Origin of the sequence: Pseudomonas sp. 25 R 14, from assembly GCF_900004755.1 — a bacterium.
In the GTDB taxonomy this organism is placed as follows: Bacteria; Pseudomonadota; Gammaproteobacteria; order Pseudomonadales; family Pseudomonadaceae; genus Aquipseudomonas; species Aquipseudomonas brenneri.
Window position 1 is genome coordinate 86,578 of the sequence record NZ_CVTS01000046.1, and the last position, 51,144, is coordinate 137,721.

Here is a 51,144-nt window from a genome sequence, read left to right on the forward strand (position 1 = left end):
TCAACCCTTGGTGGGCAACCTGATCAGCTTTTTGCAGCACGGTCACCAGCGCCAGCCCCAGCCGATGCACACCGCCAGCCTGGCGGAGCTGGAAGGGGACTTTCCGTTGGCGGGGTTGATGAGCCTCAATAGCGTCAAAAACCCCTGATTTTTCAGGCACAACACAATCAAGCTGTGGGAGCGGGCCCTTTCCCAAATAAGTATTTTCCACCGTTTGATTGTGTTATGCCTGCAAGGAACTTGCAGTGCTCCTTTGTGCATGGAATAGTCAACCAAGCAAGTGCTTGGTTGGCTGCCATCTGAACACACAGGAGCGCGTCCCATGTCTGTCGCTTTTCGTTTGCCGCTGCAGGTCTTCTTTGAACGTGAGGCGCGCCATCCGCGCCAGCGCTTCCTGGTCCAGCCCATTGGTGGCGGCGAGGTGCAGACCCTCACCTGGGGCGAGGTCGGCCATCAGGCACGTTGCGCTGCCCATTGGCTGCGCGCTCGTGAACTGCCCCAGGGCTCGCACATTGCCCTGATCTCGAAAAACTGCGCGCACTGGATCATCGCCGACCTGGCGATCTGGATGGCCGGGCATGTCTCGGTGCCGCTGTATCCCAACCTTACCGCCGACTCCGTGGCCCATGTGCTGGAGCACTCCGAGGCGGCGTTGGTGTTTATCGGCAAGCTCGACGACTGGCCGGCCATGGCCCCGGGCGTCAAGGCCGGGCTTGCGACTATCAGCCTGCCGCTGTGCCCCGAGGGCCAGTTCGATTTCACCTGGGCCGACCTGCAAGCCTGCTCGCCGATCCAGGATGACCCTGCGCCGGCGGCCACAGATCTGGCCACCATCATCTACACCTCCGGCACCACCGGCTTGCCTAAAGGCGTGATGCACACCTTCGGCGGCCTGGGGTTTGCGGCGACCCGCGGCACCGAGCTGTTTGGCCTGGGGGAGGGCGACCGCCTGCTGTCCTACCTGCCGCTGTGCCATGTGGCCGAGCGCATGTTTGTCGAAATGGCCTCGATCTACACCGGGCAAACCGTGTTTTTTGCCGAAAGCCTCGACACGTTCCTCTCCGATCTCCAACGCGCCCGGCCCACGGCCTTGTTTGGCGTGCCGCGGATCTGGACCAAGTTCCAGATGGGCGTCTACGCAAAAATCCCGGAAAAACGCCTGGAATGGCTCTTGCGTCTGCCGTTTATCGGCAAGCGGGTTGGCCACAAAGTCCTCGCCGGCCTTGGGCTGGACGCGGTGCGGGTGGCCCTGTCCGGCGCCGCGCCAGTGCCCGAAGCGCTGCTGCGCTGGTACCTGCGCCTGGGCCTGGATGTGCTGGAGGTATATGGCATGACCGAAAGCTGTGGCTATTCCCATGTCTGTCGCCCCGGCCAGCAGAAGATCGGCTGGATCGGCCTGGCGTGCCCGGACGTGGAGGTGCGCATTGATCCGGCCGGCGAAGTCCAGGTGCGCAGCGGCGCGACCATGCTCGGCTACTTCAAGGACCCGCAGAAAACCGCCGAGACCCTCACCGAGGACGGTTTCCTGCGCACAGGTGACAAGGGCGAGCAGGATGGCGAAGGCCGCTTGCGCCTGACCGGGCGTCTCAAGGAGATCTTCAAGACCAGCAAGGGCAAGTACGTCGCCCCGGCGCCCATCGAAAACCGCCTGGCGGAGCATGGGCGCATCGAACAGGTGTGCGTGGTCGGTGATGGCCTGAGCGCACCGATGGGCTTGTGCGTACTGTCTGCGGTGGGCCTGCAGGAGGCCGCCAGCGAGGCCCGGCATTCATTGCACGGCAGCCTGGAGCGCTTGCTGGAGGAGGTCAACCAGGCGCTGGATAAACATGAGCGCTTGCGTCAACTGGTGGTAGTGAAAGACAGTTGGGCGGTGGAAAACGGCTTTCTGACGCCGACCCTGAAGATCAAGCGCAACGTCATCGAGTCAACCTACGGCCCACAGTTCCAGGCCTGGAGCGCGCGCTCCGAGGCCGTGCTGTGGCAGGATTGAGCATTCAATAAAATCAATAAGGACACTGCAATGAGCCTGTGGCGCACCGTTCCCAACATCGAGCAAATCAACGCCAGACAGAAAAACACCATTGGTGAAGTGCTGGATATCCGCTTCGAGAGCTTCGACGACGAATCCCTGACCGCGAGCATGGTGGTCGACCATCGCACCCATCAACCCTATGGGCTGCTGCACGGCGGGGCCTCGGTGGTGTTGGCCGAAACAGTGGGCTCCGTGGCCAGCTACCTGTGCATCGACGCCAGCAAGTTCTATTGCGTGGGTCTGGAAATCAATGCCAACCACTTGCGCGGCCTGCGTTCCGGGCGGGTGACAGCGGTGGCCCGGGCGATCCATATCGGGCGCACCACTCATGTCTGGGATATTCGCCTGACCAGCGACGAGGGCAAGGCCAGTTGCGTATCGCGCCTGACCATGGCCGTGGTGCCCCTGGGCGAAAACCCGCCGGCGCGATAGGCGTGGCGTGAGTGTCATCATTCCTGGCAGTTACAGTCATTGCTGTGGCGGCCGGGCATGGGGACAATCGATTTCTGTTTTGGATGATGGGCTGGTTATGTCGCAACATGTGTTTTTCACTCATGCCAATGGCTTCCCTTCGGCGACCTACGGCAAATTGTTCGACGCCCTGGCGCCGGAGTACGCGGTGGCGCACCTGTCGCAGCACGGTCACGATCCGCGGTTTCCGGTGGACGACAATTGGCAGAACCTGGTGGACGAGCTGATCCACCACCTGGAGCAGCAACCGGAGCCGGTGTGGGGCGTGGGCCATTCACTGGGTGGGGTGTTGCATTTGCACGCGGCCCTGCGCTGCCCGCAGTTGTATCGCGGTGTGGTAATGCTCGACTCGCCGGTGCTGACCCTTGCCGACCGTTGGGTGATTCGCGCGGCCAAGCGTTTTGGCTTGATTGATCGCCTGACGCCTGCTGGCCGCACCCTGGGCCGGCGCGAAGAGTTCTCCGACCTGGACGCCGCCCGCCAATATTTTTCCGGCAAGACGCTGTTTCGCGGGTTTGACCCCGAATGCCTGGAGGCCTACCTGCAACACGGCTTGCACCAGGTTGGCGATCGCCTGCGCCTGCGGTTTGACCCGGCAACCGAAATCAGTATTTACCGGGGCGTGCCGCATACCAGCCCTGGCCAGACTCGCCAATTAAAAGTGCCACTGGCCGTGGTGCGCGGTCGGCAGAGCCGGGTAGTGATGCGCCACCACGCCAGCGGCGTCGCGCGCCTGCCCATGGGCGAGATGCTGACTATGCCCGGCGGCCACATGTTCCCCCTTGAGCGTCCGCAGGACACGGCGGCCTTGATCAAGAACCTGTTTACCCGCTGGGAAGCCCGCGAGCGCAGCTGCGCATGACCACACCCGTCGAAGAAGTACGCCTGAGCCTGCCGCATATCGAGCTGGCGGCCCACCTGTTCGGCCCGGAAGACGGCCTGCCGGTGATAGCCCTGCATGGCTGGCTGGACAACGCCAACAGTTTCGCGCGCCTGGCGCCCAAACTGCAGGGCTTGCGCATTGTCGCCCTGGACATGGCCGGTCACGGCCACTCGGCCCACCGCCCGGCTGGCGCCGGTTATGCCGTGTGGGATTACGTGTTTGATGTGTTGCAAGTGGCCGAGCAACTGGGCTGGAAACGTTTTGCATTACTTGGCCACTCCCTCGGCGCGATTGTCTCTACGGTGTTGGCCGGGGCCTTGCCAGAACGTGTGACGCACCTGGGGTTGATCGACGGTGTGATCCCGCCGACTGCCACCGGCGAGAACGCCGCCGAGCGCCTGGGCATGGCCTTGCAGGCGCAAATCAATCTGCAAGACAAGCGCAAACCGGTGTACAGCACCCTCGACCGGGCCGTGGAGGCGCGGATGAAGGGCGTGGTCGCCGTCAGCCGCGAAGCCGCGGAACTCCTGGCCCAGCGCGGCTTGATGCCGGTGCCGGGCGGTTATACCTGGCGCAGCGACAGTCGCCTGACCCTGGCATCCCCGATGCGCCTGACGGAAGAACAGGCCATGGCCTTCGTGCGTCGGGTGGCGTGTCCTACGCAGTTGGTCGTTGCGCAAGAGGGCATGTTGGCCAAGCATCCCGAGTTGCTTGCGCAGCTTCCTTTCGCTGTAACCACCCTTGCAGGTGGCCATCATTTGCACCTGAACGACGAGTCGGGGGCTGCTCTTGTTGCAGACTGTTTCAATCGGTTCTTCACCGCGCCTTGACTTGACGGGGTCAACTGTCGAGGCTGGGCGGATTGAAAGGGAGTCAACCATGAACAATCCGAATACCGCGAAGGCATCCACCGGCCAAGGCGCACCGATCCGATGAGTAGTGCCAAGGGAGTTATCCGTGTACTTGGGCTGTGCTGTATCAGCCCGTTGGTCTTCGCTGCCGATGTACCAGGGAGCCAGGATTTGCCCAGCGTAGTCCGTCAGGTGGATGCGCAGATTGTCGACTACCGGCCCGCCGAAGAAAAAGAACGCATCTACCCCATGGGCGCGATCCGCAAGATCAGCGGCCAGTTGCGTTACGAAGGCCAGGCCACGGCGCGTGGCCAAGTGACAGCCATTACCTATGAGTTGCCCGCCGAACACAGCTCCAGCGCGGCCTTCAAGTCCACGCGTGAGGCATTGCAAGAGCAGGGTGCGCAGTTGCTGTTCTGGTGCCAGGCCCGCGATTGTGGCGAAAGCAGCCTCTGGGCCAATGAAGTGCTGGGTAATGCCAAGCTGGTCGGCGCCGATGGCCAGCAGGAATTCCTGCTGCTACGTCTCGCAGCCCCCCAGGACAATTCCCTGGTGGCGCTGTACGGCATCACTCGCGGTAATCGTCGGGCTTACCTGCATGTCGAGCAAATGGACGCCAGTGCGCCACTGGGGCAATTGCTGCCGACCTCGGCCACGCTGCTGCGCGAATTGAAAAGCACCGGCGACCTGGATTTCCCCTTGTTGGGCACTGAGCCCGACACAACGTGGTTGACCCTGATTTCCCGTGGATTGAACCTCGATACCACCTTGCGGGTCAGTTTGAGCGGGCCCAACGCCGAAGCCTGGCGCCAGGGCCTGATCGACAAGGGCGTACGCGCGGCGCGATTGGAAACCGGCACGGGTGAGGCCAAGGGCCTGCATCTGCAAGTGATCCGCTGATCGTTCCAGGGCGAACGGACCCGTGCCGTTCGCCTAAGCTCTAGCTCTACAAACTTCTTTTCGAGAAACCACATGCTCAACAATGATCGCCTGCTGGTGCAGATCCTGCTCCTGGTGCTGTTTGGTGCCAGTTTCTGGGTGATGGCGCCGTTCTGGTCGGCGCTGTTCTGGGGCGCGGTGCTGGCATTTGCCAGTTGGCCGCTGATGCGCCTGTTGACCCGCGCCCTGGGCGGCCGCGAATCCTTGGCGGCCGGGATCCTGACCTTGGGCTGGATGTTACTGGTGGCGGTGCCGCTGGTGTGGTTGGGCTTCAACCTGGCCGACCATGTACGTGACGCCGTGACGCTGATCAAGGATGTGCAGGTCGATGGCTTGCCCGAAGCACCGACGTGGCTGGGTTCGATCCCCTTTGTCGGGGAACGGCTGGTGGGCATGTGGGACAGCATCGACCAGCAGGGCGCGGCCTTGATGGTCACAATCAAGCCGTACCTGGGGCAGGTCGGCAACTGGTTGCTGGCCCGTAGCGCACAGATCGGCGGCGGCATCCTGGAACTGACCCTGAGCCTGGTGTTTGTGTTCTTTTTCTACCGCGATGGCCCGCGCCTGGCGATGTTCGTCCACCGTTTGCTGGAGCGCTTGATCGGTGAGCGTGCCGGTTACTACATCGACCTGGTGGCCGGTACGGTGCAGCGGGTGGTCAACGGTGTGATCGGCACTGCCGCTGCCCAGGCACTGCTGGCGCTGATTGGCTTCCTGATTGCCGGGGTACCCGGGGCGCTGGTGCTGGGGATTGTCACCTTCCTGCTGAGCCTGATTCCCATGGGCCCGCCACTGGTCTGGATCCCGGCCACTGCCTGGCTGGCCTGGAAGGGCGATTACACCTATGCGGTGTTCCTCGGCGTCTGGGGCACATTCGTCATCAGCGGCGTGGACAACGTACTCAAACCGTACCTGATCAGCCGCGGCGGCAACCTGCCGTTGGTGATCGTGTTGCTGGGGGTGTTTGGTGGGTTGATTGCGTTTGGCTTTATCGGCTTGTTTATCGGGCCGACATTGTTGGCGGTGGCGTACAGCCTGTTGACGGATTGGAGTGCGAGCCAGGCGCAGGTGCGCCGGGAAGACAAGGCAGGCTGATCCCTTTAGGAGCCTGCAAGCCGGCTCTGACGGCCTTGAGGCTTGCGGTAAACGAATGTATCGGCTTTGAAATATTAGCCCGTTCTCCCTGTTAAATGAGCGCTTGCCGAGGATTTACCGATCATCGGATCCCGCAAAGCCGCTGCTTGCGCTACAATCCGCGCCGATTTCGACTTGCCTGAGAGCCCATTCCAATGTCCGTCTGCCAGACTCCTATCATCGTCGCCCTGGATTACCCCACCCGTGACGCCGCGCTGAAGCTGGCTGACCAGTTGGACCCCAAGCTTTGCCGGGTCAAGGTCGGCAAGGAACTGTTCACCAGTTGCGCCGCAGAAATCGTCGGCACCTTACGTGACAAGGGCTTCGAAGTATTTCTCGACCTGAAATTCCACGATATCCCCAACACTACCGCGATGGCGGTCAAGGCTGCTGCCGAAATGGGCGTGTGGATGGTCAATGTCCACTGTTCCGGTGGCCTGCGCATGATGGCCGCGTGCCGTGAAGTGCTGGAGCAACGCAGCGGTCCCAAGCCCTTGCTGATCGGTGTGACCGTGCTGACCAGCATGGAGCGTGAAGACCTGGCCGGTATCGGCCTGGATATCGAGCCTCAGGAGCAGGTCTTGCGCCTGGCGGCCCTGGCGCAGAAGGCCGGCCTCGATGGCCTGGTCTGCTCGGCGCTGGAAGCCCAGGCGTTGAAGGCCGCCCATCCGGCGCTGCAATTGGTGACTCCGGGGATTCGTCCAGCGGGCAGCGCCCAGGACGACCAGCGTCGTATCCTGACCCCGCGCCAGGCGCTGGATGCCGGTTCCGATTACCTGGTGATCGGTCGCCCGATCAGCCAGGCGGCTGACCCGGCCAAGGCCCTGGCGGCCGTGGTCGCCGAAATCGCCTGATGTCCTTGGGCTAAAAATGTGGGAGCTGGCTTGCCTGCGATAGCATCACCTCGGGGTTACTGAAAAACCGAGGCGTCTGCATCGCACGCAAGCCAGCTCCCACATTGGTTTGTGGTGTATCAGTTGACCTTCAGCACCAACTTGCCAAAGTTCTCGCCGTTGAACAGCTTCATCAGCGTCTCCGGGAATGTCTCCAGTCCTTCGACAATATCTTCCTTGCTCTTGAGCTTGCCCTGGGCCATCCAGCCGGCCATTTCCTGCCCGGCCGCGGCAAAGTTCGCCGCATGATCCATCACCACAAAGCCTTCCATGCGCGCCCGATTGACCAGCAGTGACAAGTAGTTGGCCGGGCCCTTCACGGCTTCCTTGTTGTTGTACTGGCTGATGGCTCCACAGATCACCACCCGCGCTTTCAACGCGAGGCGGCTGAGCACTGCGTCGAGGATATCGCCGCCGACGTTATCGAAATACACATCCACGCCTTTCGGGCATTCGCGCTTGAGGGCCGCCGGCACGTCTTCGCTCTTGTAGTCGATGGCCGCGTCGAACCCCAGTTCATCCACCAGAAACTTGCACTTGTCGGCGCCACCGGCAATCCCCACCACACGACAGCCCTTGATCTTGGCGATCTGCCCGGCAATGCTGCCCACCGCACCGGCGGCGCCGGAGATCACCACGGTATCGCCAGCCTTGGGCGCGCCGGTATCGAGCAGGGCGAAGTAGGCGGTCATGCCGGTCATGCCCAGCGCCGACAGATAACGCGGCAGCGGTGCCAGTTTCGGATCGACCTTGTAGAAACCACGCGGCTCGCCGAGGAAGTAATCCTGCACGCCCAGGGCACCATTGACGTAATCGCCGATCGCGAACTTCGGGTTGTTCGAGGCGATGACCTGGCCTACGCCCAGTGCACGCATGACTTCGCCGATGGCTACCGGCGGGATGTAGGATTTGCCTTCATTCATCCAGCCACGCATGGCCGGGTCGAGGGACAGGTATTCGTTGCGCACCAGCACCTGGCCATCTGCCAGGTTACCCACCGGCACTTCCTGATAGGTGAAGGTGTCCCGCGTGGCCGCGCCGACCGGGCGTTTGGCAAGCAGGAATTGGCGGTTGGTCTGGGCAGTCATGGCAAGGACTCTGGGTAAATGGACCTCAAGTGATAGACCTTCCAGGCCATGGGAGCAAGCTCGGCCGATCACTGCGAATGCTCGCCGATAGGCTGGGTTGATAGTGAGCCCAGCAGGCTTATCACTGCCACGCATGGGCGTCCAACCGGCCCTCTGATAGTGCTGACGCGCGGCGCTGGCTCCTGGCTATGCTGGGTCCAAAGGCATTCATCCAAGGATAATAAGCATGAGCATGACGTTTTCCGGCCAGGTTGCCCTGGTCACCGGCGCCGCCAACGGCATTGGCCGCGCCACGGCGCTGGCATTTGCCCAGGAAGGCTTGAAAGTGGTGGTCGCCGACCTGGATGTGGCGGGCGGCGAGGGTACGGTCGCGTTGATCCGCGAGGCAGGCGGCGAAGCGGTGTTCGTGCGCTGCAACGTCACCCTGGAGGCGGATGTACAACAACTGATGCAGCAGGTGTTGAACAGCTATGGTCGCCTGGACTATGCGTTCAACAATGCCGGCATCGAGATTGAACAGGGCAAGCTGGCTGACGGCACCCTGGACGAGTTCGACGCCATCATGGGCGTCAACGTCAAGGGCGTGTGGTTGTGCATGAAGTATCAGTTGCCATTGCTGCTGGCCCAGGGCGGTGGGGCGATCGTCAATACCGCATCGGTGGCCGGGTTGGGGGCTGCGCCGAAGATGAGCATTTATGCAGCGTCCAAGCATGCGGTGATCGGCCTGACCAAGTCGGCGGCCATCGAATATGCGAAAAAGAAAATCCGCGTCAACGCGGTGTGCCCGGCGGTGATTGACACGGACATGTTCCGCCGTGCCTATGAAGCCGATCCGCGCAAGGCCGAATTTGCCGCCGCCATGCATCCGGTCGGGCGTATTGGGACAGTCGACGAGATTGCCAGCGCGGTGCTCTATCTGTGCAGCGATGGTGCTGCGTTCACCACCGGTCATGCGTTGGCCGTAGATGGTGGTGCGACGGCTATTTAGGACCTGCTGCCCTGCGCCACTGAGAAAGTGATTTCGAGTGCTGTGGGGCGTTTCCGCAGGTGGCAAGATGCCCTGATTCATTGTGTTTCAATAGGTAAATATCTCAATAAAATCAATGATTTAATAAAAATATGAGCGAAGTGATCCTGACCTTCTGTGCTTAACTGTTTTGAGTTAAATGCCAAACAGTTGAAGGGGGTGGCTCATGGATTTAGGGATCAATCGACAAGCCCTTGTACCGGTGGTTCAGCAAATCGTCAGTGCCATTGCTGCGTGGATTCGGGAGAGCGGGGTCAGCCCTGGAACGCGCCTGCCTTCCATCCGGCAACTGGCCCATGACAACCTGCTCAGTCAATCCAGTGTGATCGAGGCCCTTGAGCGCATGGTGGCTGAAGGGGTGCTGGCCTCAAGAGCCGGCTCGGGGTTTGTGATCGCGGCACAACCGACTGCCAGCAGCTCACTGGCTGAGTGCCAGTGGTATGAGGGCGCGGAGCGCAGGTGGGGTGCCTTTACCGATAACCAGTTGGGCGAATTGAAGCTGGGGTGCGGTTGGCTGCCGGACTCCTGGCGTGAAGCGGATGACATCAGCTACGCGATTCGCGAAATCAGCCGCACCGATACCGCAGGGGTTTTCAACTACAGCACGCCCCTGGGGTTGCCGGTGTTGCGTGAACAGTTGCACAAACGCCTGGCCCAGATTCAGGTAGCCAGCAGCGCCGAGCGGATCCTCACCACCCACGGTGCCAGTCATGCCCAGGATTTGTTGATACGCACCTTGCTCAAGGCTGGCGACACAGTGGTGGTTGAAACGCCTGGCTACGGCAACTTGTATCGTCAGTTGGCTTTTCATGGTGTCAGGTTGCTGGAGGTCCCCAGGACCCGCAGCGGCCCGGATATTCAAACCCTGGAAACGCTTTTGGTCAGCCACCACCCCAAGTGCCTGTTCATCAACAGCCTCTACCACAACCCGACTGGCACCAGCCTTTCACGCGGGGTGGCCGAGCGCCTGTTGCACCTGGCCAGCACCCACGACTTCCTGATTGTCGAGGAAGATGTCTATGGCGACCTGCAACACGCTTCCTGTATCCGGCTGGCGGCGCTGGCCCATGATGATCGGGTCATCTATGTTTCAAGCTTTTCCAAGACCCTGAGCAGCGCCCTGCGGGTCGGCTATCTGACCGCCAGCACGGCGCTTATCAGCCAGGTGCTCAAGCTCAAGACCTTGACGGGCATGGGCACCTCACGCTTCGCCGAAGCCATGGTGGCCAGCCTCTTGGCCAATGGCACCTACCGCAAATGGGTGCAACGCCTGCGCCGACGGTTGAGCGCGGAGATGGCGAAGACCTTGCAGGTGCTGGAGGACGAAGAGTGGGAAGTCTTTGCAGTGCCAGCGGGCGGCATGTTTGTTTGGGCGCGCCCAGGGCCAGGGGGTGGCTCAAGGTTGCACGCACGGGCCCGACAGCTTGGGGTCTTGCTGTCTTCCGGGGAGCTGTTCAGCCCGACTGGCGAGCATGCTGACTGGCTACGGATCAATGTGGCCTACGCCTGCGATCATCGGGCCTTGGCGTTGTTCAAGGCCATGGGGCCTGCGGGATCGACCTCCACCATTCTGAAAACGACGGGGATGTAGCTTTTTGCCATTATTGTGCTGGCAATGACTTGTGCTCCGGGGGGTGTCGTTGCGAATCTCGTTGCATGCAAACCCGGCCTGCCGGGATTCGCCACGCCAAGAGGGTTAAGCGTAATGATTTCGGCCGTGCAACGACGATTTGCCAATCTTGGGTTGGCCCGGAAACTGGCGCTGGGCTTTGCCCTGGTCTTGCTGTTGACTGCCTTGGTGGCGGCGATTGGCGTGTGGTCCCTGCAAAGCGTTGGCCAGCGTTTTGTGGGGCTCAAGGGCATGTCCTCGCTCAATCAGGGGCTGCTGAACGTGCGCTTGATCGAGCAGGAGTATGCGTTGCGCACCGATGCCAAGTCGGTCGAGACCCTGCATGAACGGGTCGACAGCCTGGTGGCCGAAGCCCTGGCACTCGACATGACCGAGGTCGAGCAGGCGTTGGGTGCCTATCGCAAGGCGTTTGACGAGTTTGTCGAGCTGACCCAGGCCAAGGACCTGGCACTGGAAATGGCCAGTTGGTCGGTGTCCAGCGTCGCCAATAACCTTGATGTCTTGCAGGCCGGCCTGGCCGACGACGGGGCCTATGGCCTCAAGGAAAGCCAGGGCAGGGAGGGCGGCGAGTTTGTCGAGCAGGCCGGGCAGGTGGGGCAGGTCTCGCGACTGATGTTGCAAGCCATGAATGAAGCGCGGGTGCGCCTGGACCAAAGCCGCAAGGGTGATGAGGACAGTGCCGGGCAGGGCCGCATCGAACAGGCTGACCAGGCCCTGGCCCAGGCCGAGCAACTGAAGACCCTGGTCAAGGACCCTGGCTATCAGACCGTGCTCAATGAAGTGGTTGGGCATATCGGCGCCTTCAGCGAAAAGCTCACCGAATACACCGGCCTGCTGGCCCAGGAGAAAATCGTCTACCAGCAGTTGCATGAGCGGGCGGCGCAGGTGGTGTCACAGGTCAACCAGGCCTATGCGACGCAGGACCAGTCGATGCAGGCGCAGTTGGCCAAGAGCAGCCTGCTGATCATTGTTTCATCGGCCCTGGCCTTGTTGGTGGGGGTGATTGCGGCGTGGGTGATTACCCGGTTGATCGTCATGCCGCTACGCAGCGTGATTGCCGTGGCCCGGCAGATTGCCGCAGGGGATCTCAGCGGGCGCATGGAGATGAGCCGACAGGACGAGATGGGCCAATTGATGCAGGCGATGCAGCAGATGGGCGGTGGCCTGAGCAACATGGTTAGCGGGTTGCAGGCTGGGATTGAGCAGTTGGCCAGCTCGGCCCAGTCGCTGTCCAGCGTGACCGAGCAGACGAATATCGAAGTCAGCAGCCAGAAAGAAGAGACCGAGCAAGTCGCCACCGCCATGAACCAGATGGCCGCCACGGTGCACGATGTGGCTCGCAATGCCGAGCAGGCCGCGCAAGCGGCACAGACCGCCGACGATAAAGTCGACAGCGGCCAGCAGGTGGTACGCCAGAGCTTGCAGCGCATCGAGTTGCTGGCCAGTTCGGCGACATCCGCCAGCTCCAGCATCGAGAGCCTGAGTGCCGAGATCCAGAACATCGGCAGCGTGTTGGAGGTGATCAAAAGCGTCGCCGAGCAGACCAACCTGTTGGCGCTCAACGCGGCCATCGAGGCGGCACGCGCCGGCGAGCAGGGGCGAGGTTTCGCGGTGGTCGCCGATGAAGTGCGTGCATTAGCCAGGCGCACCCAGCAATCGACGGAGGAAATCGAACGTCTGGTCAGCACCTTGCGCAGTGCTGCACAGTCTTCAGTGCGGGATATCCAGCACAGCAGCGAGCTGGTGAAACTGGCCGTCAGTGATGCCCTGGAAACCGAAAGCGCCTTGGGCAGCATTGCGGCGGCGGTCTCGCTGATTCAGCAGATGAACCAACAGATCGCGGCTGCGGCCGAGCAGCAGAGTTCAGTGGCCGAAGAGATTAACCGCAGCGTCACCAGCATTCGCACGAGTGCCGATCAATCGGCGCTGAGTATGCAGGGCAACGCTGCATCGAGTGTCGAGCTGGCGCAGTTGGGCGCGCAGCTCAAGGGCATGGTGGGGCACTTTCGTCTGTGATCAGGTGTGAGTGGCCAGGAAGGTCAGCAGCGCCCCGTTGACGAACTCGGGGTTTTCCCTGCTGGAGATATGCCCAGCGTCCGGGATCAACACCCATGGGCAGCCGATCAGCTCGGCCATTTCCTTGGTTTCTGCTGGTGGGCGCGGCTGGTCCTCGTTGCCGCACATCACCAGCGTGGTGTCGGCAGGCAGGCGGCACAACCCTTCCAGCGCATCCTCGCGACCGAAGATCAGGCGGCCCAGAGGAACAATGCTGTCGAGAAGGCGCTCCCTGGGGAATTCGCGCAGGGACTGACGGAAGTCCTGATACAGCGCGCAGGTGGGGTCGATGCCGGGACGAAAGAAGATCGGCACGATGATATCCAGCAGCGGCTCGGGGATAGCGCCAGCGGCCTCGATTGCATTGAGCAGGGCGAAGTATTTTTCGCGGGTCGCGTCGGGCTCTGCGCCCAGGTAAGTGTCCATCAGCACCAGGCTGTTGATCCGCTCGGGTGCCAGTAGCGCCAGCGGGGCGCCCCACATGCCGCCTACCGATAAACCGACCAGGTTGACCTTGGCGATGTTCAGGTGGTCCAGCAGTGACAGCATCTGGCGCGCCAGATCGTTCATGGAGCGGGTCTGGGATGGCAGTGGCCCGGATTTACCGTGGCCCCACAACTCGGGAACAATCACCCGGTAGTGTTGTGACAGGGCCTCGATCTGCGGCGCCCACATCTGGTGGTCCCACAGGTAGCTCTGCCCAAGCAGGACAGCCGGACCGCAGCCTTGGTCCACGTAGTGCAAGGGTTGATCATCAATGACGACAATAGGCATAGCGGGCCTCGTTCGTTAAAAGAAGCGCTATTTTCTACGCGAATGTCAGGGGCGGCGATAGGTGCAGAATGATGGCAACGGATGCAGAAAATGCACCCGTCAGTCCAGTGCAGGAGGGATCAATCGTAGATGACTTTCTTTTTCCATTCGGCATCCGCGTCATCGGCTTTCAAGCCTTCGGTCAGCTCATTGACCTCTTCTGCGGTTTGCTGGCTGTTGGTCAGCACCATGGAGTTGGCGCGTGCCAATTGTTTCTCCAAAAGTTGCAAGTGCTGGCTGTAGGCCGCCGGTTCAGGCTGCTTGCGCAGGTACTGCACACCGCGTTCGAACGCCAGGCGTGCCTGGCCGGGTTGCGCCTGTTGCAGGGCGTGCTGGCCCAGATTGTTGAAAAACTCGATATGCAGCAGCACCAGCAGGTGGCGGATTTCACGGATCCAGTGCTTGGCCTCATTGGTCGGCAAAAAACCGTCCTGGGCGGCACGGGTGACTTGACCGTGCAGCGCTTCCAATAAGAAGCGCACATCCTTGGCCTTGGCTTCGGTCTGGATCGGCCCCGGCGGGTTGTTCACCGGAATCGATTCGCCCTGGCCGACCAGGGCTTCAAGTTCGGCAATACGCGCCTTGATGGTTGCGCTGGATTTGTTGAGGTGGAGCATGCGTTGGTTGACGTTCAGTTCCAGGCGGGTCAGCAGCAGTTTGAGCTGCGGTGTCATCAATTGACCGGGGAACGTCTCGGTGATCTCTCCGCAGCGCCGCAGCCGGTCGTTGAGCTCAATCTGGGCCCGGGCCTTTTCCAGTTTGTTGTTTTCCACCACATGGTTCATGTAGCCAATGGCGATCAGTATTACGATCCCGGCTATTACCAGCAGGGTGATCATGAGTGGTGTCACCGGTGTGACCTCTTTATGGGATGTGCGTTGAAGTGTAGTGATTGGCGCATGCGGCGGATAGGACTCTTCGACGAGATGAGTCAGTGCTTTCCTCTATATAGATAGGCTTTGCCTGAGTAGATGCACATTGCCATCATTTGCCGGCGGGGACTATAACGTCTTGTCGGGCGTCAGAATATAGGCGTCAAAGCCTGGACAGCGAGAAACCCTGACGGTGCTTGTAAAGCAGGGCGAAGTCATTGATTTAAATAAATTTATCCTTGGGGGTTGACGACCTTTCAATCCATCCATAGAATGCGCGCCACTTACAGCGTAAAGCACACAGCGAAACGCGGTAGGGAGTGAATGTTGTACGTGTGTCCCCTTCGTCTAGTGGCCTAGGACACCGCCCTTTCACGGCGGTAACAGGGGTTCGAGTCCCCTAGGGGACGCCATTGCGGGAATAGCTCAGTTGGTAGAGCACGACCTTGCCAAGGTCGGGGTCGCGAGTTCGAGTCTCGTTTCCCGCTCCATTTTTAAACAGTGTGGCTTTCGGGCGGCACTGAGTGAAACCAGGACCAAGTCTTCGGACAAGGCCTCTGGGCACTGGAATACACACCATGTGTTTCAGTTAGCGTGTCCCCTTCGTCTAGTGGCCTAGGACACCGCCCTTTCACGGCGGTAACAGGGGTTCGAGTCCCCTAGGGGACGCCATTTGCGGGAATAGCTCAGTTGGTAGAGCACGACCTTGCCAAGGTCGGGGTCGCGAGTTCGAGTCTCGTTTCCCGCTCCATATTCAACAAAAAACGCCGATCAGTGATGATCGGCGTTTTTGTTTGTCTGCGATTTATGGCTGGCGGGCTCAAACGGCTGGTCAATGGTTCGATAAACCCGAATGAGCCTCTGATTCATGGGAGGCCGCATCTCACTGGTGAGTATTCTCATGGAGTCGCTCGGGGGTGGATTATGACTGGCCGTAAGTGCGGTCATTTTAACGTGGCGGCTTGCGGGTCTATCGCGTCATAACAGCCAATGGGAAGTGTCATGAAAAATGTTAGCGAATTGATCGAAAGCCGAATCTCAGCGAATGCGTTCGATACGAGCCGTCGGCTCTCGGATGAGCAAATCGAAGAGTTGGTTCGTCTCGCCACGCTGGCCCCTTCATCATTCAATGCGCAAAACTGGAAAGTGATTGCCGTGCGCACGGCCGAGGCCAAGCAGCGCTTGAAAAAAGTTGCTTATGAGCAGCCAAAAATCGCCGAGGCGGCCGTTACCTTTATCATCTGCGGAACGCTGGCCCCACACAAAGGCTTGCCGGATGCTCTGCTGCCATCGGTTGAACAAGGCATTATCGAGCGTTCGGTTTTCGACACTTGGGTTGCCATGGCCAATGGGATGTACGAAGGCAATGAGGTGTTTCAGCGTGATGAAGCCATTCGCTCGGCATCACTGTGTGCAATGACCTTGATGCTGGCAGCGCAGGGGCAAGGGCTGGCTTCAGGCCCGATGATCGGCTTTGACCCGGCCGGAGTTGCCCGTGAGTTCCAACTGGCTTCGTCCGAAGTGCCTGTGATGCTGATTGCTGTCGGCTATGCACTGGCTGAAAACTGGCCACAAAAACCGCGCAAGGCCCTCAAGCAAGTACTGACTCTGGTCTAACAGCCAACACGCTCACGGGTTGTTGATTCAGCCTGTGGGTGTGTGACGGGTGACGGTTGAGCCAAAGAAGGGCACCAGTGCTGCAAATACTCCTGGCAGAAGTCCAGGTAGACGCGCACCAGTCGCGAAGGGTGGCGGTGAGACTGATAGAGCAAATGCACAGGGTTTTCTGGCATTGGGTAGTTGTCCAGCACTGACCGCAGGCTGCCTTCTTTAATGGCCTGTACCGCCAGAAAGGGGGGTAGTTCGGTAATGCAGTCGCCATTAAGTGCGCAGTTGCGCAGGTGCAGGTAGTTGTTTGTCGTAACGATGGCAGCAGGTTCGAGAGTCTGGTTACCCAGGGTCCACTGGCTGCGCGTGCTGGAGTCTTTTGACCAGGTTGCACAAGGAAACCTGAGCAGGTCATCAGGTATATGAGGTTCGCCCAGACGCTCAAGCAGGGCTGGACTGGCAACGAGTTGATGTCGATAGCTGATCATATAGCGTGCAATCAACGTATCTTGTTCAATGGCGCCAACGCGAAGCGCTACATCAATACCTTCGGCGATAAGGTCCATGCGTTGCTCCGTAAAGTAAACCGCCAGCTCTATTTGCGGATAACGCCGTTGGAAGTCGCGCAGCAATTGCCCCCAGGGTTCAAATGCGACGGGAAGTGCCACTCTCAGGCGGCCCCTGAGTTCGTCCTGATCACTTATCAGCGCTGATTTACCTTGCGCAAAGGCTTCTATGCCGCGGCTGGCATACTCATAGAGTTTCTCTCCAGCCTGAGTCAACCTTGTGCCCCGCATAGAGCGCTGCAGGAGTTGCACGTTCAATTCATGTTCCAGCTCACGAATGCGTCGACTTAAGGTTTGCAGTGGAATGTCCAGATGGATGGCGGCAGCTGACAGGCTTCCCATCTGGGCGACAGCCACGAACATTTGTATCGCGTTGAGATCCATCGTCACCTCTCTTATCGTTATCTGAGGTCTTGACCATGGCAGATGTTGATCGTTGCATCGCTCTGGCTGAAAAACATCAATACCTTCTGGCTTGCCATCTCGTCCTGCCCGCAGGTGCGGGCAGTTACATGAGGCGCTTTACATGTAGCAGAGCAAAGTTCAGGTAGGTTCGCACGAGGTTGGATGGATGCCGGTGCGATGGATAAAGCAGATTGATCTCCATTTCCGGGAAGGGGTGCTTTTCCAGGAGCACGACTAATTGCTTGTTCCTTATCGCCTCCATGGCCATGAACGGTGGTAACTCGGTTACCAGGTCCCCGGCCAGCGCTCGGGTGCGTAAATGAGCATAATCGTTGGTTGCTATTATGGGGTCTGGCTTGAATGCCTCTTTGCCGAGTTGCCAGGTAGCCGTAGCGTCCTGGCTCCAGGCGCCGCAGGGATAATTGTGTAAGTCCGCGACTTTATCGGGCATGCCTGAACGCGTCAGCAGGGTGGGAGAAGCGACGAGGATGTGGCGATAGGCCAACATCCGGCGAGCCACCATGGAGTCATGGGTAATAGGACCGATGCGCATGACCACATCAATGCCATCTTCGATCATGTCAATCCGCCTGTCGCTGGTATAGACCTGCAACTGGATGTTTGGATAGCACTGCTGAAACGCCGACAACACTTCCCACCAGGGCTCCAGCGATGGGGGAAGCGAAAGCCGTAAGCGCCCCCTGAGTTGTGCCTGGTCGCTGATCAGGGCCCGTTCGCCATCGACCAGCATTTCCAGCCCGCGGCTGGCGTGTTCGTACAGCCGTGTGCCCGCGTCGGTGAGGCGCGTGCCATGGACCGAGCGCTCCAGCAACTGCACTTGCAATACACGTTCTAGTTCCCGGATTCGCCGGCTGAGTGTTGCGAGTGGCATTTCCAGGCGCTCGGCGGCGGCCGTGAAGCTGCCACATTTGGCAGTGGTGACAAACATTCGAATGGCATTGAGGTCCATGGTGCTACTTCTATTCTCTGAGTGCAGTCTTGACCGTAAAGACATTGTTTGTTGTGGTGCAGTTAAAGGCCGTGCCAAGAGGGAAGGTTTAAAAAGGGGCAGGCTTGTGGAACGGGGTGTGAAGGTGGGTTCGCACCCCGTTAGTACACTTTTATGCTGTTCGAAATTAACCTTCGCCCTGTATGGGGTCAGTGTTAAACGTATACAAGACAATCTTCCAACCTTGGCTGGTTTTGTTGAGCACGAAAACTTCGCGGTTCAGGTCAGTGACAGGCTTGCCATTCTCCATAACGGTCGCACCTTTATGGTGATGTGTACGGATGACCGCCGCATCGCCATACAGGTTAATTGCGTCATAGGCGAAGACGGTTTTGAATTTGGCTATTTTAAATAATGCATCGTAGCCTTCGGTCTTTTGCTGGGCGGTCGTATAGGTAGGCTTGTTATTCCACTCTGCAACGCTGTCGGCGGCAAACAAACTTACTATTTTTTTGGTGTTGCCTTCGTTCAGTGCTTGCTCATATTGGCGGACGACATTGTAGGCTTCTTGTTGCACGCTCTTTATTTGCGGATCACTGGAGTACGGCAGTGCATCATTGCCTTCTGCCGCGGTTGCGCTGGCGGCGGTGAAGAAGGTAAAGGCGCTGGTCATGGCCAATGTAAGAAGCTGGGTGCGAATCAGATTTGTTGTTTTCATGCATTCCCTCTACAGGTGTTTCGTGTGGCATTGATTACGAAGTTGTAATGTAGGCATCGGTCAATGCACTACTGGCCGCCAGTGGCAAACAGTGATTGTCATGTCGCTGGTGTCAGTATCCTGCCTTACTTTTATCCCAGGATGAACTGTCAGGGATGATAGGGAGCCATCTATAAATGAGAGGATGTTGTTTTGCAGCGAGAAAGTGTTTGCGCTTCAATACTGTTTCTCTTGGAAGGTCCTGTGCTGTTTTGTTTAAAGGGTTCGGGTTTTATTGCCTTTCACATATGGGAGTCGGTATCTCATTTCTGAGGGTTAACACTCAGTGGTGATTGCTGGATATTAAATTTAGATAGCGCCGGGCAAGCCATTGACTGAGGTGAGATGATGAAAGGTAAAATCGTTCTTGAGGAGCACGTAAGTTCTGAGCTGAACAACAGTGTGTGGGACTCTTCGGGCGAGGCAGCCAGGAATGGTCAGGCTTATATGGATGACGTTGAATGGCGCTTGCTCGACAGTGACCGTCGAGTTGAGGAAATGGATGAGAACGCTATTGATATCTCAATCGTCTCCCTGACGTCGCCTGGTGCCCAGGGCCTACTCGATACTAAAAAATCTATCGATTTTGCCAGGCAAACCAATGACTACATTCGTGAGCGCTTTGTGGACAAGCATCCCTCGCGTTTAAAAGCATTTGCCACTGTAGCGCTTCAGTCACCGGCTGCTGCGGCTGACGAATTGGAGCGTGCGGTCAAGGATTTGGGGTTTGTCGGTGCATTGATCAACGGTTACACCAATATAGGCCATGTCGACAGCGCCCAATACCTGGATGAGTCGCCTGTCTGGGAGTTTTGGGAGCGTGTAGCGGCGTTGAATGTTCCCGTCTACCTGCACCCTCGTGAACCGTTGCCCAGTCAGCGCCGTATCTATGAAGGTTATCCATCTCTTGTCGGTTCAGCCTGGGGGTTTGCCCATGAAACGGCCACCCATGCGATTCGTTTGATGCTCAGTGGGCTTTTCGACAAGTATCCCAACCTGACTGTCATTCTCGGGCATTTGGGTGAAGGTTTACCGTTGATGCTGCCACGGTTGCAGCATCGTCTGAACATGCAGCGTGAGGGTGTGGGGCTTGGCAATGCCAAACAATCAGTCGGGCATTATTTATCGAACAACTTTTATTTAACCACGGCAGGGCACTTTCACACGAAAGGCTTGCTGGACTCCATCAGTGAAATTGGCGTAGACCGCATGCTGTTCTCCGCTGATTACCCCTATGAAAGCATGAAGACCGCCAGCACATGGTTTGATAATGCGCTGATCAGTGATAACGACCGTATGAAAATCGGCCGTGAGAATGCGCTCAAGTTATTTGCGTTGTAAATAGTCACCGTGTTGTCGCGGGTGGAAGTTATTTTGATCCGCTGGTGGAGGTCTTTTCCGTGTTGAGAATATTGGCTCTTAAAAATACGCGTCTCTGGATATTAGTGGTTGCATTGTCTGGCGCTCCGATCTCGATGGTCAGTGCTGACTCATCCAGAGCTGATAACCGTACAGAAGTGAATGCTGCACAACAGGCGATCACACAATTGATTGATCAGTTTGTTGCGAGTTGGAATCTGCATGATGCCAAAAAACTCAGCGAGCTTTTTGCGGTGGATGGAGATTTTATCGGTATTACCGGAAGCAAATGGGATAACCCGGCAAAGATTTACCAAGTTCACAGTGAATTATTCAAGGGGCGTTATGACAAGAGCGTCTATGCCATCAGCGGTGTTCCGCAAATCAATCTTGTCAGCCCGGATGTAGCGATTGTGCACTGGCGCTGGAGCATCAAAGATGTTCGAGACGACAGCGGCAAAGTAATGCCTCCCTATTCGGGGATATTTACCTGGGTCCTGGTGAGGAGCAATTCGAACTGGAAAGTGCGCTCGGCACAAAACAATACCATTACCCAGCCTTAGCGATTGAGCAGGAGAAATAATATGACGAGTACTCTTGGTACTATAAACGTGATTATTGTCGGTGGTGGCTCCGCCGGTGCGGTACTTGCCCGTCGCTTGAGTGAAAGCAACGGGCGCCAGGTAGTCCTGCTCGAAGCTGGGCATAGTTATACCTCCAGCAACTATCCCGAGATCATCGCCAAGAGCGATATTGTCGGAGCCAATGGCAACCCCGAGTTTGAATGGGGATACAAGACCCAGCCCGGCTACATCGACCATCCCATTGGTGCCGTGCGCGGCAAGGTGCTGGGAGGCAGTTCGGGTGTCAATGGTGCTGTAGCGATTCGTGCCCGGGAGGCTGATTTCCAGCGCTGGAATCTGCCTGGCTGGAGCTTCGAGCAAATGCTGCCCTGGTTCAAAAAACTGGAAACCCACAGCGGCGGCGAGAGTGCCTTGCATGGTCATGACGGGCCGCTTCCCGTGCATCAATTGAGCCGCGCGGATGTGACCCCCATGCAGCGTGCTTTTATCGACGCTACGGTGGCCAATGGTTTCAAGGTGATCGAGGACTTTGACGGGTCGCAGGCCGACGGAGTCGGGCCATATCCGATGAACGTGGTCAACGGCGTGCGCGTCAATACGGGCATGGCCTATCTGACAGACCCCGTCCGCTCGCGCCGCAACCTGCATATTCGTCCCGACACGTTGGTGGATAAGGTGTTGTTCGATGGCAAGCAGGCCACGGGGGTGCAACTGGCCAATGGCGAAAAGCTCCTGGCCGACGAAGTTATCCTCTGTGCCGGTACCTATGGCAGTGCCGCGATCCTGCTGCGCTCTGGCATTGGTCCTGCTGCGGATCTGCAGGGCCTGCAGATTCCACTGGTGGCGGACCTGCCAGTGGGTCAGCACCTGGTGGATCATCCGTTCTACTACAACGCGTATGCCGCGCAGCCCGATCAGATCGGCAGTCAATCCCCGGCAATCGGCGCCAAGCTCTGGACTCATAGCAGCACAGCCCAGGGCGGTGAACTGGATTTGCATATCACCGCCACCCACTTGTTCCCGCATGAGCAGAGCCCGACCAAGGTGGGGTTTGTGCTTGCCGTGGCGCTGACTCGGCCTTTGTCCACGGGCAAGGTGACGCTGGTCAGTCGCGACCCGCTGGTGGCCCCGAAGATCGACCTCAACTTTCTTGCCCAAGAGCAAGACCGCCAGCGCCTGCTGGAAGGGATTCGCTTGTCTCGCAGGATCGGTGCGAGCGCGCCCTTGAGCCAGTTTGTTCATTCAGAACTCAATCCCGGTGCGGGCGCCGACTCCGACGAGGCGCTGCTGGCCAGTGTTCGGGCAAGTCTTGATACCTACCATCACCCCACGTCTACCGCGCCTATGGGCCATGCAGGCGATCCGCGGGCGGTGGTTGACCTGGAAGGCCGGGTCCTGGGGCTGCATGGCCTGCGGGTGGTGGATGCTTCGATTTTTCCTGATGTGCCTTCTGTCGCGATCAATATCACGGTGATTGCCACCGCCGAAAAAATTGCCCACCTCTATCGCTGAGTGAATTTATAAAATGAATCCAACTACCGCGCTGAACTGGATTGATGGTCAATGGCTTGATTCTGGCGACTACAAAGAGTCCTTTGACCCCGCGACCTCCAACGTCATTGGTCGCTATGCCAATGGCGGACAGAATGAGGCACAGAAAGGCATCGAGGCGGCACGTCGGGCATTTGTGCAAACGGCCTGGAAAGACGACCGCCACTTGCGTGCCCAGGTACTGCTGGAGTTGGCGGATGCGTTTGAGCGTAACACTCCCGCGTTGATCGAAATCCTCGCGCTGGAAAATGGCAAGATCAAGCCCGAGGCACAGTTTGAAGTCAGCATGGTGCCCTCCAAGTTGCGTTATTACGCGGCGCTCGCCAGGGCCGAATACGGACGGGCCGCCGAACCGAAGCCCGGCAAGATTTCCCTGGTCATCCGCCAGGCCGTCGGGGTGGCAGGCATCATTGCGCCTTGGAACTCACCGGTTGTACTGATGATCCGCTCCCTGGCCCCGGCCCTGGCGGCGGGCTGTACGGCGGTAATCAAAATGCCCGGCCAGACAGCCCAGACCAACACGTTGGTATCGCGGATCATGTCGCAAGCCGTCTCGTTGCCCAAGGGGGTCATCAACTTGTTCAGCGAGCTCGGGCCGCAAGGTTCCAAGCATCTGGTTGAGTCCCCCGACGTACCGGTGATCAGCTTTACCGGCAGCACGAGTACCGGTCGCAGCATTTCAGCCGTCGGCGCGCAACACCTCAAGCGCTTTGGCCTGGAGCTGGGAGGGAAAACACCCATGGTGGTGTTTGCCGATGCTGATCTTGAGGCGGCAGTGCCGACCCTGGAAAAGGCCCTGACGGTTTTCGCTGGACAGTTCTGCATGACCGGCTCGCGTCTGCTGGTGCAGCGCGATATTGCGCCTGTATTGATTGAGCGCCTGGCCGCCCGTCTCAAAGCGGTGCGCGTCGGCCCGGCAGCGGATCCCGCGAGTGAAATGGGACCCTTGATCGACAAGGCCAACGTGCAACGCGTCAACAAGGTGGTTGAGGCGGCGATTGCTGCCGGAGCGCAGGTCATCGTGCGCGGTGGTCCGGTCACTGAGGGACCGTTGGCGCAGGGGGCGTTTTACCGTCCGACGCTGCTGCAAGTAAACGACGCGGACATGTCGATCGTGCAGTATGAAACCTTTGGGCCGGTACTGACCCTGCAAGTCTTCGACACTGAAGCCCAAGCCATCGAGTTGGCCAACAACAGCGAATACGGCCTGGCCGCGAGCATCTGGACACGGGATATCGACCGTTCCCTGCGGGTTGCCCGTGAGCTTGAGGCGGGGACGGTGTGGGTCAACGATTGGGCGGTGGTCTACGACGAGTTCGAAGAGGGCGGGTTCAAACAATCAGGTCAAGGGCGGCTCAACGGGATGGCGGCCATGGATGATTTCGTTGAATACAAACACATTGCCCTCAACCCTGGCCCGCGCCAGTGACTGTGCAGGTTTGAGTTCGTGGGCTTCTTGAAACCACTGGCGACGGTAGTGCTGACAGGGATGCTCGCAATCTCTGGGCCAGTAGTCGCCAATCAGGATAAGTTGCAGATCCAAAGGAGCGTGCCTATGTCACAGAGTCAGCTGTACGACGCGTTGCTAGACGCTCTCTACGCAACGTTTGGCAACCATCCGGGGTTTCGCATTGCGCATGCCAAAGGCGTATTGGTCGGCGGTACATTTGTTGCGTCACAAGCTGCGCAAGGCCTGAGTAGGGCGGCTCACTTTCAGGGAGAAGGTGTGCCCGTGCTGGTACGGTTCTCGAACTTCAGCGGTGTGCCGTCCACCCGCGATGGTGATCCCAGTGCGAGTCCCCATGGCATGGCCATTCGATTTGAACTGCCGGGTGGCCAGTCAACGGATATTGTCGCGCACTCTTTCGACGGCTTTCCCGTTGCCACCCCTCAAGCGTTTCTGGCATTTTTGCAGGGGATTGCTGCCAGCGTCGCATCGCCTGCCAATCCGGCGCCGCTACAGGCGTTCCTGGCAGATCACCCCAGGGCGCAGGCATTCCTTGAAGCGGTTAAGCCGGCTCCTCGCAGTTACACTTCGATCGAGTATTTTGGGGTCAATAGCCTGGTGTTTGTTGATGCCCAAGGCGGGCGCCATATTGGTCGTTATCGCATCGAGCCGCAGATCAGGGAGCCGTTGCTCGGTGATGAGCAATTGGCCACGATGCCTGATGATTATTTGCAACAGGCAATGGCTGGGCGCCTGGGTGTCGGGCCTGTGAATATGCGCCTGATTCTGCAACTGGCCGCGCCCGGCGATGCCGTTGATGACGGTTCCATCCCGTGGCCTCGCAAAGGGGCGCAGGCCCACCGTGAAGTCGAACTGGGCATATTGACGTTGCGCACCCTGGTCCCGGCATCGCAGCAAGCCGTGGCCCAGCAAGTCATGGCCTTTGACCCTGGGCGCCTGGTAGATGGCATAGAAACCAGTAGTGATCCGATGATTGCTGCGCGGCACGAGATCTATCGGCGCGCCGCTTTGCGTCGGCGTCAACCGTAAGGGCGCGCGGTGTTATCGACCAACGCTTGCTTTTTCATGATCGACTCTCGCCACCAGGGCTGATGTAAGCGGCAGTCTCAAGCACCCGCCACAGGATGGGGGTGCTCAAGTGCGACGGTTAGCTGCTGCAGGCGGCAACAGCGGCCTGATCAATAAACGCGGCAACTTCGATCGGTCTTGATGCCAGCGAAGCGTGACTGGCGTGCAGGGTGATGACCTTTTGCGCATTGAGTCGGTTGGCCATGCGCTGTTCGTTTTCGGGGGCGATCATGCGGTCATCACTGGAGATCTGATACCACGAAGGTTTTTTCTTCCAGGCCGGGGCGCTGATGGTGTTGGCGAAGGTACTGACCAATGGTGCTTTTTGCGTGACGCCCATCACGATGGCTTCATCGGCGCTGAGGTCCTGGCAGAAGCTCTCATGGAACAGCTCGGGCTTGACCCAAAGATAGCCGTCGCTGTCAGGCACAAGGTTGGCGGCTGCGACAGGCGGGTGTGCCTGGGTGATGCTTGCAGGGCTCTCGCCTGCGTCAGGTGCAAAGGCGGCTATGTACACCAGGCCGATGACATTGGGTTGGTCACCCGCCTCGGTAATGACCGCACCGCCATAAGAATGGCCCACCAGCAGAACCGGCCCCGATTGTTGGGCGATCATCTTGCGAGTGCGTTCAGCGTCTTCGGCCAGTGAGGTCAGCGACAGTTCAACGGCATGGATGTTCGTATAGCCTTTGTGTGTCAGCTCAACGATAACCTTGCTCCAGTGTGCAGCCCCGCCCCAAAAACCGTGTACCAATAGCACAGCAGGTTTAGTTGTCATGTGTGTCACTCCTCAGTGCATGGATGCGTTTGCACGCTTTGAAAAAGCTAATGCCATTTGAATTTCATGAGTAGGGTCGCTGGCGAGAGGCAGGATCCCGTTCTTGAGAGAGGAGATGACTTATGCGTGAGTCAGATCGGTCGAATGGGCATCGAACCGTGCAGGATGCTTTATGTGCTGCCGGGCAAAATCCAGATAGGTCTGCACAATGGGCGAGGGATGCGGGTGTGAAGCGTAGTGCAGTGTGATCTCCAGGTCAGGGAGCGGGTGATCCTCCAGCAAGGCAACCAACTGCTGGTTTTTGATGTGCTCCATTGTCATGAAGGGAGGCAGCTCGGTCACCACGTCACCGGCCAGGGCGCGGTTGCACAAATGGGTGTAGTCGTTGGTGACGATCGTCGGCTCAGGTTTGAATATTTCCTTTCCCAGGCGCCAATAAGCCGTGGTGCCTTGGCTCCAGACGCCACAAGGGAACTGGTGCAAGTCTTTGACCCTGGCGGGCACCCCCAGGCGCTGAAGCAATGCGGGGGCCGCCACCAGCACATGGTGGTAAGCGAGCATCCGTTGAGTGCTCAAGGAGTGCCCGGTGCAACGGCCAATGCGCATGCTCACATCGACACCTTCTTCGATCATCTTGATGGGCCTGTCGCAGGTCCGGACCTGCAGCACAATGCCTGGGTAACGCTGCTGGAACCTTGAGAGCATCTCCCACCATGGCGTGAGCGAGGACGGTAGTGAAAGCCGCAAGAGCCCTTTAAGCCGAGCCTGATCGTTGAGCAAGGCGCGTTCGCCATTGGCCAGTATCTCAAGGCCCCGGTTGGCGTGCTGGTATAGGCGCATGCCGGCGTCGGTGAGGCATGTGCCGTGCACCGAGCGTTGCAACAGCTGCACATTGAGCTCGCGCTCCAGGTCCCGGACCCGACGGCTGATGGTGGCAAGTGGAATGCCCAGGTGCTCGGCAGCGGCCGTCAGGCTGCCGGATTGCGCCGTGGCCGCGAACATGCGGACCGCATTCAGATCCATGCTGCAGTTTCTTGGGGCTTTGAGTCACAGGCACATCGCCTGGATAAGGTTGTCGTGGCGACGGCGTCTGCCAGGCCCTGAAGCAGCCGCCGCTCACTGTTCTCGCTATCGGGGTTGGCGCACACGATCAAGGGGTTCTTGAAGGCCGCCCGTAGCCATCGGCAAAAGCCTTCGGGGTAGGCCGGCCCTGTGCCCGGCAGCCATTGCACCAGGTGCAGGTAAGCAATGTTGCGGTGGTTAAGTTCCTCGGCCAGGTACAGGGCCATGGCGTGGGGTTCGCGATCTTCAATGTCATTGAGGGTGCCCCAGGGGGACAGGCGCACACCAATGCGCTGCGCGCCTAGCACCCTGATCAACTGATCGACGATTTCCAGCAGGAACCGGGCACGGCTTTCCAGTGATCCTCCATACTCGTCCTGGCGCAAATTGCTACCAGTGGCCAGAAACTGCTCAATCAGATAGCCGCTGGCGCCATGAATCTCAACCAGGTCAAACCCGGCAGCCATTGCATTGACGGCGGCGTCCACAAACGCCTGTTGGGTCACGTGAATGTCTGCCAGGGTCATTTGCCTGGGGCTCGCGGCCGGCACCCCGATGCCTGCGCCTTGGCCATTGCAGATGAACACCTCTGAGCGGGCTCGGATTGCCGAGGGGGCAAGGGGCGGGTGATTGTCCGGTTGCAGGTCACGGTGGGACACGCGACCCACATGCCAGAGCTGGGCGGCAATCAAGCAGCCGGCTTGATGAAAACGGTCGGTAACGACTTTCCAGCCGGCGACCTGCTCGGCTGAATAAAGACCCGAGGCATCGGTATGGCCCTGGCCTTCGGGGCAGACAGGTGCCCCCGATGCAATCACCAGCCCGGCATCCACGCATTGAACGCTGCAAGGCCTGGCTGACTGGGACGAGGAGGGCACTTGGGGGGTAAAAATCCTGCGGTTTTTCAGCGTCACAGTCCCGATATCCAGGGGTGTAAGTAAGCGCGTTGTCACGGAGTGCATCCTCTGGTACCGCCAGGAAAACCGGGGCTATATACATAACGATCGCTATGTAATAATTCAGGGCAAGTGATCGTGTCAATATTTTTTGTAGTGATCGTTATTATCAGGAGGGGGAAACATGGCTGAACGAGGAAGGCCGCGCGCCTTTGACCGCGGGCACGTGCTGGAACAGGCAATGGATGTGTTTTGGTTGCGGGGATACGAAGGGGCATCGTTGACCGCACTGACCCAGGCCATGGAGCTCAACCCGCCAAGCCTGTATGCCGCCTTCAAGAACAAGGAAGGTTTGTTCCGCGCCGCGCTGGATCACTACCTCACCCATCATGGCGCCTATCGCTACAGCGTCCTGGCAGACGCTGCGACGGCTCGCGAGGCGGTGGAGGTTTTGCTCAAGGAGACGGTCACGCGGTTTTATCGCAGCCATCCGCCCCGTGGCTGCCTGGTGGTGCTGGCGGCGTTGTCCGGAACCCCGGAAAGCCAGGTAATCCAGGACGAGCTCAGCGCACAGCGCAGAGAAACCCACCGACTGATCGAGTCGCGCATTCACCAAGGCCTGTGCGACGGAGATGTGCCGGCAGAGACGAATGTTCAAACCCTGTCGGGTTTCTACACCACCGTCATGTTTGGCCTGAGCGTGCAGGCCAAAGACCAGGTCCCGTATGAACAGATGATTGCGTTTGTGGACACCGCGATGGGCGTATGGCCACCGTTGCCGGTGTGATTCTGTAAGACGTCAGGGCGATACCCTACTGTTCTTGTCCTTCCATAAATGAGAGAAAGGTTGTCATTCTGAGTGGTTAATATCCAAACCTGATTGATAGATAGTGACGTCACTGGCTCAACGCCGGAACCTTCAAATCAATCGGAGCTTCATGATGACCATCAAATCTGTTCTCAGCCGTTACGAAACAGCCCTCAACACTAACGACATCAAAACCATCCTCGACTTGTACGGCAGCGAGCCGGTGTTCATGCCTCAGCATGCACCTGCCCTGGTCGGCCGTGACGCCGTGCAAGCTGGTTACGAGCAGGTCTTCGCCACCCTCAAACTGAATGTCAAGTTCAGCATCCACGAGATAGAGGAAGTCGGTAACTGGGCCTGGGTACGCACCTCCTCGGCGGGTACCACACACATTCTGGCGGCCGGGATTGATGTGACCGAGGGCAACAATGAGTTGTTTGTGTTCCGCAATGAACAAGGTAACTGGAAGATTCATCGCTACCTGTTCGCCACCACTCAACCACGCGCCTGAGGTCATCACCATGAAAGCTTTTGTCATTGAACAAGCTGGCACGCCTGATGCCTTGAAGCTACGCGACATTCCCTCTGTGCAACCCTCGGACGATGAAGTCAGGATCCGTGTCCGGGCATTGGGCCTCAACCGTGCCGAGACCTATCTGCGTGCCGGGAAAATGGGCCCGATCACCGCTCCCCGAGTGCCAGGTATCGAGGCAGTGGGTGAGGTGATTCATGACCCGTCGGGCACTTTTCGCACCGGCCAGCGTGTTGCTACGGCCATGGGAGGGATGCAGTTCGCCCGCAATGGCAGTTATGCCGAAGAGGTGACGGTGTTGCGCAGCAACGTGATCTCCCTGGACGGTTCGACGCTGTCATGGGAAGAGCTTGCCGCATTGCCTGAAGCCTACCTCACGGTGTGGGGCGCGTTGGACAAGAGCCTGGCGATTGAGCCAGGGCAGACGCTGCTGGTGCGGGGTGCGACGTCTTCGGTCGGCCTGGCGGCACTGACCTATGCCAAGGCCCGTGGCTTGAAAGTGATTGCCACGACCCGTTCGGCAGACAAGATCCAGCGTCTGCGTGAGATGGGGGCTGATGAGGTGGTGGTCGACAACGGCGCGATTGCCGAACACGTGCGCCAGTTGGTGCCTCAAGGGGTGGATGCGGTACTGGAGGTGGTCGGTGCGGCAACCCTGCGCGACAGCCTCAAGACCGTGCGCCCATTCGGGGCGGTCAGTGTGATCGGTTTGCTGGGCGGCGCGCCGATCCTGGAGCAGTTGCACTTGATGCAGGACCTGCCTTCGGCGGTGAAGCTGAACTTCTTTGGCAGCGGCTTGCTGGGCACGCCGGACATGCCCCTCAAGGACAGCCCCCTGTTGTGGATTGCCAAAGAAGTCGAAGCGGGGCGCATGCCGTCGATCCGTACGAAAACCTTCGATTTCGAACAGATCCCTGATGCTCATCGCCTGATGGAAAGCGATGGGGCCCTGGGCAAACTGGTTGTAAAACTCTGACATTAAGGAGTACATCATGCGGACTTCATTCCTGGCGCTGACCTTGGGCGCCTTGCTCCTCCCCGCCCTTGCCCTGGCCGCTCAACCGGCCCCTGAAAAAGAGGATGTGAAAGAGGCGGTCACAGCCCAACTGAACCATTATCAGGCGGCGCTGAACGCTTCTGACCTGGATCAGGTGATGGCGCTTTATGCACAGGACGCGGTGTTCATGCCGCAAAACAGTTTGCCGGCGGTCGGGCGTGACGCCGTACGCCAGGCCTACCAGCAGGTCTTCGCCGCGATCAAACTCAACATACGCTTTACGATTGACGAGATTCGACCGCTGTCACGGGATTGGGCTTTTGCACGCACGCGCTCCAATGGCACCGCCACGCCACTGGCAAGTGCTCAACCTGGTGGTGCTGAAGGGAATCAGGAAATCTTCTTGCTGCATCGGGAGGCCGATGGGAAATGGCGTTTTGCGCGTTACATTTTCTCTTCTACCAACGCTCCCAGGTAGTTGCGAATGGAGGCCATGCCTCGGATGGCAGGCACACAAAAACGCCGCTCGGTTATGAGCGGCGTTTTTGTGTGTCAGCGATTCAAACTCGGGGAAATGGACCCGCCAACAGAGCGGATCCAGACAATCAGTCAGAGTTTCGGCAACTGCCCGATACGCCCCATCATTTCGGTGACGATCTGCAGGTCCAGCAGGAACTGCTCGGTGGTCTTGAACTCGTTGTCGGTGTGGCCGGTGTATTTGACTTCAGGTCGTGCCAGGCCGAATTGCACGCCGTTGGGCAGGTCATGCACGGATGTCGCGCCGGCTGAGCTGCGGAACTTGTGTTCCATGCCCAGGTTTTCCGCAGCTACGATCAGCAACGTCTTGACCCATTCGCCCTCGGGGTTACGGTACATCGGCGCGGCAATCGAGTAATCGAAGGCCGGTATGATGCGGTTCTTGATGCTCCAGGCGCTTAGTTTGTCGGCGATTTCTTTCTTGAGTTTTTCCGGCGACTTGCCTTTGGGCACTCGCAGATTGACCGCCAATCTGAAGGTTTTTTCATCCATTGCGACAAGGGTCAGGGATGCGGTCAGTGGGCCCATGAAGTCATCGGAGAAACCCACACCCAATTTGTTGCCCAGGTAGTCCAGGCCCCAGTTATCGGCGGAGTAGCGGGCGGCGTCGGTAATCTCGTTATGTTTGAGTGCAACTTTGCCGTTCAGGCTGTTGATGAAGTCCAGCATTCGCGCCACCGGGTTGATGCCCGACTCTGGCGTGGAAGAGTGAGCGGATACGCCTGTCACGGTCAGCCTGACTTCTTTGTCGACCACCTTGGCTTCGACCGTGAAATCATTGCCATTGGCCTTGACATAAGCAGTGCCGGCTTGCTGCAGGCTGGTGGCCAATTCGGCGGGTGTGTCGCTGTGCAGTATCGCGACTGACGTCGAAGGAATCTGGTTGGTTGCAAGGCCGCCGGTCATCGAGAGGATTTCGGCGCCATTGCCCTCGCCCTTACGCCGGGTGAAGGTGGCCATTACGGTGCCATAGCCTTTCTCGGCGATCACTACCGGGTAGCTGCCATCCAGCGCCAGGTTATAGGTGGGTGTCGGGTTGCGTTCTAGGTAGTAGGGGATCGCGTCGCCGGTGGTTTCTTCAGTGGTGTCAACCAGCAGCTTGAAGCTGCGTGCCAGCGGCAGTTTTTCTTCCTTGATCACCCTCATGGCATACAGTGTGACCACGATGCCGTTCTTGTCATCTTCGGTGCCCCGGCCATACATGCGGTCACCGACCAGGGTGACGTCGAAGGGGTCGAGTACGGTGCCGTCTTCCAGCACCCAGTTCTCTGGTGTCACCGGCACCACATCCGCGTGGGCATGAAGGCCGACGACTTCATCCCCCGTGCCCTCTAGGGATATTTCATAGACGCGGTTGTCGACATTGCGAAAGCTCAGGTTGAAGGATTGCGCCAAGGCCTTGATCTTTGCGGCAATCTTGAAAAACTCAGGATTTTCATGCTGGGGAACACCCTCGATTTGGACGGTTGGAATGACCACCAGTTCACGTAGGGACTCGGTGGCAGCTGCGCCGTATTTAACCCGTGTATAGAGCCCCAACAGGCGATAGACGTCGTTCTGCTGCTCTGCAGTCAGCACCTTATTGTTGAGAAAAGCCTCGATTGCCGGGCCCAGGTTGGCGGTTTTCGCCACATCGCTCTTAGCCAGGTTGCCGAGGAACGTACGGAAATCCTTGATCGAGGCGTCATTCAGGCTTTTGAGAATAGTCGCACTCTGCTGCGGGTTGATGCTGGCGACGGCAGACACGCTAACCGAAGACAGGCTGGCAATCATCAGAGTGGCAGCGGCCAAGTGTTTGAGGGAAAGGTTCATTGTTGGGGCATTCCTTTGCTGGTGGCTTGTAAGATGTTTCTGAAGTCTGTGTCGGAAACACTTCTAAACACTAGCAGCACTTTTGAGAGGGAGGGGCCTTTGATGGGGTATGTCCTATGGCAATATGCAAATGCCGCCTCTGGCCAATACTGGCATTCTCAGGTTTATCGCGGTTGAGTCAGTCCAGGCTGTAGCGCACCGACAGGGTGCCTTTTTTCTCGGACAGGCCGAGGATGGTGACCTGGCCCACTTGGGCAAGCGCTTGCACATGGGTGCCGCCACACGCGTAGGGCGGCAGGTCGCCAAAGCCGACTTCCCGGCTATCGCCGTCCAGCACCATGTGGCGTGGCAAGTCTGCGGCGATCCACTGGTTGACCTGGTCCTGCAGGGTTTCGGCCTCCATGACTTGCGCCGACTCGCCACGGATAAAGCTGATCTTGCCTTCGCCGGGCCAGTGGTGGGCCTTGATCGGCATCCAACCCAGGGTTTCGCCAGCGTTGCCGATCAAATGCCCGGCCGAATGCAGGCGCGCATGCAAGGCGCGCCGTTGTGCGTCGATGCGGGCCTGGGTGGGGCCCGGCGTGAGGGGGCGGTCGACGTAATGCACGATGCGCCCGGCTTCCTGCACGACTTTCACGACGGTGCTATCCCCCAGCCAGCCGGTGTCAAAGGGCTGGCCGCCGCCCTGGGGGTGGAAAATGGTCGATTGCAGTACCACTGCAAACTGTTGTTCATGGGGCGTGCACTCCAGCACATCGACATCGGCAACCAGGTGGTCGTGGGTAAAAAACAGGCGCTGGGTCATGGTCTACATCCGCATCAGGGTTCTACCGGGCAGTATAAATAGTGCTCGGATGAGTGATAATCCATTCAAATATCAATGGACCTGTGCGTCATGAGCATCAATCTTCCTCTGCCACTGCTGGGCGAAATGGCGATTTTCGTCAAGGTTGTGGAAACCGGCAGTTTCTCCGAAGCGGCGCGCCAACTGGGCGCTTCGCCATCGTCCGTGAGCCGCAGCATCTCGCGCCTGGAACAGGCCCTGGCCACGCGTTTGTTGCAGCGCACCACGCGCAAGTTGCGCCTGAGTGAGGGGGGTGAAGAAGTCTTCAAGCGCTGCCAGGAGATGGTCAACGCGGCGCGCTCGGTGATGGAAATCAGCGGCCAGTACACCCACGAGGCCGAAGGACTGGTGCGAGTCAGCGTGCCCAAGGCGGTGGGGCGGTTTGTGGTGCATCCGCACATGCCGGAGTTTTTGCGGCGTTATCCCAAGGTCGATGTGCAATTGATCCTGGAGGATCGGCAGGTGGATATGATCGATGACAATGTCGACTTGAGCATCCGTATCACCGACAGCCCGCCGCCGGGGTTGGTGGGGCGCCAGTTGTTGCCGATCGAGCATCTGCTCTGTGCCACGCCGCAGTATTTGGCCGCGCACGGCACACCGCTGCATCCCCATGACTTGCTGGAACACAGTTGTATTTACCTGGGAGAAACCCCCGGGGACGCACGCTGGAAATTCCGCCAGGCAGGCAAGACGGTGACGGTCGGCGTGCGCGGCCGGTACGCGGCCAACCACACGGGAGTGCGGTTGGATGCGGTGCTGCAGGATGTCGGGATTGGCAGCTTGCCGTACTTCACCGCGCGGCATGCATTGGAGGAGGGGCGCCTGGTGCAGGTCTTGCCGCACTGGGATTTCATTGCCTCGTACCATGGGGATGCCTGGTTGCTGCATTCACCCACGCGGTACCTGCCGCCGAAGCTGCGGGTGTTTATTGATTATCTGGTGGAATGCATGGCGAAGGAGCCGACGTTGCGCAGGCGGTAGGAACAATGCGGTCGAAAACAATATGGGAGAGGCGTGTGTGGGAGCGGGCTTGCGCGCGAAAGCGGTGAATCAATCGCTGGATGTGTTGAATGACACACCGTATTCGCGAGCAAGCCCGCACAAGTCCGCTCCCACATTTGATATCCAGTGCTTTCGGGATCAGTGCTTGGACTGGTCGTGGGGCATGGCCAGCAGCTGTTTTTCCTGGTTCCAGTCGAACGGTTCGTCGTTCTGTTCGGCTTCGAAGCGGCGTTCTTCCAGGGCCTGGTACATATCCAGTTCATCGTCGGGCATGAAGTGCAGGCAGTCACCGCCGAAGAACCACAGCAGGTCGCGCGGTACCAGATGGGCAATCTGCGGGTAGCGCAGGATGACCTGGCTCATCATGTCCTGGCCCAGGTATTGGCTTTCGATCGGGTCGATGGGCAGCAGGGCCCGCAGTTCATCAAAGCGTTCCAGGAACAAGACGTGGCTTTCCTCGGGAACCTGTTCGGCTTCGCCGACGGCTACCAGGATGCTGCGCAGGTGGTCGAGCAAGACGAGATGATCGGCAACGACGTTGGACACGAGAGTAAGTCCTCAAAAGCAAAAACGGGCGCGAGAGTATATAGCTCTCGCGCCCGCTTTTATATGACCGCTGGCTTAACGGACCCTGCCGGGGGCCTGGGCCAGCTCCTCCTTGCTGAAGTCATCCACGTCGATCACCTTGCGTCGCGCCGCTTCAGCCTCACGCAGGGTCTGTGCTTCAGCCGCTTGCAATACGCCAGCTTCCAATGCGGCATCGATGGCGTGTTCCCCGGCGCGAGGCTTGACCTGGCCACTCTTGAGCGCGCTGTGGAGTTTTTTCTGCAGCGGGTGGCTGGCACCCAGCAGGTCGTAGGCCTGTTGCAACGCGCCCACCGGGTCTTCGGCTGATTGTGGGCGGTAGCAGCCAGCCAGTAGTTCTTCGAGGGTCGGATCGCCCTTGGCCCGGCCAATCACGGCGGCGACTTCGGCATCCAGTGCATCGGATGGGCCTGTATGGCGACGGCCGAACGGGAACACGATTACCCGCAGCAGGCAGCCCAGCACTTTATTAGGGAAGTTGCTGAGCAGTTCATCCAGCGCACGCTCCGACTGGCCGAGGCTTTCTTCCATGGCCCAGGCAAACAGCGGTTCCAGGTGATCCGGTGAATCCAGGTCGTGGTAGCGCTTGAGTGCCGCCGAGGCCAGGTACATGTGGCTGAGCACATCCCCCAGCCTTGCCGACAGACGTTCGCGACGCTTCAGCTCGCCGCCCAGCAGCATCATGCTCAGGTCAGCCAGCAGGGCAAACGCGGCGGCCTGGCGATTGAGCGCGCGGAAGTAGCCCTGGCTCAAGCGGTTGCCTGGCGCTTTTTCGAGGAGGCCCAGGCCGAGGTTCAACACCAGGGTACTGGCAGCGTTGCTCACGGCAAAGCCGATGTGCTGCATCAACAGGCCATCGAACTCCTTGAGCGCCTGGTCGCGGTCTTCACGACCGGCGAGGGCCATTTCCTTGAGCACGAATGGGTGGCAGCGGATCGCGCCCTGGCCGAAGATCATCAGGTTGCGCGAAAGGATGTTCGCGCCCTCCACTGTGATGAAGATCGGTGCCCCTTGCCAACTGCGCCCCAGGTAGTTGTTGGGCCCCATGATGATGCCCTTGCCGCCGTGCACGTCCATGGCGTGGCTGATGCACTCGCGGCCGCGCTCGGTCAGGTGATACTTGAGAATGGCCGAGAGTACCGAGGGTTTTTCGCCCAGGTCGACGGCGTTGGCGGTGAGCATGCGGGCGCTGTCCATCAGCCAGGCGTTGCCGCCGATGCGGGCCAGGGCCTCCTGGATGCCTTCGAAAGCCGACAGCGGCACATTGAACTGTTCGCGCACCTGGGCATATTGGCCGGTCACCAGGCTGGTGAACTTGGCGGCCCCGGTGCCCACCGCCGGCAGGGAAATCGAACGGCCTACCGACAGGCAGTTCATCAACATCATCCAGCCCTTGCCGAGCATCTCCTGGCCGCCGATCAGGAAGTCCAGGGGAATGAACACGTCCTTGCCGGAGTTGGGGCCGTTCATGAACGCGGCACCGAGTGGCAGGTGACGGCGGCCGATGTCCACGCCCGGGGTGTCGGTGGGGATCAGCGCCAGGCTGATGCCCAGGTCTTCTTCTTCACCCAGCAGGTGGTCCGGGTCATGGGCCTTGAAGGCCAGGCCCAGCAGGGTTGCGACTGGACCGAGGGTTATGTAGCGTTTTTCCCAGTTCAGGCGCAGGCCGAGGGTTTCCTTGCCTTCCCATTCGCCTTTACAGATCACCCCGGTGTCGGGCATCGCACCGGCATCGGAGCCGGCCAGCGGGCCGGTCAGGGCAAAGCACGGGATGTCATCGCCACGCGCCAGGCGCGGCAGGTAGTGGTTGCGTTGCTCGTCGGTGCCGTAGTGCAGCAGCAGTTCGGCAGGGCCCAGGGAGTTGGGGACCATGACGGTGGAAGCGAGGTCGCCGCTGCGGGTCGCCAGTTTCATCGCTACCTGGGAGTGGGCGTAGGCCGAAAAGCCCTTGCCGCCGTATTCCTTGGGGATGATCAGGGCGAAGAAGCCATGTTGCTTGATATGGTCCCAGGCCGCCGCCGGCAGGTCCATGGCCTGGCCGATTTCCCAGTCGGTGACCATGGCGCACAGTTCTTCGGTCGGGCCGTCGATAAAGGCCTGTTCTTCTTCGGTCAACTGCGCCTTGGGGTAGGCCAGCAGTTTGTCCCAGTCGGGGCGGCCGCTGAACAGCTCGCCGTCCCACCACACGGTGCCGGCGTCGATGGCATCGCGCTCGGTCTCGGACATCGGCGGCAGCACTTTCTGGAACCAGTTGAACAGCGGTGCGGTGAAGTACTGGCGGCGCAGGTCGGGCAACAGCAGCGGTGCGGCGACTACCGCGATCAAGACCCAGAACACCAGTAGCAGCCAGCCCGGTGCATGGCTGAAGGCACCCATCGCCAACAGGTAGACGGCGACCACACCCAGGGCGGGCAGGGGCGCGGTGCGACGGTGTGCCAGGTAGGCAATGCCGAGCACCAGAACCAGTATCCACAACAACAGCATATTCAATCCTCCGTGAAACCAGGGGCAGAAGCACCCTCAGAGCTTAGTCGGCATCCGAAAAAGCGGTGCCTGAGGGTGTTACGTGTGTGGCGGGAAGTGCTCTCCAGTCACAGGCAGCAGGCGCCGACATTTGGCCGAATCGTCGTTATCCCTCGGTCGGGCCTGTGGTTAGACTCCAGGCTCGCCTCGGAGAAAATCCCCATGAATGCGTACTTGAGTCCCAGCCGCTTCATCGATAGTGACCACCCCACGGTGGTGGAGTTCGCCGAAAAACACCGCGGTGCGAGCCGCGACCCCCGTGACCAGGCAGTCAGTCTGTACTACGCCGTGCGTGAAGCGGTGCGCTACAACCCTTACACCTTCAGCCGCGATCCGCAAACCCTGGCGGGCAGTTACGCCCTGGCCACCGGGCAGAGTTATTGCGTGCCCAAGGCCACCCTGCTGGCCGCCTGCGCCCGGCATTGCGGCATACCGTCGCGTATTGGCCTGGCGGACGTGCGCAATCACTTATCGACCCCGCGCCTGATCGAGCTGCTCAAGAGTGATGTGTTCGCCATGCACGGCTACACCGAACTGTATCTGGACGGGCGCTGGGTCAAGGCCACGCCAGCGTTCAACAGCCAGCTGTGCGAATTGTTCGATGTGCCGCCACTGGATTTCGACGGGATCAATGACAGTGTGTTCCACCCCTTCAACCGCCAGGGCAAGCGCTCCATGGAGTACGTGGTGGACCATGGGCAATTTGCCGAGGTGCCCGAGGAATTCTTCTTTGCCCACCTGGAGAAATGTTACCCACACCTGTTTGGCGAGCAGTCGCCGCAGCTGTTAGGCGATATGCAGAGCGATTTGAGTCGCGGCTGAACCGGCGTATGCTGCCCCGGCATTCATCTATTCAGAGGTCGATCATGCTGAAGATCTGGGGTCGTAAAAATTCATCAAACGTCAGGAAAGCACTGTGGTGCGCCGAGGAACTGGGCCTGGACTATGAGGCAATTGATGCGGGCGGGGCTTTTGGCGTGGTCGATACCCCGCAATACCGGGCGCTGAACCCCAATGGCCGGGTGCCGATGATCGAAGATGGCGATTTTGTGTTGTGGGAATCCAACACCATCGTGCGCTACCTCTGCGCCAAACAGGCATCGAGTTGGTACCCAAGCGACCTGCAGGCGCGGGCCAATGCCGAGAAATGGATGGATTGGACCACCTCCACACTGGCCGAGCCGTTCAAGATCGTATTCTGGGGCGTGCTGCGCACCCCCGCCGAGAAACAGAACTGGGACAACATCCATGCCGGTCGCCAGGCCTGCATCGAGGCTCTGGGCACGGTGGAGCAGGCCCTGGCCACGCAGCCCTACCTGTCGGGCAACGAGATCGGCATGGGCGATATTCCCCTGGGCAGCTTTATCTACGCCTGGTTCGAGATGCCTATCGAACGGCCCTCGATGCCTAATCTGGAGGCCTGGTACCAGCGTTTGCAGCAACGCCCGGCCTATCAAAAAGCGGTGATGACCGCGTTGACTTAATACTGACTATTAATACGGGTGACTGTACTTGTGCGGCGCACGCAAGCACCATGCCTGCCGTGCCCCGCAGTTGTATTGCGTGCAGTGCGCCCTTATCTATTGTTTCTATTCCCTTCCTTGGTGCGTAATCCGATATGAGTTCCGCTCTGTCCATCCGGCAGCTAACCAAAACCTACGGCAACGGTTTCCAGGCCCTGAGTGGTATCGATCTGGATGTCGCTGAAGGTGATTTCTTCGCCTTGCTCGGCCCTAACGGCGCCGGCAAGTCCACCACCATTGGCATTCTCTCGACCCTGGTCAACAAAACCAGTGGCACGGTGAATATCTTTGGCCATGACCTGGATAAATCCCCGGCCGCGCTCAAGCGCAGCATTGGTGTGGTGCCCCAGGAGTTCAACTTCAACCAGTTTGAAAAGACCTTCGATATCGTGGTGACCCAGGCCGGTTACTACGGCATCCCGCCGAAAATCGCCAAGGAACGCGCCGAGCAGTACCTGACCCAGTTGGGCCTGTGGGACAAGCGCGACGTGCCATCACGCTCCCTGTCCGGCGGCATGAAGCGCCGCCTGATGATCGCCCGCGCCCTGGTGCACGAGCCGCGCCTGCTGATCCTCGACGAGCCGACGGCCGGGGTGGACATCGAATTGCGTCGCTCGATGTGGACTTTCCTCACCGAGCTGAACCAGAAAGGCATCACGATCATCCTCACCACCCATTACCTGGAAGAGGCTGAACAGTTGTGCCGCAACATCGGCATCATCGACCACGGCACCATCGTCGAAAACACCAGCATGCGTAACCTGCTGGGCCAGTTGCATGTCGAGACGTTCCTGCTCGACCTGAAGAACAACCTGTCCGTGCCGCCCCAACTGATCGGCTACCCAAGCCGCCTGGTGGACAGCCACACCCTGGAAGTGCAGGTCGATAAAGCCATGGGCATCACTGCGCTGTTCAGCCAGTTGGCCACGCAGAACATTGAAGTGCTGAGCCTGCGTAACAAAACCAATCGCCTTGAGGAGTTGTTCGTGTCCCTGGTGGAGAAAAATCTGGCGAAGGTGGCGGTATGAGTTCCGAGTTCCAACCCAACCTGGTAGCGCTTAACACCATCGTCTATCGCGAAGTGAAGCGCTTCATGCGCATCTGGCCGCAGACCCTGCTGCCGCCAGCGATCACCATGGTTTTGTACTTCGTGATCTTCGGCAACCTGATCGGCCGGCAGATTGGCGATATGGGTGGCTTCACCTACATGGAATACATCGTGCCGGGGCTGATCATGATGTCGGTGATCACCAACTCCTACGGCAACGTGGTGTCGAGTTTCTTTGGCAGCAAGTTCCAGCGCTCCATCGAAGAACTGATGGTCTCGCCGGTCTCGCCGCACACCATCCTGATCGGCTACACCCTGGGCGGCGTGCTGCGTGGCCTGATGGTCGGGGCGATTGTGACGGTGCTGTCGATGTTTTTCACCGACCTGCAGGTGCATCACCTGGGGGTGACCATCCTGGTGGTGGTACTGACGGCGACCATCTTCTCGCTGCTGGGTTTTATCAACGCAGTGTTTGCGCGCAACTTCGATGACATCTCGATCATCCCGACTTTTGTGCTGACGCCGTTGACCTACCTGGGCGGGGTGTTTTACTCGATCACCTTGCTGCCGCCGTTCTGGCAGACCGTATCGCTGGCCAACCCGGTGCTGCATATGGTCAACGCCTTCCGCTACGGGATCCTCGGCGTGTCGGATATCAAGATCAGCGTGGCGATCACCTTCATGATCGTGGCCACGGTGGTGTTGTATATCGGGTGTGCGCGGTTGCTGGTGAGTGGGCGTGGGATGCGGACCTAAGCATCCAGCCGGACAGGCTCAAAAATGTTGGGGTAGGCTTGTGTGCGGGCTTGCCCTAATGCCAGTCAGTTAAGCGGTCATCGCCCTCTGTAGGAGCGAGCTTGCTCGCGAAGGACGTCAACGATAACGCGTGTTTGCTAGATAACCGCGGCGCTCTCAAGTTCTTCGCGAGCAAGCTCGCTCCTACATTTGGATTTGTGTGTGGCTCAGAGCTGCAGGGCGATTTCGATTAGTTCATGCAGCTCTTCAATCTGCATCGGCTCGCTAGCAAACAGAATCCGAAATACTGTTGGCGCCGCCAGCAAGTTGATCAGCCGATCTACGCTGGGTAATGCCTGGCCGCTCCCCTGATAACGCTGCAGAATCACCTGCAACTGCCCGCCCAGAATCGTCACGCAATACCCCGGCGTCTGGCTGCACTGCACGTCGCGCATCATGTTACGCCCCGGTTCCGAACTCATCTCGTCCAGGTATTGCTCGGCCCAGGCCCGCAGGTCGCCGCGCAAGCTGCCGGTGTTGGCCGGTTCGCTGTCCGGGCGCATGCGCGCCAGGGCGACGTCGGCGAGCAGGGCGGCCAGATCGCCCCAGCGCCGGTAAATCGTCGAAGGTGTCACGCCTGCGCGCGCGGCGATCTGGGGCACGGTCACGCTGGTGCGCTCTTGCTCCTGGAGCAACTGACGCACCGCCGAATGAACCGACTCTTGTACCCGGGCACTGCGGCCCCCCGGGCGGAGGCCTTCTTTTATCGCCATGCCAAAACCTTAACACAAAGAATTTGCTTTAAGCTCGATGCAGTAGCACACTGCGCAAAAGCAAAATATTAGCTTTAGCGGAGCGTGCCCATGTCCAGCGTCACTTCTCACCGTTCTAGCCTGGTGTTCCTGGCGATCACTCTGCTGACGTTTCTCGCGGCCTCCAGCGCGCCGACGCCGTTGTATCACCTTTACCAGGAAGGCCTGCATTTTTCCGCCGGTACCCTGACGCTGATCTTTGGGGTGTATGCCTTGAGCCTGTTGGCGGCGTTGCTGACGGTCGGCTCGTTGTCGGATCACCTGGGGCGCAAACCCGTGATCTTTGTCGCGTTGGTCCTGAATATGCTGGCGATGCTGCTGTTTATCCACGCGGACAGTGTCGCCTGGCTGATCGCTGCCCGTACCTTGCAAGGGTTTGCCACGGGCATGGCCACCGCCGTGCTGGGGGCCGCGTTGCTCGATACCGACCGCCAGCAGGGCCCGTTGGTCAACAGTGTCGCGCCGTTGCTGGGCATGGCCTGTGGCGCCATGGGCAGCAGTTTGCTGGTGGAGTTCGCGCCGCTGCCCACCCAGTTGATCTACTGGGCCTTGTTCGGGCTGATGCTGTTGCAGAGCCTGTCTGTGTGGCGGCTGCCGGAGAGTGTCAGCCGCATGCCGGGTGCGCTGGCTTCGCTATGGCCGACTTTGCACGTGCCGCCCCAGGCGCGCAGGGCCTTGTGGCTGTCGTTGCCGGTGGATATCGCCGTGTGGGCGATGGGCGGTTTCTACTTGTCGCTGGCACCGTCGCTGGTGCGGGCGGCGACCGGATCGACCTCCAACCTGATCGGTGGCGGTCTGGTCGCGGTGCTGACCTTGAGCGGTGCGCTGATGATCTTCAGCCTGCGCAATCGCCCGGCAGACAAGGTGCTGCGCCTGGGGGCAAGCCTGTTGGCTGTGGGTGTCGCGTTGATCCTCGGCGCTGTCCACAGCGCCAGCCTGCCGCTGTTTTTCTTCGCTACGCTGATTGCTGGCAGCGGATTTGGTGCAGGTTTTCTTGGGGCGGTGCGTAGCGTGGTGCCCCTGGCGTTGCCCCATGAGCGGGCCGGGTTGATGTCGGCGTTTTACGTCCTGAGTTACCTGGCGTTTTGCCTGCCGTCTTTGCTGGCAGGCAACCTGACCCGCAGTTTTGGCCTGATCGCGACCACTGACGGCTACGGTGTGGTGTTGATCATATTGGCGCTTGGCGCCTTGATTGGCCTGATGAGGCAAGCACCCGTCAAAGCTGTATATAGGTAAAACAGATAACAGTTAGAGATATTACCCGTTATATAGATATTCGTTCGGCTTCTATCATGGGCTCAACCTCATACGAGGAAGAGGATTTAGCCATGACGTGCCCCAATAGCATCACCAGCAGTTACAAGCCGTTCAGCCACCTGACCGGCCCCAGGGAAGTGGTTCGCCAGTTCACCCCCAACTGGTTCGCCGCCACCATGGGGACCGGCGTGCTGGCATTGGCCCTGGCGCAATTGCCGGTGCAACTGCCGGGCGTCTATGCCATCGCCGAAGGGCTGTGGCTGCTGACGATTTTCCTGTTTGTGTTGTTCAGCGGCTTATACGCGGCGCGCTGGGTGATGTTCTATGACGAGGCACGGCGGATTTTCGGGCACTCCACGGTCTCGATGTTTTTCGGCACCATCCCCATGGGCCTGGCGACCATCATCAATGGCCTGCTGCTGTTTGGCCTGCCGCGCTGGGGCGAGGGCGTGGTGCAACTGGCTCAAGCCCTGTGGTGGCTGGACGTGGCCATGGCATTGGCGTGCGGGGTGTTGATCCCGTTCATGATGTTTACCCGTCAAGAGCACAGCATCGACCAGATGACGGCCGTCTGGCTGCTGCCGGTGGTGGCCGCCGAAGTCGCCGCCGCCAGTGGTGGCTTGTTGGCGCCGCACCTGGCCGATGCCCATGCGCAACTGGTGATGCTGGTGACCAGCTACGTGCTCTGGGCATTTTCCCTGCCCGTGGCCTTCAGCATTCTGACCATCCTGATGCTGCGCATGGCCTTGCATAAACTGCCCCACGCCAATATGGCGGCGTCGAGCTGGCTGGCTCTTGGCCCGATCGGCACCGGCGCCCTGGGCATGTTGCTGCTGGGCCAGGACGCGCCGGCCATCTTCGCCGCCAATGGTTTTGCCGGGATCGGTGAGATTGCCGCAGGCCTGGGGTTGGTTGCCGGCATCACCCTGTGGGGCCTTGGCCTGTGGTGGATGTTGATCGCAGTGCTGATCACCCTGCGTTACCTGCGCGCCGGTATTCCGTTCAACCTGGGCTGGTGGGGCTTTACCTTCCCGTTGGGGGTGTATGCCCTGACCACGCTGAAACTGGGCAGTACCTTGCACCTGGCATTTTTCAGCGTGACCGGCAGCGTGCTGGTCGCCGCCCTGGCCCTGATGTGGCTGGTTGTCAGCAAGCGCACGGTGCAGGGTGCCTATAAAGGTGAGCTGTTTGTTTCACCGTGCATTGCAGGATTGGGGAATAAGTAAGCAGGATTAGGTAAAGTCGTGGCCTGAAAACCAATAAAGCCTTCAGGCCACGCAGGAACACGGACGATGAGTCACCCCTCGCAATTCACTTTGCTGCGCAAACGGCGCTTTTTGCCGTTCTTCATCACCCAGTCCCTGGGGGCGTTCAACGACAATATCTTCAAGCAGTCGTTGATCCTCGCCATTCTCTACAAGCTGGCCATCGAGGGCGACCGCTCGATCTGGGTCAACCTCTGCGCCTTGCTGTTTATCTTGCCGTTTTTCCTGTTCTCGGCCCTGGCCGGGCAGTTTGGCGAGAAATTCAACAAGGATGCGCTGATCCGCGCGATCAAGATCGGCGAGATCGTGATCATGGCCGTCGGCGCCGTGGGTTTCATGACCAACCACCTGGAACTGATGCTGCTGGCCCTGTTTGCCATGGGTACCCATTCGGCGCTGTTTGGTCCGGTGAAGTACTCGATCATGCCCCAGGCCCTGCGTGAAGAAGAGCTGGTGGGCGGCAACGGCCTGGTGGAAATGGGCACGTTCCTGGCGATCCTCGCCGGGACCATCGGTGCCGGGGTCATGATGTCCTCAACCCACTACGCGCCGGTGGTGTCCACCGCGATTGTCGCCATTGCCGTGCTGGGTTACCTGGCCAGCCGTGGCATCCCTCGCGCGGCGGCATCGAGCCCCGAGATGCGCCTGGACTGGAATATCTTCAGTCAATCCTGGGCCACCTTGCGCCTGGGCCTGGGGCAAACGCCCGCCGTGTCGCGCTCGATTGTCGGCAACTCGTGGTTCTGGTTTGTCGGGGCGATCTACCTCACGCAAATCCCGGCCTACGCCAAAGAGTGGCTGTATGGCGATGAGACCGTGGTCACCCTGATCCTCACCGTATTCTCGGTCGGTATCGCCCTGGGCTCGATGCTCTGCGAAAAACTCTCCGGGCGTAAGGTGGAAATCGGCCTGGTGCCTTTTGGCTCGTTCGGCCTGACGGTATTTGGCCTGTTGCTGTGGTGGCACTCTGGCGGCTTCCCGCAGAACGTCCAGGCCAATGACTGGCTGACGGTCTTGAGCTATGGCCAGGCCTGGTGGGTATTGGCCGATATCCTTGGCCTTGGGGTGTTTGGCGGTTTCTACATCGTGCCGCTGTACGCCCTGATCCAGTCGCGCACCGCCGAGAACGAGCGGGCGCGGGTGATTGCCGCTAATAACATCCTCAATGCGCTGTTCATGGTGGTTTCGGCGATTGTCACGATCCTGCTGCTGAGCGTGGCCAAGCTGTCGATCCCCGAGCTGTTCCTGGTGGTGTCGCTGCTTAACATTGCGGTCAATACCTACATCTTCAGGATTGTCCCCGAGTTCACCATGCGCTTCATGATCTGGCTGCTCGGCCACTCCATGTACCGCGTGCAGCATCGCAACCTGGAACATATCCCGGACGAAGGCGCGGCGTTGCTGGTGTGCAACCATGTGTCGTTTGTCGATGCATTGCTGATTGGCGGTGCGGTGCGTCGGCCGATTCGTTTTGTGATGTATTACAAGATCTACCGTTTGCCGGTGCTCAACTTTATCTTCCGCACGGCCGGGACGATTCCGATTGCCGGGCGCCATGAAGACCTGGAGATCTACGAAAAGGCTTTCCAGCGTATCAGCCAATACCTGAAGGACGGTGAGCTGGTGTGTATCTTCCCGGAAGGCAAATTGACCGCCGACGGTGAGATGAACGAGTTCAAGAGTGGGGTGACGCGGATTCTTGAGGAAACCCCGGTGCCGGTGATTCCCATGGCGTTGCAAGGGTTATGGGGGAGCTTTTTCAGCCGCGATCCGAACAAGGGGATCTTTCACCGGATCTGGTCGCGGGTGACGTTGGTGGCGGGGCCGTCGTTGACGGTGGAGCAGGCGACGCCAGAGGCATTACAGGAACAAGTGCTGGCATTGCGTGGCACCACCCTGTAGGTGCCCGGCTTGCCGGCGATGGCGTCCGCAAATCCATTACGGGATTCAAGGGCCTCATCGCCGGCAAGCCGGCTCCTACAACAGCATCAGGCGCTGATCTTGAGACCAATCAACCCGGCAATGATCAACGCCACACTGGCCAACCGGAACAGCGCCATGGACTCGCCAAACAGGATAATCCCGGCGATCACCGTGCCCACGGCGCCGACACCGGTCCAGATGGCATAGGCGGTGCCCAGCGGCAACTCCTTCATGGCCAGCCCCAACAGGCCAAGGCTGACGGCCATGGCGGCAATCGTCAGGGCGGTGGGCAGCGGTTTGCTGAAACCATCGGTGTATTTCAGGCCGACGGCCCAGCCAACTTCAAACAGCCCGGCGAAAAACAGAATGACCCAGGACATAAAGACCTTCCTTTTAGAAGTGGGGCCGTCCCCGGATTGAATGCTCAAACGAGTCGCGGGGTCGTCCCCGCGAAGGTGCGTAGAGTGCCGAAAAGCCCGCGTCCGATCAAGTTTCGGCGAGGGCCTTGCGGTCTTCTTTTTCGCTCATCCGGCGGAAATACGTCGACAATAACGCCCCGGAAATATTGTGCCAGACGCTGAACAAGGCGCTGGGTACCGCCGCCAGCGGCGAAAAGTGCACGCTGGCCAGCGCGGCTCCCAACCCCGAGTTCTGCATGCCCACTTCCAGCGCCAACGACTTGCGTTGCGCCAGCGGCAGTTTGAACACATGGCCGGTGAAGTAACCGAGCAAGTAGCCGAAGCTGTTGTGCAGCATCACCACCGCCATGATCAGCAGGCCCGATTCGGCGATCTTCGCCTGGCTCGCTGCGACTACGGCTGCGACGATCAGCACGATGCTGACCACCGATACCAGTGGCAATACCTCAACGGCGTGCCGCACACGAGCCCCCAGCAGGCGTTGGGCTGCTACGCCAAGGACGATAGGCAGCACCACCACTTGCAGGATCGACCAGAACAACTCCATGAACGACACCGGCAGCCAGGCCGAAGCCAGCAGCCAGATCAGCGCTGGCGTCAGCAGCGGGGCGAGGAGGGTGGTGATGGAGGAGATGGCCACCGACAGCGCGAGGTCGCCACGGGCCAGCCAGGTCATGACATTGGAGGAGGTGCCGCTTGGGCAACAACCGACCAGGATCACACCGACGGCGATTTCCGGCGGCAGTTGGAAAACCTGGCACAGCAACCAGGCCACGCTGGGCATGATCACAAACTGTGCGGCCACACCCAGTGCCACACGCCACGGGTGACGAGCGACCTCGGCGAAATCTTCAAGTTTGAGGGTCAACCCCATGCCAAACATCACCAGGCCCAGCAGCGGCACGATGGCGCCTTTGAGGCCGATAAACCAAGTGGGCTGCAGGAACGCAACCACGGCAAAGATCAGCACCCAGTAGGCGAAGGTATTGCCGACGAAGCGGCTCAGGGCGGCGAGTGCACGCATGGGGATGTCCTTATTATTAGAAAAGTAACCAGGGTGGAAACCGGATCAAATGTGGGAGCGGGCTTGCTCGCGAATACGGTGGATCAGTTAACTCATTGCGCGACTGACACACTGCATTCGCGAGCAAGCCCGCTCCCACATTTTGATCTTCACACGGCTTAGATACCTTGCGGGGTCTCTTCACCGCCGAGTGCTTCTACCAGCGCCGGCAGGAAGTCGCCAAAGGTCAGCATCATCAAGGTAAAGCTGGCATCCAGTTGGCCCAGGGCTTCGTCACCGCCGTCCTGTTCAGCCTGGTCTTGCAGCAGGTCTTCGAACTTCAGGCGCTTGACCGTCATCTTGTCGTCGAGCATGAAGGACAATTTGTCCTGCCAGGCCAGGGACAGTTGGGTCACGACTTTGCCGGTGCTCAGGTGCAGCTGGATTTCTTCGCCAGTCAGGTCCTGGCGCTTGCAGCGCACGATACCGCCGTCTTCGTGGGTGTCGCGCAGTTCGCACTCGTCGAGGACGAAGAAGTCATCGGCCGGTTTCTGGGTGGTGACCCAGTCGGTCATGACGGCGGTTGGCGCGGTTTTCACGGTCAGTGGGCGTACCGGCAGGGTGCCGATCACTTCACGCAGGGTCGACAGCAGGTCTTCGGCGCGCTTGGGGCTGGCCGAATTCACCAGGATCAGCCCCTGTTTCGGCGCGATGGCGGCGAAGGTCGACGAGCGACGGATAAAGGCACGTGGCAGGAACGCCTGGATGATTTCATCCTTGATCTGGTCGCGTTCCTTTTTGTAGACCTTGCGCATTTGCTCGGCTTCGATCTCTTCGACCTTTTCCTTCACCGCATCACGCACCACGCTACCCGGCAGGATACGTTCTTCCTTGCGCGCAGCGATCAGCAGGAAGTCACCGCTGACGTGCACCAGGGGCGCGTCTTCACCTTTACCAAAAGGCGCGACGAAACCGTAAGTGGTCAACTCCTGGCTTGCACAAGGGCGCGCCGGTTTGGTGGCCATTGCAGTTTCCAACGCCTCGGCATCAACAGGCAGATCTTGGGTCAGGCGATAGATAAGCAGGTTCTTGAACCACATGGGGTGAGTCTCTCCTTTATACAAAGTGGGGCATTATTCTCTTGATAGCGTCTGAGGCCAACCCTGCCTAAGCCATTGGAAGGGCTGAAAAAAAAGATTTAAGAAAGTGCTTGCCAGACTTGGGGTCGCTCCGTAGAATGCGCGCCACACCGAAACGAAGGGTGATTAGCTCAGCTGGGAGAGCATCTGCCTTACAAGCAGAGGGTCGGCGGTTCGATCCCGTCATCACCCACCATTCGCTTCATGTGTTACGCGCAGCGGTAGTTCAGTCGGTTAGAATACCGGCCTGTCACGCCGGGGGTCGCGGGTTCGAGTCCCGTCCGCTGCGCCATATTCGGTAACCTGGAATGCTGAACGCCAGGTGACCACAGAAAGCCCGCTCATTGAGCGGGCTTTTTGCTGTCTGGGGTTTACCTTCCTGCTTTTTGTAGGAGCGAGCTTGCTCGCGAAGAACCTGAGGGCGCTGTGTTTTTTCAGGATGCGCGCGTCATCGTTGACGATTTTCGCGAGCAAGCTCGCTCCTACAAAATGCCCTTGGTCATTTCCGATGACCGGGGGCGTTTTTTATTGGAGGTTTAGAAGTTCCAGCGCGTGGTGACCATGAAGTTGCGCGGTTCACAGCTATAGAAGCCGATAAGCGCCGGTTTTCAAGGGTGTATGCCGTTGTGGAAAAGATATTTCAAATAAATTGCATTTAAATCAACACATTGCGAAATTTTCGTATATGATGCGTCCCACACCGAAAGTGAAGGGTGATTAGCTCAGCTGGGAGAGCATCTGCCTTACAAGCAGAGGGTCGGCGGTTCGATCCCGTCATCACCCACCATTCGCTTGATGTGTTACGCGCAGCGGTAGTTCAGTCGGTTAGAATACCGGCCTGTCACGCCGGGGGTCGCGGGTTCGAGTCCCGTCCGCTGCGCCATATTCGGTAACCTGGAACGCTGAACGCCAGGTCACCACGCAAAGCCCGCTCACTGAGCGGGCTTTTTTGTGCCTGGGGTTTGCTGTTCTACAACCCCACCAGCCGGTAACCCACCTGCAGTTCGGTAATGAAATACTGTGGCTGCGCCGGATCCACCTCCAGCTTTTGCCGCAAATGCGCCATATGCACCCGTAGATAATGTGCGCGGTCGACGTAATCCAGCCCCCACACTTCCAGCAGCAACTGCCGGTGCGTCAGTACGCGGTTCTGGCCGCGAATCATTGCGCAGAGCAAGCGGTACTCAATGGGCGTCAAGTGTACCGGTTGGCCTGAGCGCCACACTTGATGGGTCGCCAGGTCGACTGCAATCTCGCCAAACGCCACCTTGCTGGTGGCCACCACGGTGCCGGTATGCCCATGCCGGCGCAGTTGGGCGCGGATGCGTGCGAGTAACTCGGGCACGCCGAACGGCTTGGTCAGGTAATCATCGGCACCCGCATCCAGGGCGGCGACTTTCTCTTCTTCACGGTCACGCGCCGACAACACCAGGATCGGCACCGCCAGCCAGCCACGCAGTTCGCTGATCAGTTGCTTGCCATCGCTGTCTGGCAAGCCAAGGTCGACAATCACCAGGTCCGGCTGACGGCTGGCGGCATGGATCAGCGCACGCTTGACGCTGTCGGCCTCGAACACCTGAAAGCCTTCATCTTGCAGGGCTATGCGTACAAAACGGCGGATATTGGCCTCATCTTCAACGATCAGAATGCGTGCAGTGCTCATTAGGGTTCCATGGCAGGCGGGGTGCCTGCGGGTAGCGTGAGGGTGAAATGCATGCCGCCCTTGCGGCCGGGGTTTGCTTCGATATGCCCGCCGTGGGCCTCGACGATGCGCTTGACCAATGCCAGGCCCAGGCCGATGCCGGCCACCGACGATTCCTGCTGGCCGCGCGTGAAGGGCTCAAACAGATTGGCCGGCGCGCAACCGGGGCCGGTGTCGCTGACCTCCAGCACAATGTGCTCGCCGGCCTGGCTGGCGGTCACGCTGATGGTGGTGCCTGGCGGGGTGTATTTGGCGGCGTTGTCCAGCAGGTTGACCAGCACCCGCTCGATCAGCAGCGCGTCGACTTCCACCAGCGGTAAGTTTGCGTCGAGCGTGGTGTGTACGCGGTGTCGCGCCAACGGTTCGCGCAATTGGCGCAGGGCGCTGCCGACGATTTCTTCCAGCAAGTGCCATTGGCGGTTCAGGCGCACGCCGCGCTCTTGCATGCGCGCCATGTCCAGCAGGTTTTCGATCAGCCGCTGCATGGAAGTGGCTTGTTCATGGATGCCGTGCAGCAGCTCGTTCAGTGGCCCCGGCGGGGCGTGGGGCAGGGCGGTCTCGGCGGCGCCAATCAAGGTGGTCAGTGGGGTGCGCAGGTCATGGGAAATCGCCGCGAGCAGGGTGTTGCGCATTTTCTCGCCTTCCATCTGCACCAGGGTGCTTTGCGCCACTTCGACGAAATGCACACGCTCCAGGGCAATCGCCAGTTGGCTCATGCAGGCTTCCAGCAGGCGGCGTTCCTGCGGGTCGTGCAAGCGATCGCGTTGGGCCAACTCCAGCACCAGCACGCCGCGCACGCGCATCGGCGCCTTGAGCGGCAAGTAGCAGCCCTTGGCCGCCGACAAGGTGTCGGTGCCGTGGCCGGCGGGGTGGCCGTGGTCGTAGGTCCATTGCGCGATGCTGTCGTCGATCGGCAGCCCACCGGCGCTCACGCTG

Annotated in this window: 48 protein-coding genes and 8 tRNA genes (1 of these 56 only partly in view); 37 read left to right on the plus strand and 19 right to left on the minus strand. The window is 59.5% G+C overall.

Features of this window, described 5'->3' with window-relative positions; genetic code table 11:
* From sixA to pyrF, 8 genes are all read left to right on the plus strand, one after another.
* Nucleotides 1-148, plus strand: partial view of a phosphohistidine phosphatase SixA gene (gene sixA, locus BFQ03_RS15750; RefSeq protein ID WP_032859218.1) — the end only. Its footprint begins 302 nt before the window's first position; 148 of the gene's 450 nt are visible here — the last part of the coding sequence; its start codon lies off the left edge, out of view; the stop codon is at nucleotides 146-148.
* Nucleotides 149-322: 174 nt separating this feature from the next.
* Entirely contained in the window at nucleotides 323-1,990 is a 1,668-nt protein-coding gene (locus BFQ03_RS15755; protein WP_065943517.1) for an AMP-binding protein, read from the plus strand.
* A 30-nt stretch (nucleotides 1,991-2,020) separates the two neighbouring features.
* Nucleotides 2,021-2,464, plus strand: a complete 444-nt coding sequence (locus tag BFQ03_RS15760) for a hotdog fold thioesterase (RefSeq protein ID WP_065943518.1) — start codon at nucleotides 2,021-2,023, stop codon at nucleotides 2,462-2,464.
* Between the two features lie 97 nt (nucleotides 2,465-2,561).
* Complete coding sequence (locus BFQ03_RS15765; RefSeq protein ID WP_032859223.1) at nucleotides 2,562-3,365, plus strand: alpha/beta fold hydrolase; 804 nt, start codon at nucleotides 2,562-2,564, stop codon at nucleotides 3,363-3,365.
* Entirely contained in the window at nucleotides 3,362-4,216 is an 855-nt protein-coding gene (locus BFQ03_RS15770) for an alpha/beta hydrolase (protein ID WP_065943519.1), read from the plus strand. Before BFQ03_RS15765 ends, BFQ03_RS15770 begins: the two co-directional genes overlap by 4 nt.
* A 102-nt stretch (nucleotides 4,217-4,318) precedes the next feature.
* The gene (locus tag BFQ03_RS15775) at nucleotides 4,319-5,137 is read left to right on the plus strand and encodes a DUF4892 domain-containing protein (protein WP_032859226.1); all 819 of its coding nucleotides are present in this window, start codon (nucleotides 4,319-4,321) and stop codon (nucleotides 5,135-5,137) included.
* Between the two features lie 72 nt (nucleotides 5,138-5,209).
* The gene (locus tag BFQ03_RS15780; RefSeq protein ID WP_032859229.1) at nucleotides 5,210-6,271 is read left to right on the plus strand and encodes an AI-2E family transporter; all 1,062 of its coding nucleotides are present in this window, start codon (nucleotides 5,210-5,212) and stop codon (nucleotides 6,269-6,271) included.
* Nucleotides 6,272-6,465: 194 nt separating this feature from the next.
* Entirely contained in the window at nucleotides 6,466-7,164 is a 699-nt protein-coding gene (gene pyrF, locus BFQ03_RS15785) for an orotidine-5'-phosphate decarboxylase (RefSeq protein ID WP_029292743.1), read from the plus strand.
* A gap of 119 nt (nucleotides 7,165-7,283) precedes the next feature.
* On the opposite strand, the gene BFQ03_RS15790 is transcribed toward pyrF, so the two are convergent.
* Complete coding sequence (locus tag BFQ03_RS15790; protein WP_032859232.1) at nucleotides 7,284-8,291, minus strand: NADP-dependent oxidoreductase; 1,008 nt, start codon at nucleotides 8,289-8,291, stop codon at nucleotides 7,284-7,286.
* Between the two features lie 226 nt (nucleotides 8,292-8,517).
* Between BFQ03_RS15790 and BFQ03_RS15795 the strand changes: the two genes are divergently transcribed.
* The 3 genes from BFQ03_RS15795 (at nucleotide 8,518) to BFQ03_RS15805 (ending at nucleotide 12,964) form a co-directional block, all read left to right on the plus strand.
* Nucleotides 8,518-9,279: an SDR family oxidoreductase gene (locus BFQ03_RS15795; protein WP_032859235.1), complete on the plus strand. Its 762-nt coding sequence runs from the start codon at nucleotides 8,518-8,520 to the stop codon at nucleotides 9,277-9,279.
* A 205-nt stretch (nucleotides 9,280-9,484) separates the two neighbouring features.
* The gene (locus BFQ03_RS15800; protein ID WP_065943520.1) at nucleotides 9,485-10,909 is read left to right on the plus strand and encodes an aminotransferase-like domain-containing protein; all 1,425 of its coding nucleotides are present in this window, start codon (nucleotides 9,485-9,487) and stop codon (nucleotides 10,907-10,909) included.
* Between the two features lie 114 nt (nucleotides 10,910-11,023).
* Complete coding sequence (locus tag BFQ03_RS15805) at nucleotides 11,024-12,964, plus strand: methyl-accepting chemotaxis protein (RefSeq protein WP_065943521.1); 1,941 nt, start codon at nucleotides 11,024-11,026, stop codon at nucleotides 12,962-12,964.
* Here BFQ03_RS15805 and BFQ03_RS15810 read toward each other — a convergent pair whose 3' ends face one another.
* A complete protein-coding gene (locus tag BFQ03_RS15810) occupies nucleotides 12,965-13,777 on the minus strand; it encodes an alpha/beta fold hydrolase (protein WP_065943522.1) in 813 nt (270 codons plus the stop codon).
* A gap of 119 nt (nucleotides 13,778-13,896) precedes the next feature.
* On the minus strand, nucleotides 13,897-14,667 hold the full coding sequence (locus BFQ03_RS15815; protein ID WP_065943523.1) for a hypothetical protein: 771 nt from the start codon (nucleotides 14,665-14,667) through the stop codon (nucleotides 13,897-13,899).
* Nucleotides 14,668-15,025: 358 nt separating this feature from the next.
* On the opposite strand from BFQ03_RS15815, the gene BFQ03_RS15820 reads away from it, so the two are divergent.
* From BFQ03_RS15820 to BFQ03_RS15840, 5 genes are all read left to right on the plus strand, one after another.
* Nucleotides 15,026-15,101, plus strand: a tRNA-Glu gene (locus BFQ03_RS15820).
* Between the two features lie 2 nt (nucleotides 15,102-15,103).
* A tRNA-Gly gene (locus BFQ03_RS15825) sits at nucleotides 15,104-15,179 on the plus strand.
* Nucleotides 15,180-15,284: 105 nt separating this feature from the next.
* A tRNA-Glu gene (locus BFQ03_RS15830) sits at nucleotides 15,285-15,360 on the plus strand.
* Between the two features lie 3 nt (nucleotides 15,361-15,363).
* Nucleotides 15,364-15,439, plus strand: a tRNA-Gly gene (locus BFQ03_RS15835).
* A gap of 251 nt (nucleotides 15,440-15,690) precedes the next feature.
* The gene (locus tag BFQ03_RS15840; protein WP_090290690.1) at nucleotides 15,691-16,305 is read left to right on the plus strand and encodes a nitroreductase family protein; all 615 of its coding nucleotides are present in this window, start codon (nucleotides 15,691-15,693) and stop codon (nucleotides 16,303-16,305) included.
* Here BFQ03_RS15840 and BFQ03_RS15845 read toward each other — a convergent pair.
* The 3 genes from BFQ03_RS15845 to BFQ03_RS15855 form a co-directional block, all read right to left on the minus strand.
* Nucleotides 16,302-17,246, minus strand: coding sequence for a LysR family transcriptional regulator (locus tag BFQ03_RS15845; protein WP_065943524.1), 945 nt, complete (start codon nucleotides 17,244-17,246; stop codon nucleotides 16,302-16,304). The two genes, BFQ03_RS15840 and BFQ03_RS15845, sit on opposite strands and share 4 nt — an antisense overlap.
* A 124-nt stretch (nucleotides 17,247-17,370) precedes the next feature.
* A complete protein-coding gene (locus tag BFQ03_RS15850) occupies nucleotides 17,371-18,237 on the minus strand; it encodes a LysR family transcriptional regulator (RefSeq protein ID WP_032859247.1) in 867 nt (288 codons plus the stop codon).
* A 166-nt stretch (nucleotides 18,238-18,403) separates the two neighbouring features.
* The gene (locus tag BFQ03_RS15855; protein WP_204839926.1) at nucleotides 18,404-18,934 is read right to left on the minus strand and encodes a YybH family protein; all 531 of its coding nucleotides are present in this window, start codon (nucleotides 18,932-18,934) and stop codon (nucleotides 18,404-18,406) included.
* Between the two features lie 387 nt (nucleotides 18,935-19,321).
* Here BFQ03_RS15855 and BFQ03_RS15860 point away from each other — a divergent pair, with 387 nt between their 5' ends.
* The 5 genes from BFQ03_RS15860 (at nucleotide 19,322) to BFQ03_RS15880 (ending at nucleotide 24,964) form a co-directional block, all read left to right on the plus strand.
* Nucleotides 19,322-20,314: an amidohydrolase family protein gene (locus BFQ03_RS15860; protein ID WP_065943544.1), complete on the plus strand. Its 993-nt coding sequence runs from the start codon at nucleotides 19,322-19,324 to the stop codon at nucleotides 20,312-20,314.
* A gap of 59 nt (nucleotides 20,315-20,373) precedes the next feature.
* Entirely contained in the window at nucleotides 20,374-20,895 is a 522-nt protein-coding gene (locus tag BFQ03_RS15865) for an SgcJ/EcaC family oxidoreductase (RefSeq protein ID WP_139115698.1), read from the plus strand.
* A 21-nt stretch (nucleotides 20,896-20,916) separates the two neighbouring features.
* Nucleotides 20,917-22,428, plus strand: a complete 1,512-nt coding sequence (locus tag BFQ03_RS15870; RefSeq protein ID WP_065943525.1) for a GMC family oxidoreductase — start codon at nucleotides 20,917-20,919, stop codon at nucleotides 22,426-22,428.
* Between the two features lie 13 nt (nucleotides 22,429-22,441).
* On the plus strand, nucleotides 22,442-23,896 hold the full coding sequence (locus BFQ03_RS15875; RefSeq protein WP_032859251.1) for an aldehyde dehydrogenase family protein: 1,455 nt from the start codon (nucleotides 22,442-22,444) through the stop codon (nucleotides 23,894-23,896).
* A gap of 126 nt (nucleotides 23,897-24,022) precedes the next feature.
* Nucleotides 24,023-24,964 (plus strand): catalase family peroxidase, encoded by a 942-nt coding sequence (locus tag BFQ03_RS15880; protein ID WP_065943526.1) that lies wholly within the window; start codon nucleotides 24,023-24,025, stop codon nucleotides 24,962-24,964.
* Nucleotides 24,965-25,082: 118 nt separating this feature from the next.
* Here the strand turns inward: BFQ03_RS15880 and BFQ03_RS15885 are convergent, their stop codons facing one another.
* From BFQ03_RS15885 to BFQ03_RS15895, 3 genes are all read right to left on the minus strand, one after another.
* A complete protein-coding gene (locus BFQ03_RS15885; RefSeq protein ID WP_065943527.1) occupies nucleotides 25,083-25,781 on the minus strand; it encodes an alpha/beta hydrolase in 699 nt (232 codons plus the stop codon).
* Nucleotides 25,782-25,901: 120 nt separating this feature from the next.
* The gene (locus BFQ03_RS15890; protein WP_065943528.1) at nucleotides 25,902-26,804 is read right to left on the minus strand and encodes a LysR family transcriptional regulator; all 903 of its coding nucleotides are present in this window, start codon (nucleotides 26,802-26,804) and stop codon (nucleotides 25,902-25,904) included.
* Nucleotides 26,795-27,796, minus strand: a complete 1,002-nt coding sequence (locus tag BFQ03_RS15895; protein WP_175403903.1) for an oxidoreductase — start codon at nucleotides 27,794-27,796, stop codon at nucleotides 26,795-26,797. The genes BFQ03_RS15890 and BFQ03_RS15895 overlap by 10 nt, the downstream gene beginning before the upstream one ends.
* A gap of 127 nt (nucleotides 27,797-27,923) precedes the next feature.
* Here BFQ03_RS15895 and BFQ03_RS15900 point away from each other — a divergent pair, with 127 nt between their 5' ends.
* The 4 genes from BFQ03_RS15900 (at nucleotide 27,924) to BFQ03_RS15915 (ending at nucleotide 30,554) form a co-directional block, all read left to right on the plus strand.
* Complete coding sequence (locus BFQ03_RS15900; RefSeq protein ID WP_065943530.1) at nucleotides 27,924-28,526, plus strand: TetR/AcrR family transcriptional regulator; 603 nt, start codon at nucleotides 27,924-27,926, stop codon at nucleotides 28,524-28,526.
* A gap of 154 nt (nucleotides 28,527-28,680) precedes the next feature.
* Nucleotides 28,681-29,058: a YybH family protein gene (locus tag BFQ03_RS15905; protein ID WP_065943531.1), complete on the plus strand. Its 378-nt coding sequence runs from the start codon at nucleotides 28,681-28,683 to the stop codon at nucleotides 29,056-29,058.
* 10 nt (nucleotides 29,059-29,068) lie between these two features.
* Nucleotides 29,069-30,055, plus strand: coding sequence for a zinc-binding alcohol dehydrogenase family protein (locus tag BFQ03_RS15910; RefSeq protein ID WP_065943532.1), 987 nt, complete (start codon nucleotides 29,069-29,071; stop codon nucleotides 30,053-30,055).
* Nucleotides 30,056-30,071: 16 nt separating this feature from the next.
* A complete protein-coding gene (locus BFQ03_RS15915; protein ID WP_032859262.1) occupies nucleotides 30,072-30,554 on the plus strand; it encodes a YybH family protein in 483 nt (160 codons plus the stop codon).
* Between the two features lie 131 nt (nucleotides 30,555-30,685).
* Here BFQ03_RS15915 and BFQ03_RS15920 read toward each other — a convergent pair whose 3' ends face one another.
* Both BFQ03_RS15920 and BFQ03_RS15925 read right to left on the minus strand, forming a co-directional pair.
* Nucleotides 30,686-32,425 (minus strand): dipeptidase, encoded by a 1,740-nt coding sequence (locus tag BFQ03_RS15920; protein WP_065943533.1) that lies wholly within the window; start codon nucleotides 32,423-32,425, stop codon nucleotides 30,686-30,688.
* Nucleotides 32,426-32,603: 178 nt separating this feature from the next.
* Nucleotides 32,604-33,230: an alanyl-tRNA editing protein gene (locus BFQ03_RS15925; RefSeq protein WP_065943534.1), complete on the minus strand. Its 627-nt coding sequence runs from the start codon at nucleotides 33,228-33,230 to the stop codon at nucleotides 32,604-32,606.
* A gap of 90 nt (nucleotides 33,231-33,320) precedes the next feature.
* Between BFQ03_RS15925 and BFQ03_RS15930 the strand changes: the two genes are divergently transcribed.
* Nucleotides 33,321-34,253 carry a LysR family transcriptional regulator gene (locus tag BFQ03_RS15930; protein ID WP_065943535.1) on the plus strand — a complete coding sequence of 311 codons (933 nt, stop codon included), beginning with the start codon at nucleotides 33,321-33,323 and terminating at the stop codon, nucleotides 34,251-34,253.
* Between the two features lie 159 nt (nucleotides 34,254-34,412).
* Here BFQ03_RS15930 and BFQ03_RS15935 read toward each other — a convergent pair whose 3' ends face one another.
* Together BFQ03_RS15935 and BFQ03_RS15940 are read right to left on the minus strand one after the other, a co-directional pair.
* Nucleotides 34,413-34,820 (minus strand): PA2817 family protein, encoded by a 408-nt coding sequence (locus BFQ03_RS15935; protein WP_032859267.1) that lies wholly within the window; start codon nucleotides 34,818-34,820, stop codon nucleotides 34,413-34,415.
* 75 nt (nucleotides 34,821-34,895) lie between these two features.
* Nucleotides 34,896-37,343 carry an acyl-CoA dehydrogenase gene (locus BFQ03_RS15940; protein ID WP_065943536.1) on the minus strand — a complete coding sequence of 816 codons (2,448 nt, stop codon included), beginning with the start codon at nucleotides 37,341-37,343 and terminating at the stop codon, nucleotides 34,896-34,898.
* A gap of 201 nt (nucleotides 37,344-37,544) precedes the next feature.
* Here BFQ03_RS15940 and BFQ03_RS15945 point away from each other — a divergent pair, with 201 nt between their 5' ends.
* From BFQ03_RS15945 to BFQ03_RS15960, 4 genes are all read left to right on the plus strand, one after another.
* The gene (locus tag BFQ03_RS15945; protein WP_032859270.1) at nucleotides 37,545-38,204 is read left to right on the plus strand and encodes a transglutaminase-like domain-containing protein; all 660 of its coding nucleotides are present in this window, start codon (nucleotides 37,545-37,547) and stop codon (nucleotides 38,202-38,204) included.
* 44 nt (nucleotides 38,205-38,248) lie between these two features.
* Nucleotides 38,249-38,866 carry a glutathione S-transferase family protein gene (locus BFQ03_RS15950; protein WP_032859271.1) on the plus strand — a complete coding sequence of 206 codons (618 nt, stop codon included), beginning with the start codon at nucleotides 38,249-38,251 and terminating at the stop codon, nucleotides 38,864-38,866.
* A gap of 134 nt (nucleotides 38,867-39,000) precedes the next feature.
* Nucleotides 39,001-39,933, plus strand: coding sequence for an ABC transporter ATP-binding protein (locus tag BFQ03_RS15955; protein WP_032859273.1), 933 nt, complete (start codon nucleotides 39,001-39,003; stop codon nucleotides 39,931-39,933).
* Nucleotides 39,930-40,709 (plus strand): ABC transporter permease, encoded by a 780-nt coding sequence (locus BFQ03_RS15960; protein WP_032859275.1) that lies wholly within the window; start codon nucleotides 39,930-39,932, stop codon nucleotides 40,707-40,709. Before BFQ03_RS15955 ends, BFQ03_RS15960 begins: the two co-directional genes overlap by 4 nt.
* Before the next feature lie 206 nt (nucleotides 40,710-40,915).
* On the opposite strand, the gene BFQ03_RS15965 is transcribed toward BFQ03_RS15960, so the two are convergent.
* Nucleotides 40,916-41,461 (minus strand): TetR/AcrR family transcriptional regulator, encoded by a 546-nt coding sequence (locus tag BFQ03_RS15965; protein ID WP_065943537.1) that lies wholly within the window; start codon nucleotides 41,459-41,461, stop codon nucleotides 40,916-40,918.
* Nucleotides 41,462-41,551: 90 nt separating this feature from the next.
* Between BFQ03_RS15965 and BFQ03_RS15970 the strand changes: the two genes are divergently transcribed.
* The 3 genes from BFQ03_RS15970 to BFQ03_RS15980 all read left to right on the plus strand — a co-directional run bounded on the left by BFQ03_RS15970 (nucleotide 41,552) and on the right by BFQ03_RS15980 (nucleotide 45,924).
* Nucleotides 41,552-42,736 carry an MFS transporter gene (locus tag BFQ03_RS15970; RefSeq protein ID WP_065943538.1) on the plus strand — a complete coding sequence of 395 codons (1,185 nt, stop codon included), beginning with the start codon at nucleotides 41,552-41,554 and terminating at the stop codon, nucleotides 42,734-42,736.
* 92 nt (nucleotides 42,737-42,828) lie between these two features.
* The gene (locus BFQ03_RS15975; protein ID WP_065943539.1) at nucleotides 42,829-43,983 is read left to right on the plus strand and encodes a TDT family transporter; all 1,155 of its coding nucleotides are present in this window, start codon (nucleotides 42,829-42,831) and stop codon (nucleotides 43,981-43,983) included.
* 66 nt (nucleotides 43,984-44,049) lie between these two features.
* Complete coding sequence (locus tag BFQ03_RS15980; protein WP_032859282.1) at nucleotides 44,050-45,924, plus strand: MFS transporter; 1,875 nt, start codon at nucleotides 44,050-44,052, stop codon at nucleotides 45,922-45,924.
* 86 nt (nucleotides 45,925-46,010) lie between these two features.
* Here BFQ03_RS15980 and sugE read toward each other — a convergent pair whose 3' ends face one another.
* From sugE to rdgC, 3 genes are all read right to left on the minus strand, one after another.
* Nucleotides 46,011-46,325 (minus strand): quaternary ammonium compound efflux SMR transporter SugE, encoded by a 315-nt coding sequence (gene sugE / locus BFQ03_RS15985; RefSeq protein ID WP_065943540.1) that lies wholly within the window; start codon nucleotides 46,323-46,325, stop codon nucleotides 46,011-46,013.
* Between the two features lie 106 nt (nucleotides 46,326-46,431).
* Nucleotides 46,432-47,388, minus strand: a complete 957-nt coding sequence (locus BFQ03_RS15990; RefSeq protein WP_032859285.1) for a bile acid:sodium symporter family protein — start codon at nucleotides 47,386-47,388, stop codon at nucleotides 46,432-46,434.
* A gap of 158 nt (nucleotides 47,389-47,546) precedes the next feature.
* On the minus strand, nucleotides 47,547-48,467 hold the full coding sequence (rdgC, locus tag BFQ03_RS15995; RefSeq protein WP_032859287.1) for a recombination-associated protein RdgC: 921 nt from the start codon (nucleotides 48,465-48,467) through the stop codon (nucleotides 47,547-47,549).
* A gap of 159 nt (nucleotides 48,468-48,626) precedes the next feature.
* On the opposite strand from rdgC, the gene BFQ03_RS16000 reads away from it, so the two are divergent.
* From BFQ03_RS16000 to BFQ03_RS16020, 4 genes are all read left to right on the plus strand, one after another.
* Nucleotides 48,627-48,702, plus strand: a tRNA-Val gene (locus tag BFQ03_RS16000).
* Nucleotides 48,703-48,721: 19 nt separating this feature from the next.
* A tRNA-Asp gene (locus BFQ03_RS16005) sits at nucleotides 48,722-48,798 on the plus strand.
* Between the two features lie 419 nt (nucleotides 48,799-49,217).
* Nucleotides 49,218-49,293: transfer RNA gene (locus BFQ03_RS16015), tRNA-Val, on the plus strand.
* A gap of 19 nt (nucleotides 49,294-49,312) precedes the next feature.
* A tRNA-Asp gene (locus BFQ03_RS16020) sits at nucleotides 49,313-49,389 on the plus strand.
* Between the two features lie 87 nt (nucleotides 49,390-49,476).
* On the opposite strand, the gene BFQ03_RS16025 is transcribed toward BFQ03_RS16020, so the two are convergent.
* The gene (locus BFQ03_RS16025; protein WP_032859288.1) at nucleotides 49,477-50,169 is read right to left on the minus strand and encodes a response regulator; all 693 of its coding nucleotides are present in this window, start codon (nucleotides 50,167-50,169) and stop codon (nucleotides 49,477-49,479) included.
* A partial coding sequence (locus BFQ03_RS16030; protein ID WP_175403904.1) for an ATP-binding protein occupies nucleotides 50,169-51,144 on the minus strand: 976 nt, incomplete at its 5' end. The genes BFQ03_RS16030 and BFQ03_RS16025, both read right to left, overlap by 1 nt.

What these genes read in the sequence shown, in the direction of transcription:
- BFQ03_RS15755 (WP_065943517.1), top strand. Translation starts at nt 323, where the DNA reads ATGTCTGTCGCTTTTCGTTTGCCGCTGCAGGTCTTCTTTGAACGTGAG.
- BFQ03_RS15760 (WP_065943518.1), top strand. Translation starts at nt 2,021, where the DNA reads ATGAGCCTGTGGCGCACCGTTCCCAACATCGAGCAAATCAACGCCAGA.
- BFQ03_RS15765 (WP_032859223.1), top strand. Translation starts at nt 2,562, where the DNA reads ATGTCGCAACATGTGTTTTTCACTCATGCCAATGGCTTCCCTTCGGCG.
- BFQ03_RS15770 (WP_065943519.1), top strand. Translation starts at nt 3,362, where the DNA reads ATGACCACACCCGTCGAAGAAGTACGCCTGAGCCTGCCGCATATCGAG.
- BFQ03_RS15775 (WP_032859226.1), top strand. Translation starts at nt 4,319, where the DNA reads ATGAGTAGTGCCAAGGGAGTTATCCGTGTACTTGGGCTGTGCTGTATC.
- BFQ03_RS15780 (WP_032859229.1), top strand. Translation starts at nt 5,210, where the DNA reads ATGCTCAACAATGATCGCCTGCTGGTGCAGATCCTGCTCCTGGTGCTG.
- pyrF (WP_029292743.1), top strand. Translation starts at nt 6,466, where the DNA reads ATGTCCGTCTGCCAGACTCCTATCATCGTCGCCCTGGATTACCCCACC.
- BFQ03_RS15790 (WP_032859232.1), bottom strand. Translation starts at nt 8,291, where the DNA reads ATGACTGCCCAGACCAACCGCCAATTCCTGCTTGCCAAACGCCCGGTC.
- BFQ03_RS15795 (WP_032859235.1), top strand. Translation starts at nt 8,518, where the DNA reads ATGAGCATGACGTTTTCCGGCCAGGTTGCCCTGGTCACCGGCGCCGCC.
- BFQ03_RS15800 (WP_065943520.1), top strand. Translation starts at nt 9,485, where the DNA reads ATGGATTTAGGGATCAATCGACAAGCCCTTGTACCGGTGGTTCAGCAA.
- BFQ03_RS15805 (WP_065943521.1), top strand. Translation starts at nt 11,024, where the DNA reads ATGATTTCGGCCGTGCAACGACGATTTGCCAATCTTGGGTTGGCCCGG.
- BFQ03_RS15810 (WP_065943522.1), bottom strand. Translation starts at nt 13,777, where the DNA reads ATGCCTATTGTCGTCATTGATGATCAACCCTTGCACTACGTGGACCAA.
- BFQ03_RS15840 (WP_090290690.1), top strand. Translation starts at nt 15,691, where the DNA reads ATGAAAAATGTTAGCGAATTGATCGAAAGCCGAATCTCAGCGAATGCG.
- BFQ03_RS15845 (WP_065943524.1), bottom strand. Translation starts at nt 17,246, where the DNA reads ATGGATCTCAACGCGATACAAATGTTCGTGGCTGTCGCCCAGATGGGA.
- BFQ03_RS15850 (WP_032859247.1), bottom strand. Translation starts at nt 18,237, where the DNA reads ATGGACCTCAATGCCATTCGAATGTTTGTCACCACTGCCAAATGTGGC.
- BFQ03_RS15855 (WP_204839926.1), bottom strand. Translation starts at nt 18,934, where the DNA reads ATGAAAACAACAAATCTGATTCGCACCCAGCTTCTTACATTGGCCATG.
- BFQ03_RS15860 (WP_065943544.1), top strand. Translation starts at nt 19,322, where the DNA reads ATGAAAGGTAAAATCGTTCTTGAGGAGCACGTAAGTTCTGAGCTGAAC.
- BFQ03_RS15870 (WP_065943525.1), top strand. Translation starts at nt 20,917, where the DNA reads ATGACGAGTACTCTTGGTACTATAAACGTGATTATTGTCGGTGGTGGC.
- BFQ03_RS15875 (WP_032859251.1), top strand. Translation starts at nt 22,442, where the DNA reads ATGAATCCAACTACCGCGCTGAACTGGATTGATGGTCAATGGCTTGAT.
- BFQ03_RS15880 (WP_065943526.1), top strand. Translation starts at nt 24,023, where the DNA reads ATGTCACAGAGTCAGCTGTACGACGCGTTGCTAGACGCTCTCTACGCA.
- BFQ03_RS15885 (WP_065943527.1), bottom strand. Translation starts at nt 25,781, where the DNA reads ATGACAACTAAACCTGCTGTGCTATTGGTACACGGTTTTTGGGGCGGG.
- BFQ03_RS15890 (WP_065943528.1), bottom strand. Translation starts at nt 26,804, where the DNA reads ATGGATCTGAATGCGGTCCGCATGTTCGCGGCCACGGCGCAATCCGGC.
- BFQ03_RS15900 (WP_065943530.1), top strand. Translation starts at nt 27,924, where the DNA reads ATGGCTGAACGAGGAAGGCCGCGCGCCTTTGACCGCGGGCACGTGCTG.
- BFQ03_RS15905 (WP_065943531.1), top strand. Translation starts at nt 28,681, where the DNA reads ATGACCATCAAATCTGTTCTCAGCCGTTACGAAACAGCCCTCAACACT.
- BFQ03_RS15910 (WP_065943532.1), top strand. Translation starts at nt 29,069, where the DNA reads ATGAAAGCTTTTGTCATTGAACAAGCTGGCACGCCTGATGCCTTGAAG.
- BFQ03_RS15915 (WP_032859262.1), top strand. Translation starts at nt 30,072, where the DNA reads ATGCGGACTTCATTCCTGGCGCTGACCTTGGGCGCCTTGCTCCTCCCC.
- BFQ03_RS15920 (WP_065943533.1), bottom strand. Translation starts at nt 32,425, where the DNA reads ATGAACCTTTCCCTCAAACACTTGGCCGCTGCCACTCTGATGATTGCC.
- BFQ03_RS15925 (WP_065943534.1), bottom strand. Translation starts at nt 33,230, where the DNA reads ATGACCCAGCGCCTGTTTTTTACCCACGACCACCTGGTTGCCGATGTC.
- BFQ03_RS15930 (WP_065943535.1), top strand. Translation starts at nt 33,321, where the DNA reads ATGAGCATCAATCTTCCTCTGCCACTGCTGGGCGAAATGGCGATTTTC.
- BFQ03_RS15940 (WP_065943536.1), bottom strand. Translation starts at nt 37,343, where the DNA reads ATGCTGTTGTTGTGGATACTGGTTCTGGTGCTCGGCATTGCCTACCTG.
- BFQ03_RS15945 (WP_032859270.1), top strand. Translation starts at nt 37,545, where the DNA reads ATGAATGCGTACTTGAGTCCCAGCCGCTTCATCGATAGTGACCACCCC.
- BFQ03_RS15950 (WP_032859271.1), top strand. Translation starts at nt 38,249, where the DNA reads ATGCTGAAGATCTGGGGTCGTAAAAATTCATCAAACGTCAGGAAAGCA.
- BFQ03_RS15955 (WP_032859273.1), top strand. Translation starts at nt 39,001, where the DNA reads ATGAGTTCCGCTCTGTCCATCCGGCAGCTAACCAAAACCTACGGCAAC.
- BFQ03_RS15960 (WP_032859275.1), top strand. Translation starts at nt 39,930, where the DNA reads ATGAGTTCCGAGTTCCAACCCAACCTGGTAGCGCTTAACACCATCGTC.
- BFQ03_RS15965 (WP_065943537.1), bottom strand. Translation starts at nt 41,461, where the DNA reads ATGGCGATAAAAGAAGGCCTCCGCCCGGGGGGCCGCAGTGCCCGGGTA.
- BFQ03_RS15970 (WP_065943538.1), top strand. Translation starts at nt 41,552, where the DNA reads ATGTCCAGCGTCACTTCTCACCGTTCTAGCCTGGTGTTCCTGGCGATC.
- BFQ03_RS15975 (WP_065943539.1), top strand. Translation starts at nt 42,829, where the DNA reads ATGACGTGCCCCAATAGCATCACCAGCAGTTACAAGCCGTTCAGCCAC.
- BFQ03_RS15980 (WP_032859282.1), top strand. Translation starts at nt 44,050, where the DNA reads ATGAGTCACCCCTCGCAATTCACTTTGCTGCGCAAACGGCGCTTTTTG.
- sugE (WP_065943540.1), bottom strand. Translation starts at nt 46,325, where the DNA reads ATGTCCTGGGTCATTCTGTTTTTCGCCGGGCTGTTTGAAGTTGGCTGG.
- BFQ03_RS15990 (WP_032859285.1), bottom strand. Translation starts at nt 47,388, where the DNA reads ATGCGTGCACTCGCCGCCCTGAGCCGCTTCGTCGGCAATACCTTCGCC.
- rdgC (WP_032859287.1), bottom strand. Translation starts at nt 48,467, where the DNA reads ATGTGGTTCAAGAACCTGCTTATCTATCGCCTGACCCAAGATCTGCCT.
- BFQ03_RS16025 (WP_032859288.1), bottom strand. Translation starts at nt 50,169, where the DNA reads ATGAGCACTGCACGCATTCTGATCGTTGAAGATGAGGCCAATATCCGC.